This is a genomic window from Cytobacillus sp., assembly GCF_964223445.1.
GTDB lineage: Bacteria > Bacillota > Bacilli > Bacillales > Cytobacillaceae > Cytobacillus.
The window spans coordinates 1-46,356 of record NZ_CAXQGS010000027.1; the positions used below are offsets into that span (position 1 = coordinate 1).

At 41.6% G+C, this 46,356-nt stretch carries 41 protein-coding genes, 1 pseudogene and 1 other annotated feature; of the genes and pseudogenes, 38 read left to right on the forward strand and 4 right to left on the reverse strand.

The features are described from left to right. Nucleotides 1-182 precede the first annotated feature (182 nt). Complete coding sequence (gene pyk, locus ACEQ1T_RS03540) at nucleotides 183-1,943, forward strand: pyruvate kinase (protein WP_206839074.1); 1,761 nt, start codon at nucleotides 183-185, stop codon at nucleotides 1,941-1,943. 124 nt (nucleotides 1,944-2,067) lie between these two features. After that, nucleotides 2,068-2,454: an FxsA family protein gene (locus tag ACEQ1T_RS03545; protein WP_206839073.1), complete on the forward strand. Its 387-nt coding sequence runs from the start codon at nucleotides 2,068-2,070 to the stop codon at nucleotides 2,452-2,454. A 165-nt stretch (nucleotides 2,455-2,619) separates the two neighbouring features. On the opposite strand, the gene ytvI is transcribed toward ACEQ1T_RS03545, so the two are convergent. Next, nucleotides 2,620-3,738: a sporulation integral membrane protein YtvI gene (gene ytvI / locus ACEQ1T_RS03550; RefSeq protein WP_206839072.1), complete on the reverse strand. Its 1,119-nt coding sequence runs from the start codon at nucleotides 3,736-3,738 to the stop codon at nucleotides 2,620-2,622. A gap of 226 nt (nucleotides 3,739-3,964) precedes the next feature. Here ytvI and ACEQ1T_RS03555 point away from each other — a divergent pair, with 226 nt between their 5' ends. The 26 genes and pseudogenes from ACEQ1T_RS03555 (at nucleotide 3,965) to ACEQ1T_RS03680 (ending at nucleotide 31,343) form a co-directional block, all read left to right on the forward strand. Further along, nucleotides 3,965-4,426: a DUF441 domain-containing protein gene (locus tag ACEQ1T_RS03555; RefSeq protein ID WP_370221774.1), complete on the forward strand. Its 462-nt coding sequence runs from the start codon at nucleotides 3,965-3,967 to the stop codon at nucleotides 4,424-4,426. Nucleotides 4,427-5,091: 665 nt separating this feature from the next. Further along, on the forward strand, nucleotides 5,092-6,213 hold the full coding sequence (gene citZ, locus ACEQ1T_RS03560; RefSeq protein ID WP_370221775.1) for a citrate synthase: 1,122 nt from the start codon (nucleotides 5,092-5,094) through the stop codon (nucleotides 6,211-6,213). A gap of 210 nt (nucleotides 6,214-6,423) precedes the next feature. Continuing rightward, a pseudogene (gene icd, locus ACEQ1T_RS03565) lies at nucleotides 6,424-7,692 on the forward strand (NADP-dependent isocitrate dehydrogenase). Nucleotides 7,693-8,067: 375 nt separating this feature from the next. Continuing rightward, nucleotides 8,068-9,009: a malate dehydrogenase gene (mdh, locus tag ACEQ1T_RS03570; RefSeq protein WP_206839066.1), complete on the forward strand. Its 942-nt coding sequence runs from the start codon at nucleotides 8,068-8,070 to the stop codon at nucleotides 9,007-9,009. A 197-nt stretch (nucleotides 9,010-9,206) separates the two neighbouring features. Beyond that, nucleotides 9,207-9,683, forward strand: coding sequence for a MaoC/PaaZ C-terminal domain-containing protein (locus ACEQ1T_RS03575; protein ID WP_206839065.1), 477 nt, complete (start codon nucleotides 9,207-9,209; stop codon nucleotides 9,681-9,683). A gap of 226 nt (nucleotides 9,684-9,909) precedes the next feature. After that, nucleotides 9,910-10,626 (forward strand): response regulator transcription factor, encoded by a 717-nt coding sequence (locus ACEQ1T_RS03580; protein ID WP_370221776.1) that lies wholly within the window; start codon nucleotides 9,910-9,912, stop codon nucleotides 10,624-10,626. Then, nucleotides 10,623-12,398, forward strand: a complete 1,776-nt coding sequence (pnpS, locus tag ACEQ1T_RS03585) for a two-component system histidine kinase PnpS (RefSeq protein WP_370221777.1) — start codon at nucleotides 10,623-10,625, stop codon at nucleotides 12,396-12,398. Before ACEQ1T_RS03580 ends, pnpS begins: the two co-directional genes overlap by 4 nt. Nucleotides 12,399-12,641: 243 nt before the next feature. Next, nucleotides 12,642-13,607 carry an FtsH protease activity modulator HflK gene (gene hflK / locus ACEQ1T_RS03590; protein ID WP_206839062.1) on the forward strand — a complete coding sequence of 322 codons (966 nt, stop codon included), beginning with the start codon at nucleotides 12,642-12,644 and terminating at the stop codon, nucleotides 13,605-13,607. Beyond that, the gene (gene hflC, locus ACEQ1T_RS03595) at nucleotides 13,600-14,532 is read left to right on the forward strand and encodes a protease modulator HflC (protein ID WP_206839061.1); all 933 of its coding nucleotides are present in this window, start codon (nucleotides 13,600-13,602) and stop codon (nucleotides 14,530-14,532) included. The genes hflK and hflC overlap by 8 nt, the downstream gene beginning before the upstream one ends. A gap of 123 nt (nucleotides 14,533-14,655) precedes the next feature. After that, complete coding sequence (gene polA / locus ACEQ1T_RS03600) at nucleotides 14,656-17,289, forward strand: DNA polymerase I (protein WP_370221778.1); 2,634 nt, start codon at nucleotides 14,656-14,658, stop codon at nucleotides 17,287-17,289. A 63-nt stretch (nucleotides 17,290-17,352) separates the two neighbouring features. Beyond that, on the forward strand, nucleotides 17,353-18,180 hold the full coding sequence (mutM, locus tag ACEQ1T_RS03605) for a DNA-formamidopyrimidine glycosylase (RefSeq protein ID WP_206839058.1): 828 nt from the start codon (nucleotides 17,353-17,355) through the stop codon (nucleotides 18,178-18,180). 94 nt (nucleotides 18,181-18,274) lie between these two features. Beyond that, on the forward strand, nucleotides 18,275-18,910 hold the full coding sequence (gene ytaF / locus ACEQ1T_RS03610; RefSeq protein WP_206839057.1) for a sporulation membrane protein YtaF: 636 nt from the start codon (nucleotides 18,275-18,277) through the stop codon (nucleotides 18,908-18,910). A 24-nt stretch (nucleotides 18,911-18,934) separates the two neighbouring features. Beyond that, nucleotides 18,935-19,534, forward strand: coding sequence for a dephospho-CoA kinase (gene coaE, locus ACEQ1T_RS03615; RefSeq protein ID WP_370221779.1), 600 nt, complete (start codon nucleotides 18,935-18,937; stop codon nucleotides 19,532-19,534). A gap of 245 nt (nucleotides 19,535-19,779) precedes the next feature. Then, the gene (locus ACEQ1T_RS03620; protein WP_370221780.1) at nucleotides 19,780-20,811 is read left to right on the forward strand and encodes a glyceraldehyde-3-phosphate dehydrogenase; all 1,032 of its coding nucleotides are present in this window, start codon (nucleotides 19,780-19,782) and stop codon (nucleotides 20,809-20,811) included. Nucleotides 20,812-21,134: 323 nt separating this feature from the next. Next, complete coding sequence (speD, locus tag ACEQ1T_RS03625) at nucleotides 21,135-21,509, forward strand: adenosylmethionine decarboxylase (protein WP_009333223.1); 375 nt, start codon at nucleotides 21,135-21,137, stop codon at nucleotides 21,507-21,509. A gap of 148 nt (nucleotides 21,510-21,657) precedes the next feature. Further along, on the forward strand, nucleotides 21,658-22,062 hold the full coding sequence (locus ACEQ1T_RS03630) for a hypothetical protein (protein WP_206839054.1): 405 nt from the start codon (nucleotides 21,658-21,660) through the stop codon (nucleotides 22,060-22,062). A gap of 316 nt (nucleotides 22,063-22,378) precedes the next feature. Beyond that, entirely contained in the window at nucleotides 22,379-22,840 is a 462-nt protein-coding gene (nrdR, locus tag ACEQ1T_RS03635; RefSeq protein ID WP_206839317.1) for a transcriptional regulator NrdR, read from the forward strand. A 140-nt stretch (nucleotides 22,841-22,980) separates the two neighbouring features. Continuing rightward, nucleotides 22,981-24,417 carry a replication initiation and membrane attachment family protein gene (locus ACEQ1T_RS03640; RefSeq protein WP_370221781.1) on the forward strand — a complete coding sequence of 479 codons (1,437 nt, stop codon included), beginning with the start codon at nucleotides 22,981-22,983 and terminating at the stop codon, nucleotides 24,415-24,417. Beyond that, the gene (gene dnaI / locus ACEQ1T_RS03645) at nucleotides 24,417-25,346 is read left to right on the forward strand and encodes a primosomal protein DnaI (protein WP_206839316.1); all 930 of its coding nucleotides are present in this window, start codon (nucleotides 24,417-24,419) and stop codon (nucleotides 25,344-25,346) included. Before ACEQ1T_RS03640 ends, dnaI begins: the two co-directional genes overlap by 1 nt. Nucleotides 25,347-25,489: 143 nt before the next feature. Next, entirely contained in the window at nucleotides 25,490-26,362 is an 873-nt protein-coding gene (gene ytxC, locus ACEQ1T_RS03650) for a putative sporulation protein YtxC (RefSeq protein ID WP_370221783.1), read from the forward strand. 358 nt (nucleotides 26,363-26,720) lie between these two features. Next, nucleotides 26,721-28,652 carry a threonine--tRNA ligase gene (gene thrS / locus ACEQ1T_RS03655; protein WP_206839048.1) on the forward strand — a complete coding sequence of 644 codons (1,932 nt, stop codon included), beginning with the start codon at nucleotides 26,721-26,723 and terminating at the stop codon, nucleotides 28,650-28,652. A 254-nt stretch (nucleotides 28,653-28,906) separates the two neighbouring features. After that, nucleotides 28,907-29,030: a sequence feature (ribosomal protein L20 leader region), on the forward strand. A gap of 177 nt (nucleotides 29,031-29,207) precedes the next feature. After that, entirely contained in the window at nucleotides 29,208-29,711 is a 504-nt protein-coding gene (gene infC / locus ACEQ1T_RS03660) for a translation initiation factor IF-3 (RefSeq protein WP_206839046.1), read from the forward strand. A gap of 15 nt (nucleotides 29,712-29,726) precedes the next feature. Further along, nucleotides 29,727-29,927, forward strand: coding sequence for a 50S ribosomal protein L35 (gene rpmI, locus ACEQ1T_RS03665; RefSeq protein ID WP_009333215.1), 201 nt, complete (start codon nucleotides 29,727-29,729; stop codon nucleotides 29,925-29,927). Nucleotides 29,928-29,953: 26 nt separating this feature from the next. Further along, nucleotides 29,954-30,313, forward strand: coding sequence for a 50S ribosomal protein L20 (gene rplT / locus ACEQ1T_RS03670; RefSeq protein ID WP_053434161.1), 360 nt, complete (start codon nucleotides 29,954-29,956; stop codon nucleotides 30,311-30,313). Nucleotides 30,314-30,437: 124 nt separating this feature from the next. Beyond that, entirely contained in the window at nucleotides 30,438-30,710 is a 273-nt protein-coding gene (locus tag ACEQ1T_RS03675; protein ID WP_206839045.1) for a DUF1294 domain-containing protein, read from the forward strand. Nucleotides 30,711-30,773: 63 nt separating this feature from the next. Then, a complete protein-coding gene (locus ACEQ1T_RS03680) occupies nucleotides 30,774-31,343 on the forward strand; it encodes a TVP38/TMEM64 family protein (RefSeq protein WP_370221784.1) in 570 nt (189 codons plus the stop codon). Nucleotides 31,344-31,372: 29 nt separating this feature from the next. On the opposite strand, the gene ACEQ1T_RS03685 is transcribed toward ACEQ1T_RS03680, so the two are convergent. Beyond that, a complete protein-coding gene (locus ACEQ1T_RS03685) occupies nucleotides 31,373-31,786 on the reverse strand; it encodes a sigma-w pathway protein ysdB (protein WP_206839041.1) in 414 nt (137 codons plus the stop codon). A 141-nt stretch (nucleotides 31,787-31,927) separates the two neighbouring features. On the opposite strand from ACEQ1T_RS03685, the gene ACEQ1T_RS03690 reads away from it, so the two are divergent. Both ACEQ1T_RS03690 and ACEQ1T_RS03695 read left to right on the forward strand, forming a co-directional pair. Continuing rightward, on the forward strand, nucleotides 31,928-32,419 hold the full coding sequence (locus tag ACEQ1T_RS03690; RefSeq protein ID WP_370221786.1) for a dUTP diphosphatase: 492 nt from the start codon (nucleotides 31,928-31,930) through the stop codon (nucleotides 32,417-32,419). A 108-nt stretch (nucleotides 32,420-32,527) separates the two neighbouring features. Then, nucleotides 32,528-33,613 (forward strand): M42 family metallopeptidase, encoded by a 1,086-nt coding sequence (locus ACEQ1T_RS03695; protein WP_206839314.1) that lies wholly within the window; start codon nucleotides 32,528-32,530, stop codon nucleotides 33,611-33,613. Between the two features lie 39 nt (nucleotides 33,614-33,652). Here ACEQ1T_RS03695 and sspI read toward each other — a convergent pair whose 3' ends face one another. Next, entirely contained in the window at nucleotides 33,653-33,859 is a 207-nt protein-coding gene (gene sspI / locus ACEQ1T_RS03700; RefSeq protein ID WP_206839039.1) for a small acid-soluble spore protein SspI, read from the reverse strand. 141 nt (nucleotides 33,860-34,000) lie between these two features. Between sspI and ACEQ1T_RS03705 the strand changes: the two genes are divergently transcribed. The 3 genes from ACEQ1T_RS03705 (at nucleotide 34,001) to pheT (ending at nucleotide 38,708) form a co-directional block, all read left to right on the forward strand. Further along, nucleotides 34,001-34,750 (forward strand): TrmH family RNA methyltransferase, encoded by a 750-nt coding sequence (locus ACEQ1T_RS03705; protein WP_370221787.1) that lies wholly within the window; start codon nucleotides 34,001-34,003, stop codon nucleotides 34,748-34,750. A gap of 442 nt (nucleotides 34,751-35,192) precedes the next feature. After that, a complete protein-coding gene (gene pheS, locus ACEQ1T_RS03710; RefSeq protein ID WP_206839037.1) occupies nucleotides 35,193-36,230 on the forward strand; it encodes a phenylalanine--tRNA ligase subunit alpha in 1,038 nt (345 codons plus the stop codon). 63 nt (nucleotides 36,231-36,293) lie between these two features. Beyond that, nucleotides 36,294-38,708: a phenylalanine--tRNA ligase subunit beta gene (gene pheT, locus ACEQ1T_RS03715; protein ID WP_370221789.1), complete on the forward strand. Its 2,415-nt coding sequence runs from the start codon at nucleotides 36,294-36,296 to the stop codon at nucleotides 38,706-38,708. A 211-nt stretch (nucleotides 38,709-38,919) separates the two neighbouring features. Here the strand turns inward: pheT and rnhC are convergent, their stop codons facing one another. After that, nucleotides 38,920-39,858, reverse strand: coding sequence for a ribonuclease HIII (gene rnhC / locus ACEQ1T_RS03720; protein ID WP_206839035.1), 939 nt, complete (start codon nucleotides 39,856-39,858; stop codon nucleotides 38,920-38,922). A 261-nt stretch (nucleotides 39,859-40,119) separates the two neighbouring features. On the opposite strand from rnhC, the gene zapA reads away from it, so the two are divergent. The 5 genes from zapA to ACEQ1T_RS03745 all read left to right on the forward strand — a co-directional run bounded on the left by zapA (nucleotide 40,120) and on the right by ACEQ1T_RS03745 (nucleotide 45,909). Continuing rightward, a complete protein-coding gene (gene zapA / locus ACEQ1T_RS03725; protein ID WP_009333202.1) occupies nucleotides 40,120-40,386 on the forward strand; it encodes a cell division protein ZapA in 267 nt (88 codons plus the stop codon). A 1-nt stretch (nucleotide 40,387) separates the two neighbouring features. Then, entirely contained in the window at nucleotides 40,388-40,930 is a 543-nt protein-coding gene (locus ACEQ1T_RS03730) for a CvpA family protein (RefSeq protein ID WP_206839034.1), read from the forward strand. 395 nt (nucleotides 40,931-41,325) lie between these two features. Continuing rightward, nucleotides 41,326-43,044 (forward strand): DNA polymerase/3'-5' exonuclease PolX, encoded by a 1,719-nt coding sequence (gene polX, locus ACEQ1T_RS03735; RefSeq protein WP_206839033.1) that lies wholly within the window; start codon nucleotides 41,326-41,328, stop codon nucleotides 43,042-43,044. 29 nt (nucleotides 43,045-43,073) lie between these two features. Further along, on the forward strand, nucleotides 43,074-45,431 hold the full coding sequence (locus tag ACEQ1T_RS03740) for an endonuclease MutS2 (RefSeq protein WP_206839032.1): 2,358 nt from the start codon (nucleotides 43,074-43,076) through the stop codon (nucleotides 45,429-45,431). Nucleotides 45,432-45,501: 70 nt separating this feature from the next. After that, the gene (locus tag ACEQ1T_RS03745; RefSeq protein WP_206839031.1) at nucleotides 45,502-45,909 is read left to right on the forward strand and encodes a DUF350 domain-containing protein; all 408 of its coding nucleotides are present in this window, start codon (nucleotides 45,502-45,504) and stop codon (nucleotides 45,907-45,909) included. The last annotated feature ends 447 nt before the right edge of the window (nucleotides 45,910-46,356 follow it).

Consider the following 46,356-nt stretch of genomic DNA (forward strand, 5'->3'; position numbering starts at 1 on the left):
CCTTCTTACAGGAACCGTATTATGCCTGTCGTCCCTGGGCAGTCGCCTCCACACTTCGGGCGATCCTCCCAAAAAGGCAAAGAACGCCTTTCCGAGAGGCTCGACTTGTGCTTGTCGGGGGTGGGCAAGGCGCTTAAGTTTTTCTTGTATTCAAGCTGCATCAAATCAGGAGGTAAATTATTATGCGTAAAACGAAAATCGTTTGTACTATTGGACCTGCCAGTGAAAGTGTTGAAAAGTTAACACAGCTTATTGAAGCAGGGATGAATGTTGCCCGTTTAAATTTCTCCCATGGTGATTTTCAGGAGCATGGACAGCGAATTCAGAATATCCGTGTGGCTTCAGAAAAGACCGGCAAAACAGTAGCGATTCTTTTGGATACCAAAGGACCGGAAATCCGCACAAACAATATGCAGGATGGTGCGATTGAACTGAGAGCCGGGGAAAACATTATTATCTCCATGAACGAGGTTGAAGGAACAGCAGATAAGTTTTCCGTTACATATGCAGGGCTTATTGAAGATGTGCACACAGGAAGCAAAATTCTGCTTGACGACGGTTTAATTGGTCTTGAAGTGACAAAAATCGATAAAGCCAACAGTGAAATTCACACAAAAATCTTAAATAGCGGAACACTTAAAAATAAAAAAGGCGTCAACGTTCCGGGGGTATCCGTGAATCTTCCTGGCATAACGGAGAAAGATGCTCAGGACATCATCTTCGGAATCGAACAGGGCGTCGATTTCATCGCTGCTTCTTTTGTCCGCAGAGCGTCTGATGTTTTGGAAATCAGACAGCTGCTTGAAGAGCACAATGCCTCTTATATCAACATCATTCCTAAGATTGAAAATCAGGAAGGTGTGGATAATATTGATGAAATTCTTGAAATTTCCGACGGTCTAATGGTAGCGCGCGGAGACCTTGGTGTTGAAATTCCAGCAGAAGAAGTTCCGCTCGTGCAAAAAAAATTAATTAAAAAGTGCAATGCACAGGGTAAACCTGTTATTACTGCAACACAAATGCTGGATTCTATGCAGCGCAACCCCCGCCCAACACGCGCAGAAGCGAGTGATGTGGCAAATGCCATTTTCGATGGTACTGATGCTATCATGTTATCAGGCGAAACGGCTGCAGGCTCTTATCCTGTCGAGGCTGTGCAGACGATGCACAACATCGCGTCAAGAGCAGAATCTGCATTAGATCATAAAGAAATCCTATCAAACCGAAGCAAAGATAATGAACATAACATTACTGATGCGATTGGACAATCCGTGGCACATACAGCTCTAAACCTTGATGTTAACGCAATTATTACACCAACTGAGAGTGGCCATACAGCAAGAATGATCTCAAAGTACCGTCCAAAAGCTCCTATTGTTGCTGTTACATCAAATGACTATGTTTCACGCCGTTTATCTTTAACATGGGGTGTTTATCCTCAAATTGGCCAAAAAGCGTCTACTACAGACGATATGCTTGATATTGCAGTTGAGGAAAGTGTGAACAGCGGCATTGTTGCATCAGGAGATTTAGTTGTTATTACAGCTGGAGTACCTGTTGGTGAAGCTGGCACCACCAATTTAATGAAAATTCATGTGGTGGGGGATATCCTGGCTAAGGCGCAAGGAATCGGGCGCAAATCAGCCTTTGGAAAAGTCGTTGTGGCTAGAAATGCAGAGGAAGCATTGGCAAAAGTAACAGAAGGGTCTATTCTGGTTACCATCGGTTCTGACCGTGAAATGGTGCCTGCTATTGAAAAATGCAGTGCACTTATTACAGAAGAAGGCGGGCTTACAAGCCATGCGGCTGTTGTAGGCCTTAATATTGGCATACCTGTCATTGTAGGGGTTGAACAAGCAACAACCCTTCTCAAAGATGGACAGGAAGTAACAGTCGATTCGCAGCGCGGCGTCATTTATAACGGCCATGCAAGCGTACTGTAATTAGACTAAAAAAGGAAGGGGTTCTCCTTCCTTTTTTGATTCCTGGGATTAGACAAATTGTTATATTCTCAGTTCCATGTTTGGTATAATAAAAGTAAGTCTTATACAAAATAGAGGTGGCTTGATGCGCTACATTCTCTTGCTGATGATAATCGTCCCTGCTGCTGAAATTGGTGTTTTACTTCTATCAGGGAACACAATTGGGCTATGGCCTACTATTGCGATTATCTTGTTTACAGGCGTTCTCGGTGCTTATCTGGCTAAAAAACAGGGCATTGAAACAATAAGAAAAATACAGGATCAGCTTCGCTGCGGGCAAATGCCTGGGGATGCCATTCTTGATGGGGCCTGCATTCTTATTGGAGGCACCTTGCTTCTTGCACCCGGATTTATTACAGATGCATTAGGCTTTACATTGCTTCTTCCTTCTGCAAGAAAAGTATTTAAAAACATCCTGTATATAGGTCTGAAAAAATGGATGAACAAGGGAACGATCACGATAATCAGGTGAAAACAGCTATATATAAAGCCGCTCCTATAAATGGGAGCGGCTTGTTTATTTTATTATCATCTATATTTTCTGGTATTTTCACGCCTTATGGTTATGTAAAGTGCCAAATAGTTAATCCATTACATAGCCTGATTGAAAGCGATGCCCATATTCAGGTTCTTCAACTTAATCTGCTTCATTGCCTTTTATAAACATCCAGATATCCCTGAATACTCCAGCTTTATGAAGAGTGGTGATGAGTACAAGAGTAACCGGACCGGCGATTAAGCCCAAAAATCCAATCAGTTTAAAACCGACAAATAAAGCAATCAGAGTAGCCAAAGGATCAAGTCCAATGCTTGATGAAAGAATTTTCGGCTCCATTATCTGGCGCTGTGCCAATACGATGATATAAAGAATGCCAAGTCCGATTGCCCTGCTCATTTCTCCGCCGATTGCCTCATAGATGATCCATGGCACAAAAATCAGTCCTGTGCCAAGATAGGGAATGATATCGACAAGGCCAGTCACAAGTGCAATCGTAATTGCATAATCGACACGCAATATCAGCAGTCCGGCAAGTATGATAACAGTCGTAATAGATACTAAGGTTGCCTGTGCCTTGACGAAGCCAAACAAGGCCTTCTGCAGATCGGCAAATACAGTTCTGCCGCTCTTTTTTGCACGGGTGGGCAGTATGCGGCTGAAGAGGCCTGACAGCCTATGCCAATCCTTGCTGATGAAAAAAGTGGCCAGCAGCGAGAAAATCAGGACAGTTGCTGCATTGGGAAACCAGGAAAGGATGTTTGGGATTTTCTCGAAAAATGCCTGGATAAAATCTCCCAGTGTGGAGCCAAATTGCTTCCCGACATTTTCTATGTTCGTCATTATGGTATCCTGCTGGCCGGTGCCAAGATTATTAAATAAACTTGCAAGCTGGTTATAAAGAGGGATGATTTGCCCAGCAAAGAACTGCTCAATAAAGTCAATCAAAGTATCGAGGTGCTGCGGCACTACTTTTGCCAAATAATCCGCACCAGATACGATCTCTGCCACCAGCAAGGTGATTAATCCAGCAAAAATGGCAAAGATAAGAATCAGAGCGATGAGAACTGCAAGAGCCCTGGGTATTTTCCATTTAACTTCCATCATGTTGACAAAGGGATTTATTAGAAAGGCAATTGCCAGTCCAATAATGAAAGGGTAAGTCACTTTGGATAAATATACGAAAGCATAGAGACTTAAGATCACTACTCCAATGACAAAGAAAAATCTTACGGTCCGATAGATATATGCCGGGTTCAAGTAATAGCCTCCTTATTTAATTAAAACAGACTAAGTCATTGCAGCTGCAGCTTTTATGTAATGTTATTAGTCATATCATACATTATTTTTGATGGAGCTAAAAATAATTAGCTATTGTCTAGTAATACTTATTCTATTTATTAAAATCCGGTAAAGAACTCATAAATTATTAAATTGAATTAAATTATGTTACGATAATATAGAAAGCTGGCAGGTGAATTAGCAAATGTTTTCCCAACCGCTCATTTTTTTGTTTCTTTTGCTGGGTATAGGTGTAATAGCAAAAAATCAATCATTGATTATTGCTGTCTTTGTATTGATTGTCCTTAAAGCAGCCGGCCTCGATTCAAAAGCCTTTTCATTCCTGCAGTCTAAAGGGATTAACTGGGGTGTAACCATTATTACAATCGCTGTCCTGGCACCTATAGCAAGCGGTGAAATCGGCTTCCGGGATTTAGGCGGAGCATTCAGGTCCCCTTATGCATGGGTTGCCCTTGTCTCAGGGATTGCAGTTGCGCTGCTGGCTAAAGGCGGCATTGTTCTGCTGGCTGAAGACCCTCATATAACAACTGCTCTTGTTCTTGGGACCATTCTTGCTGTTTCCCTTTTTAAAGGTGTTGCCGTCGGTCCTCTGATAGGGGCAGGAATTGCGTATATGGCAATGAAAATCTTTGAACTCTTTAAATGAATGATTAAAGTGCCCATGATAGATTTTTTGAAAAGAAGAAAGAAAACTTTGAACTTTGATGTCTGTCTAGCGCAAGCAGCCTTTCCCCTCGAGGTGTCGGGGATGGGCAAGGCGCTTCCGCTTTTCTTATTGCCCTTGGGCAATAATGTAAATAAACTTTTTTTGAAAAATAATATTTTTTAACATTTTAAGTGCTTTTCATTCACAAAAGTCAGATAATTGTTTATAATAGGACTTGTAAGCGTAACCTATTTCACGGTACCTATTATATTCAGTTAAGCTCTATTAAAATGTTATTAATATATTTTATTTTTTTCTATTCAGACAAAATGTAAGCATTTTCTTTTTTTTAAAGAGTACCGAGCAACCGCTCGATGGAATGCATGCCAAAAGAAAGTTTATTTCTTCCGTATATCGGGGAGTGCCCTTTCATTAAATGGAAGTTTCACCTTTCATGGTTTTGGTCTGTAGATCGGCTAATACAGCCGGCTTTGCAATGGCTGTCCTGCAGCCCTATAAAGTGTTCATAATAAAGATAAAACAGAATGTGGACATGACAAGGAAGCTTTTCTGAAAAATGAAAAATCAGGTCCGGCTTACTTATGTTTAATGTACAGACAAAAATGGGTATGGGGAAATTTTATTATGTAAAGGAGAGATTCGGTATGACAGTAACCCGCGGTCTTGAAGGGGTAGTAGCTACTACTTCGTCTATCAGCTCCATCATAGACGATACATTAACCTATGCAGGCTACAATATTGATGATTTAGCTGAAAATGCAAGCTTTGAAGAGGTTATTTATCTTTTATGGCACAGAAAGCTTCCTACTCAATCCCAGCTGGATGAGTTAAAGAGTCAGCTTGCAGCAAACTACTCTCTTCCAGAGGAAGTTCTGAACCATTTTAAAACATATCCAATTGACAAAGTGCATCCAATGGCTGCCCTTCGTTCTGCAGTGTCTTTATTAGGTCTTTATGATGAAGAAGCAGACCAGATGGATGAAGAAGCAAATTATAAAAAAGCAATCCGCCTTCAAGCTAAAATGCCCGCTATCGTAACGGCTTTTGCTAGAGTAAGAAAAGGCCTTGAGCCAATTGCTCCTAGAACAGATCTTGGATTTGCAGCCAACTTCCTATACATGCTTACAGGCAAAGAGCCTGAACCAATCGCGATTGAAGCATTTAATAAAGCACTGGTTCTTCATGCTGACCATGAACTAAATGCTTCCACTTTTACTGCACGTGTATGTGTAGCCACATTGTCAGATATTTATTCCGGAGTTACAGCTGCAATTGGCGCTTTAAAAGGGCCGCTGCATGGCGGTGCCAATGAAGCGGTAATGAAAATGCTTACTGAAATCAGCACTCTTGAAAACGTGGAGCCTTATATCCGTGAAAAGCTTGAAAAGAAAGAGAAAATCATGGGCTTTGGGCATCGTGTATACCGTCAGGGCGACCCTCGTGCCAAGCATTTAAGAGAAATGTCCAAAAAGCTTACAGAACTTACCGGGGAACCACACTGGTACGAAATGTCCACGCAAATTGAATCGATTGTTACCGGGGAGAAAAAACTTCCGCCAAATGTCGACTTCTATTCTGCATCTGTATACCACAGCCTGGGAATCGACCACGACCTGTTCACGCCGATTTTCGCTGTAAGCCGCGTATCCGGATGGCTGGCTCATATTCTTGAACAATATGAGAATAATCGTCTGATCCGCCCACGTGCTGACTATACTGGCCCTGGAATGCAAAAATATGTGCCAGTAGAGCAAAGAGGCCTTTAAAAAGCAGAAAAAGCAGATTAATAGAACTAAAATTATTACTCAGCATTTTACTTTTTATCAAAAAATTGCTGTAATAGAGAGAGCAGGGAAAAGGTTAGGGGCAAATGCCTTCTAACCTTTGATTCTGATATACTGATGCAGCATCGTGCCGCAGACTATATAAATAAAAAGGCTGATGCTCGCACACTTTTCAAAATGGAGGGTATAACAATGCAAGGTGAAAAAATCACAGTAACTAATGGTGTATTAAACGTACCAAATAATCCAATCGTCCCTTTTATCGAAGGAGACGGAACAGGCCCTGATATTTGGGCAGCAGCTTCCCGTGTATTGGATGCTTCTGTTGAAAAAGCATATAAAGGTGAGCGCAAGCTTGTCTGGAAAGAAGTATTAGCAGGAGAAAAAGCTTTTAACCAGACTGGTGAGTGGCTTCCTTCTGAAACACTTGATGTGATCAATGAATATCTTATTGCAATCAAAGGACCGTTAACAACACCAATCGGCGGCGGCATCCGCTCCCTGAACGTTGCGCTTCGCCAGGAACTTGACCTATTCGTGTGTCTTCGTCCGGTCCGCTGGTTTGAAGGAGTTCCTTCTCCAGTTAAGCGCCCTCAGGATACTGACATGGTTATTTTCCGTGAAAATACTGAAGATATTTATGCCGGCATTGAGTATGCAAAAGGCTCTGATGAGGTTAAAAAACTAATCTCATTCCTTAAGGATGAAATGGGTGTTAATAAGATCCGCTTCCCGGAAACTTCAGGCATCGGCATTAAGCCTGTATCAGAAGAAGGAACTAGCCGCCTTGTACGCGCTGCCATCGAGTATGCAATCAAAGAAGGCCGTAAATCTCTTACACTTGTACATAAAGGCAATATCATGAAATTTACTGAGGGTGCCTTTAAAAACTGGGGTTATGAGCTTGCTGAAAGAGAGTACGGAGAAAAAGTATTCACTTGGGCTCAATATGACCGCATTAAAGATGAACAGGGTGTTGATGCTGCGAACAAAGCACAGGCAGATGCAGAAGCAGCTGGCAAAATTATCGTTAAAGATGCGATTGCTGATATCTTCCTTCAGCAGATCCTTACACGTCCAAATGAGTTTGATGTTGTTGCGACAATGAACTTGAACGGCGATTATATTTCTGACGCACTTGCTGCACAGGTTGGCGGCATTGGTATTGCTCCATGAGCAAACATTAACTATGAAACTGGACATGCGATCTTTGAAGCAACTCATGGTACAGCTCCAAAGTATGCTGGTCTTGATAAGGTTAACCCTTCTTCTGTTATTCTTTCAGGTGTATTAATGCTTGAACACCTTGGATGGAACGAAGCTGCAAACATGATCGTTAAATCTATGGAAAAATCTATCGCTTCAAAAGTCGTAACATATGATTTTGCCCGTCTAATGGATGGAGCAACTGAAGTGAAATGCTCGGAATTTGCAGACGAATTAATTAAAAATATGGAATAAGAAAAGCGGAAGCGCCTTGATCAGCCCCGACAGGCATAAGACGAATCATGCAGGAAATCCTGATTTCTGGAGTGATTTGGCTTATGACCCGAGGGGCTAGGCGCTGGAGCTAGACAGTTATCGAAGTTCAGATTTTTATACTTTTTTATTTATGAAAAACGAAAGCGCCTTTAATAAAAGGCGCTTTTGCCTAATATACTATTTCTGCAGTGTTATTTAGATTGCTTCTTGGGGAAATTTCTGAAGCTGGACAGCCGGCGATTTATGTAAATGATGAATGTGTAAAGTTAATAGGATGGCTGTTTTATTAAAACAGCCTCTTACATAAGGAATGCAAATTCCTGATACTTTCATTTCCTAAAGGAGGAACTGCTCATGTCATTGAAACGCAAAAAGATTTCTGTAATCGGTGGAGGTTTTACTGGAGCAACAACCGCATTTTTGCTTGCCCAAAAGGAACTTGGAGACGTTGTACTGGTCGATATTCCGCAAATGGAAAATCCGACAAAGGGAAAAGCTCTTGATATGCTTGAAGCAAGTCCAGTTCAAGGTTTCGATGCGAACATCACGGGTACTTCAAGCTATGAAGATACAAAGGACTCTGACATTGTCGTTATTACAGCAGGCATTGCACGGAAGCCGGGAATGAGCCGGGACGACCTTGTACAAACAAACCAGAAGATTATGAAAAGTGTAGCTCAGGAGATTGCAGCACATTCCCCAAATAGCTATATTGTGGTTCTGACTAATCCAGTCGATGCGATGACCTATACAGTTTTCAAAGAATCAGGATTCCCGAAAAACCGTGTAATTGGACAATCGGGCGTTCTTGATACAGCCCGTTTCCGCACATTTGTTGCTCAGGAACTAAATTTGTCTGTTAAAGACATTACAGGATTCGTACTTGGCGGACACGGTGATGACATGGTTCCGATGGTCCGCTATTCATATGCAGGCGGCATTCCTTTGGAAACATTAATTTCAAAAGATCGACTTGATGCCATTGTTGAGCGCACACGTAAAGGCGGCGGAGAAATCGTCAACTTATTAGGCAACGGAAGTGCATACTATGCTCCAGCAGCTTCCCTTGTGGAAATGTGTGAAGCTATCCTTAAAGATCAGCGACGTGTTCTGCCTTCGATTGCTTACCTTGAAGGAGAATATGGCTACGAAGGAATCTATCTGGGTGTGCCTGCAATCCTTGGAGCAAACGGAATTGAAAAAGTAATAGAACTAGAACTGACAAGCGAGGAAAAAGCTGCCCTCGATAAATCGGCAGATTCAGTTCGCAAGGTAATGGAAGTTCTGGCGTACTGAGGCTAAAAAATAATATTTGAGAAAATAGACAGTAAAAAAATTCGGGGACAATCTCCGAATTTTTTTACTGGAAGCCCTTTTGGGAAATAGTATAAAATGATATCATATAAAAAATAGACTGAATAATTTAAAATATTTAACAGTCTATTTTTTACAGCAACTATGTAAACGGTTACAATACTTGGAGGTGCTTAGATATGCTGCTTGGAAAGAAAAGAAAACTGGGAAGAACCATTGATGAAATATCTGTTGGCGAAAAATTGACGCTTACTGAAAAAATAGAAGATAAGGACCTGTTGCTATACCTGGGCTTAACGAACGATGCAAACCCTTTATATATCCAGCATGATTATGCCTCACAAACACCTTATAAAAAACCGATTGTACCAAGTGTTATGCTGAACGGCATCATTAACTCTGCCATATCAAAATATTTGCCGGGGCCAGGAAGCCATGTTTTAAAGCAGGAGATCGAGTATGTGAAGCCTGTCTATCATTATGGCACCGTTCAATTTTTATTCGAGGTAACAGAAGTGAACACCTCAAGTCACACCGTACAAATTAAGGTACAGGGAACAAACGAAGAGGAGCAGACGGTTATTAACGGACAGCTCCTAATATGCCCGCCATACAAGCCTCAGCCAATGGATGGGAATGCTCTGGATAATTTCTGATAGTAAAAAGATGTGCAGAAGACGCACATCTTTTTTTATGAAATCCAGTACCATCCAACAATTGATCCGAAAAAAAATCATGAAATATATTATAATAAAGGTATATGGCAAATAGGGGTTTGATAGGCAGGAGGGATACCTGCTTTTAAAAAGATCGCTGACACTCCAATGGTGCTGTTTCAGCTGAGGTTTTAAACAGGGGTAATTCATTCACTCGGAGGATCGTATGGATAAGAAAATTCTAGTTGTAGATGACGAACAATCTATCGTAACTTTACTTCAGTATAACCTGGAGCAGGCGGGCTATGAAGTGATCACAGCCATGGATGGCCAGGAGGGAAAAGATCTGGCCATTTCTGAAAAGCCGGATCTAATTGTACTTGATCTTATGCTTCCAAAGCTTGATGGAATTGAAGTATGCAAACAGCTTAGACAGCAGAAAGTTGCCACACCTATTTTGATGCTGACTGCCAAGGATGATGAATTCGATAAGGTTCTTGGCCTTGAATTGGGTGCGGATGATTACATGACAAAACCTTTCAGCCCCCGGGAAGTGGTTGCCAGAGTTAAAGCCATCTTAAGGAGGACTCAATTTGTGCCTGAGGCTGCAGAGGAGAAAACAGAAGATGGCGATTCTTTTCGGATTGGCGGGCTGAAGATATTTCCGCAGCATTATGAAGCTTATTTTGAAGATGAACTTCTTGAATTAACTCCGAAGGAATTTGAATTGCTATTATATCTTGCCAAGAATAAGAGCCGTGTTCTTACAAGGGATCAGCTTCTTAGCGCAGTCTGGAATTATGATTTTGCGGGAGACACAAGAATCGTTGATGTACATATTAGTCATTTAAGAGAGAAGATTGAAACAAACACTAAAAAACCTGTATATATAAAAACCATTCGCGGATTGGGCTATAAATTGGAGGAGCCTAAAGGCGAATGAACACGTTTCGCACCCGCCTGTTATTTGCATTGCTCACTTTAATTCTGGTTGTTTTAATTGCGCTAGGCCTTCTTTTAGGACAGCTTTTTAAAAGCTATTATTTAAATACATTTGATGCACGTCTGCAAAAAGAGTCTGAACTGGTATCAAGCTATGTTGAGGGCAACGGAGGCATTGGCTCCCTTAGTATTGATAAAGTCAATGAGTTCGGAGAGATTCTTGATTTGCGTGTAACTGCTACTGATAGCCAGGGCAGAATATTAATGGACAGCAGCGTCAAAAGTGAGACAACAAAAATCAGGCATCAGGAAATTATATTAGAAGTTTTAAAAAAGGATTCTGCAAATGAATCAGGATTGGAAGTGGGCGGAGGGTTTAACCTGCACTATTATTGGCAGCCTGTCATGATAGAAGGCGAGAAGGAAGGTTATATCTTCTTAAGTACAAAGATGGCTGAATTCCAAAAGGCTTATCAGCAGATTTGGTGGATTTTGACTGTAAGCCTGGGACTTTCTTTATTTGTGATTATTCTGCTTGGATCAAGAATTACAGCACGATATACAAAGCCTATCGAGTCAGCCACAAAGGTTGCGATTGAACTTACAAAGGGAAACTACCGGGCAAGAACATATGAAGATCAGGAAGACGAAACTGGTATGCTGAGTAAGTCTATCAATGTATTGGCAAGGAATCTTCAGGAAATGGTGAAGTCCCAGGAAATGCAGCAGGACCGGCTTGGAGCTCTTATTGAAAATATGGGAAGCGGCCTGATTCTTATTGACAGCAGAGGCTATATTAATTTAATGAACCGGCCATATAAAGAGGTTTTTAATGTAAATCCTTCCGAATACCTATACAAGCTCTATTATGAAGTGATTGAACACAAAGGTATTACGGAAATGGTCGAAGAAATTTTCATGACTGAACAGAAAGTAAAAAAGCAGCTTATTATTCCTGTCAATATCGAACGACGTTACTTTGAAGTATATGGAGTCCCGATAATTGGCACAAATGATGAATGGAAAGGGATTTTGCTTGTTTTTCATGATATTACAGAACTGAAGAAGCTGGAGCAGATGAGGAAGGATTTTGTAGCAAACGTTTCCCATGAATTGAAAACACCTATAACTTCTATTAAGGGTTTTTCGGAAACTCTTTTGGATGGTGCGATGGAAAACAAACAGGCTCTGAATGATTTCCTCAGTATCATTTTGAAGGAAAGTGACCGGCTCCAATCTCTTATTCAGGATTTGCTGGATCTATCGAAAATCGAAAAGCAAGGATTCAGTCTTTCCATTCAGCAGCTGGATCTGACTGATGTGCTCGAAGATGTGATGGCCATAATGAAAGGGAAAGCAGCAGAAAAGGAAATTGTATTTGAATATCAGAGAGATGAAAAACCGGTATATATTGAAGGTGATGTTCACCGGCTTAAGCAGGTGTTTATAAATATCATATCAAATGCCATTTCTTATACGCCGAATCAGGTGGTCATCTTTATTTCGGCTGCAAAGACCGGCAGCACAGTATTGACTGAAATAAGGGATACAGGAATTGGGATTGAAGCCAGTGAAATTCCGCGTATTTTTGAACGTTTTTATCGGGTGGATAAAGCCAGAAGCAGAAATTCCGGAGGAACAGGATTGGGCCTTGCCATCGTAAAGCATCTGGTTGAAGCGCATAAAGGATCCATCTCAGTAAAAAGTGAGGTCGGCAAAGGCACCTCCTTTTTAATTGAACTTCCTAAACTGATTAATGAAAAAAATGGTTGAAGTGGCAGGATTAACTTTACATTAATTTTACAGCAGATTTATGTCAACTTTACATTCCGCTGATAAAATCATAATTGTTAAACCCCTTCATCCAAGGAGCCATAGAAAAAGGTGAAAGCTGACCCCGCTTTCGCCTTTTTCATTTTTGATCATCTTTCTTTAACTTTTGTCATATTTATGAAACCTTTACGTAAATAAATCGTATGAAAAGTTATAGAAAGCGCTAGGGAAGGGGAGAGAGAAATGGTCAGCTTAAAGCGAATTTATACAATCGCAGGGCTAATTCTGGCAATTGTTATATTAAGTATAGTTGCCTTTACAACATGGTACACCGTCGATGAATCGGATCAGGCAGTTATTTTAACATTTGGGAAAGTTGAGGAAGGCATTACGGAGCCGGGACTTCATTTCAAATTGCCATGGCCTGTTCAGAGCGTGGAGAAGCTTTCAAAAGAAACTTTTTCTCTGCAGTTTGGATATGAAGAAAAAGATGGAGAAATAAAGGATTTTCCTGATGAGACAAAGATGATAACCGGGGATGAAAATATCGTTTTGGCAGATCTGGTTGTACAGTGGAAAATTACGGATCCTGAAAAATATCTTTATAATGCTGAAGATCCAGAAGAAATTCTATACGATGCTACTTCCTCATCCTTAAGAAGTATTATAGGAGGTTCTAAGATAGATGACGCGCTTACCTCAGGGAAAGCAGAGATCGAAGCGGATGTCAGAGAGCTCCTTACCTCTTTAATTGGCAAGTATGATATTGGCATCTCCGTTCTTGCAGTCAAACTGCAGGATGTGGAATTGCCGAATGACGATGTAAGAAAAGCCTTTACGGATGTAACGGATGCAAGGGAAACAGCCAATACCAAAATAAATGAAGCAGAAAAATATAAGAACCAGAGAATGAATGAAGCAGAAGGTGAGAAGAAGGCTCTTGCCTCTAAAGCGGAAGGTGAAAAGGCAGCACGTCTGGAAAGGGCACGTGGAGATGTGGCAGTATTTAATAAATTGTACGGAGAATACAAGAATAATCCTGATATCACTAGAGAGCGGCTTGTCATTGAAACGCTGGAGCAAGTCCTTCCAGGTGCTGAAATTTACATTATGAATGACGATGGAAATACAATGAAATATTTCCCGATCAGGCCTCTTGAGAAAGAACAGCCCAAACAGAAAGAGGAAGGTGGTGCGGATAATGAGTGATCAAAATGTCGTAAATATCAATGAACGGGGCGGGAATTTCCAGTGGAGAAGTTATACCAAACTTGGAATCATCCTTGTGCTTATCATTGCCGCACTAGTAATTCTATTCAGCAACCTTTTTATTGTAAAGGAAGGGGAGTACAAGGTCATCCGTCAATTTGGGGAGGTGGTCAGGATTGAGAGCAAGCCTGGATTAACATACAAAATACCATTTATCCAAAGTGTTTCCACGCTCCCAAAATACCAAATGACTTATGATGTGTCAGAAGCTGAAATCAATACAAAGGACAAAAAGGTCATGATAATCGATAATTATGCTGTATGGAAAATTGATGACCCGAAAAAAATGATCTCAAACGCCAGAACATTGGAGGGAGCGGAGGCCAGAATGGAAGAGTTCATCTACTCCGTGACCCGCTCCGAATTGGGCCGGCTGAATTATGATGAAATAATTAATGATGAAAAGTCATCAAGGGGATCATTGAATGATCAAATTACTTCTAAAGTGAATGAATTGCTATCAAACGATAACTATGGAATCACAGTAACAGATGTAAGAATTAAACGAACAGATTTACCGGCAGAAAACGAACAGTCCGTATATACCAGGATGATTTCCGAGCGCCAGTCAACAGCCCAGGAATACCTGTCCAAGGGTGATGCCCAAAAGAATATTATCATTGCTGAAACGGACAGAAATGTCAGGGAAATGCTTGCCAAGGCCCAGGCGGATGCTGAAACGATCCGGGCGGAAGGAGAAGCGGGAGCTGCGAAGGTCTACAACGAAGCCTTTTCAAAGGATCCTGAATTTTATTCCTTATACCGCACGCTTGAATCCTATAAAAAGACCATTAATGGCGAGACTGTAATTGTTCTCCCTTCGGACTCACCATATGCCCGGCTGCTGATGGGATATACGGATTAATAATTTATAACCCAAAAGCCGTTATTTTTCTTTCTCTATCTGCTCATGATAGAATAAAGGAAAATATCGGCTTTTTTATTGTGGGCAAGCCACTTGCGCTTTTCTGATAGGAGGAGATATTAGTTGGATAAAAAAAAGCTTGTTCTGATAGATGGCAACAGCATCGCTTATCGGGCATTTTTTGCTCTGCCGCTTTTAAACAACGATAAAGGAATACATACAAATGCTGTCTACGGATTTACCATGATGCTGCAAAGGATACTGGAGGATGAAAAACCAACCCATCTCCTTGTGGCGTTCGATGCCGGAAAAACAACCTTCCGCCATAAAACCTTCAGCGAGTATAAAGGAGGAAGGCAGAAAACACCGCCTGAGCTATCAGAGCAGTTCCCTTATATCAGAGAACTTCTCGATGCTTACGGAATCTCCAGATATGAACTGGAAAACTTTGAAGCGGATGATATTATTGGAACTCTGTCCCTCCATGACGAAAAAGATGGCTATGAAGTTAAAGTTATATCAGGGGATAAGGATTTGACACAGTTAAGTTCCGATTCTGTAACAGTCAGCATTACCCGCAAAGGCATTACTGATATAGAAGAATACACACCAGCACATATAGAAGAAAAATACGGAATCACTGCTGACAGGATTATTGATATGAAAGGCCTAATGGGAGATAGTTCAGATAATATCCCAGGTGTTCCAGGAGTGGGCGAAAAAACAGCTCTTAAATTGCTGAAAGAGTTTGGTACCCTTGAAAAACTCTTGGATTCTGTTGATAAGGTAGGCGGAAAAAAACTGAAAGAAAAGCTGGAAGAATTCAGGGATCAGGCTTTAATGAGCAAGGAACTTGCTACTATCACCAGAGAAGCCCCTGTTGAAATTAAAATTGAAGACATTGAATATGAAGGTTTTGAAAAAGAAAAAGTCATAAGCATCTTTAAAGAATTAGGCTTTAACTCTTTACTGGAAAAACTTGGCGGAGACACAGATGCAATCGAAGAGAATCTGGAAGAAATTGAATTTACCATTGCAGATGAAATTAAGGAAGAAATGTTTACTGATGAAAATGCATTCTATGTTGAGCTTCTGGAAGATAATTATCATTATGCAGACATCATTGGTTTTTCCGTTGCAAATGATAAGGGGAATTTCTTCTTCTCCAAAGATACGGCTTTAGAGTCTGATGTTTTTAAAAGATGGGCTGAAGATGAAACCAAAAAGAAGACAGTCTATGATGCAAAAAGATCGGAAGTCTCACTCCGTCATCATGGTATTCATCTAAAAGGTGCCGATTTTGACCTTTATATTGCTTCTTATCTTATTAACCCGTCTCAGACCATTGAAGATATGGCCTCTATAGCAAAAAATCATGGCTATAATGCGATTCAATCTGATGAAGCTTTTTACGGAAAAGGAGCAAAAAGGCGGATTCCGGAAAATAAGGAGCTTGCCGGGCATTTGGCAAGGAAAGCAGCGGCCTTGATGACACTGAAGGAAAAACTGGATAGTGAATTGAAGGAGAACCAGCAATCCGAGCTGTTTTATGACCTGGAAATGCCGCTGTCACTGATTTTAGCTGATATGGAATCAACCGGTATTAAAGTGGATCTTGAACGCCTGAAAACAATGGGACAAGACCTGCTCTCCAAACTGGATGAAATCGAAAAGCGCATACATGAGCTTGCCGGGGAAGCCTTTAATATTAATTCTCCAAAACAGCTCGGTGTGATCCTTTTTGAAAAATTAGGGCTGCCTGCCATAAAAAAAACCAAAACAGGCTATTCCACTTCTGCTGATGTTCTTGAAAAGCTTGAGAACAGCCATGAAATTATCCGGGACATCCTCCATTACCGACAGCTTGGCAAACTTCAATCCACTTATATTGAAGGCCTGCTTAAGGTGGTTAACTATGAAACCGGCAAAGTCCACACCAGGTTTAATCAGGCTCTTACACAGACAGGTAGATTAAGCTCAACAGACCCGAACCTGCAAAATATTCCGATCCGGCTGGAGGAAGGGCGAAAAATCAGGCAGGCATTTGTCCCGTCAGAACCTGGCTGGGCCATCTTTGCAGCAGACTACTCGCAGATTGAACTGAGAGTGCTGGCTCATATTGCGAATGATGAAAAGCTCATTGAAGCATTTAATGAAGATATGGATATTCACACCAAAACGGCAATGGAAGTATTCCACGTTAATGCTGATGAAGTAACGTCCAATATGCGGCGCCATGCAAAGGCTGTTAACTTCGGAATTGTCTACGGAATCAGTGATTATGGCCTTTCCCAAAGCCTTGGCATCACAAGAAAAGAAGCCGGTAAATTTATTAACCGCTATCTGGAAAGCTATCCTGGCGTTAAGCAGTACATGGACGATATTATCCATGATGCAAAACAAAAAGGATATGTCTCGACCCTTCTTCACAGAAGAAGGTATCTGCCTGAAATCACAAGCCGAAACTTCAACCTGCGAAGCTTTGCAGAAAGAACCGCCATGAACACACCAATCCAGGGAAGCGCAGCAGATATAATTAAAAAAGCCATGATTGATATGGCTGACCGCTTAAGAAAAAAAGAACTCAAAGCACGCCTACTGCTGCAGGTTCACGATGAACTGATCTTTGAAGTACCAGAGGATGAAATAGAGGCGCTCAAAAAAATCGTACCGGACGTTATGGAAAATGCAGTAGAATTGAAAGTTCCGCTTAAAGTGGATTATTCTTTTGGGCCAACGTGGTTTGATGCGAAATAAAAGCAGATTGTATTTTTGAATACAAAAAAAGTTTTCTAAACTGTATTAAAAAGGAGGGGGACCATGCCGGAACTTCCTGAAGTTGAAACGGTCAGAAGAACATTGCAGGAATTGGTGATCGGCAAAACCATTGCACATGTTTCGGTTTTCTGGCCCAAAATGGTTAAGCATCCGGAAGAGCTTGCACAATTCAAGGATGCTTTAGCAGGCCAAATTTTTCAGGACATTGGCAGAAGAGGAAAGTTTCTAATTCTCTATACCAATGATTATGCCCTTGTGTCCCATCTGAGAATGGAAGGCAGGTACGGCCTTTTTTCAAAAGAAGAACCTGTTGAAAAACACACTCATGTGATTTTTCATTTTACAGATGGTACAGAGCTCAGATATAAGGATGTCCGTAAATTTGGAACGATGCACCTATATGCAAAGGGCGAAGAATTTAAGACTCTTCCGCTGGCACACCTTGGACCGGAACCATTTGCAGAAGAGTTTACGGCAGACGACCTTGCTGCGAGACTTTCCCGTACCACCCGTAATATCAAAACTGCACTTCTCGATCAGAAAACGATCGTAGGGCTAGGAAATATTTATGTCGATGAAGCATTATTTCGTTCAGGAATACATCCAGAAAGAGCGGCAAATAGCTTAACAAGAAGCGAATTGGAGACACTTCACAAAGAGATTGCGGATACTCTGAGTGAAGCAGTTGATAAGGGAGGGAGCACCATTCGCTCCTATGTTAATTCCCAGGGGCAAATTGGCATGTTTCAGCTCGAACTTTTTGTTTATGGGCGAAAAGGGGAAGATTGCAAAGTCTGCGGAAGCACGCTTGAGCGGATCGTGACAGGAGGCAGGGGGACAGTTTACTGTCCAGTTTGCCAGAAAAAATAACAATGAAGAATAGAGCTGAAATGCGTTTCGAATAACATTGGATGGGCTTCTTCCATATACTATCGTAGCGATTGTCAGGAAGGAGCTCTATTCTATGGCGCATACATTCTCACTTTTGATACTTGCTTTTGCTGTCAGTCTTGACAGTTTTAGTGTCGGTTTAACCTATGGCTTAAGGAAAATGAGAATACCATTTAAATCGATCAGTATAATCGCTTGCTGTTCAGCTATAACATTAATGGCTGCCATGACAATTGGCCATTTTATAGAAGCCTTTTTATCTCCGGCTTTAGCTGAAAGTTTAGGGGGAGTCATTCTTATTTTTCTTGGTGCCTGGGTTCTTTATCAATTTTTCAGGCCGGAAAAGGTTAAGGATGTCCTGCCGCATGAAAAAACGATTGTAAACCTGGAAATCAAATCTCTTGGGCTTGTCATTAATATCCTGAAAAAGCCGATGTCTGCTGATTTTGATAAATCGGGAACCATCACAGGAATTGAAGCACTTATGCTCGGGCTCGCTTTATCGCTTGATGCTTTCGGAGCTGGAATCGGTGCAGCAATGCTTGGATACTCGCCTTTCTACCTTGCAATGACAGTCGCCGTTATGAGTTCTCTGTTTGTGTTTATGGGAATGCAGGTAGGATCCCTCTTCTCCAAAAGCGGCTGGGTCCATAAGTTCTCATTCATTCCTGGAATTATTCTAATCGTAATCGGGATCTTAAAAATCTAGCATTTTATATGAAAGGAACACACTATGTCACTGACTGTAGGTTTGACAGGCGGGATTGCAAGCGGGAAAAGCACCGTTTCATCTCTCCTCACCGAAAAAGGATACACTGTAATCGACGCGGATATAGAAGCCAGACTAGCTGTTGAAAAAGGAGAAGAAGCTTATCAGGAAATTGTCCGTCATTTTGGGGAAAGGGTTCTCCTCAGTGACGGTTCAATTGATCGTGCAGAACTGGGCTCCATTATTTTTCATGATGAAAAAGAGCGGAAAGCCTTAAATAGCATTGTACATCCTGCCGTCCGCAAAAGAATGACAGCCAAAAAGGAACAAGCTATCAGGAATAATGAACAACTGATTATTCTTGATATACCTCTTTTATTTGAAAGTAAATTACAATACATGTGCGACAAAACATTATTAGTATATGCAGATGAAGATATACAGCTGCAGAGACTGATGCAAAGAAATCAGCTTTCCGAGAATGAAGCAATGGCAAGAATCCATTCCCAAATGCCTTTAAGAGAAAAGAAGGCATTGGCCGATGCTGTAATCGATAATAATGGCAGAATGGAAGAAACAGAGACACAATTGTGGGATATTTTAAGAAAATGGAATGCTATCTAAGGGCCTGTCACAGGCTCTTTTTTGTTGCATTTAATGCCCAATTAGTATGACAAAAATAAACATAATGTTTCGGAATAATAGGCCATTTCCCTATAAAATCTGGTGATAGAAAAGAGTTTATATTTCTGAATTGTTAAACATTAAAAAATCCGCATTTTATTCATCACAAATGAACACCAATATGTTATACTAATAGCAACTTGAAGCAATAAAAAGTATAACACTAATGTGGAAGGGGCCGTAACATGAAGGCGAGAATAGCGATTAATGGTTTTGGAAGAATTGGACGTATGGTTTTTAGAAAAGCCATCCTTGATGAAAATCTTGAAGTGGCTGCCATAAATGCAAGCTATCCTGCTGAAACTTTGGCACACTTAATTAAATATGATACAAATCATGGACCATTCGAAGGAAGTGTTGTTCCAGAAGACAATGCTATTGTTGTAAACGGTAAAAGGGTTCAGCTTGTCAGCAGCCGGAATCCTCAAGAACTTCCCTGGAAAGAAATGAACATCGATATTGTCATTGAAGCTACAGGAAAATTCAATTCCCGTGATAAAGCGGCACTTCACCTTGAAGCTGGAGCAAAAAAGGTAATACTTACTGCTCCTGGAAAAAATGAAGATGTGACTATTGTTATGGGTGTAAATGAAAGCGCATTAAAAATTGAAGAACATGATATTATTTCAAATGCATCATGTACAACAAACTGCCTTGCACCTGTTGCAAAAATCCTTGATGAACAATTTGGAATTGAAAACGGACTTATGACAACAGTTCATGCATATACAAACGACCAAAAGAATATTGATAACCCGCATAAGGATTTACGCCGGGCACGTGCCTGCGGACAGTCCATAATCCCGACTTCCACTGGTGCCGCCAAAGCTTTGTCGCTGGTATTGCCTCACTTAAAGGGCAAATTGCATGGAATGGCACTCCGTGTCCCAACGCCAAACGTTTCTTTAGTTGACCTTGTTGTAGACTTAAAGCAAGACGTCACAATTGAAGAAGTGAATGCGGCTTTTGCAACTGCTTCACAGGGATCGCTGCACGGTATCCTTGATATTACTGACGAACCACTGGTTTCAATTGATTTCAACACAAATGAACATTCTGCCATCATTGATGGATTATCTACTATGGTAATCGGCTCCAGCAAAGTGAAAGTACTTGCCTGGTATGATAATGAGTGGGGCTATTCTTGCCGCGTTGTAGACTTAACAAAATTTGTTGCACAGGAACTTTTTCAGGCATCTGCCGTAAAAATTGGATAATGGCCAGTTTCTCTTAATATAAAACTACCCATACTTTTAAAGCCTGCCATTCCCCGGCAGGCTCCTTTTATTGGACAAAATTATATCCTGAGAAGGAAAAGTCTTCAGAAATTTTGCCAAAAAAAATGTAAAACAATGTGTTGCAAAAAGAAATTAAACAAAGTATACTAATCCTCGTGAACTTCTCCGAGGTTTTGGTATGGTAGCTACTTAAAGGGTTAGGACCTCTCTGGACTAACTTTCCCCCGTGGTAGTTATGGACCAGTTAAAATCTGGAATTTCATTAATTAATAGCTTAAAAGTTTAAAGGGGGAAATTTGAATATGGAAACTATGGGTCGTCACGTTATCTCAGAACTTTGGGGATGCGATTTTGAAAAGTTAAATGATATGGATTTTATTGAGCAGACATTTGTAAATGCTGCATTAAAGTCTGGTGCTGAAATTCGCGAGGTTGCATTTCATAAGTTTGCGCCACAGGGTGTAAGCGGAGTGGTTATCATCTCTGAATCTCATTTAACTATTCACAGCTTCCCGGAGCATGGCTATGCCAGCATTGATGTGTATACGTGTGGAGATCTTGACCCTAACATCGCTGCAGACTTTATTGCAGAATCGTTAGGAGCTCAAACGCGTGAGAATATCGAAATTCCTCGCGGTATGGGTCCAGTTCAAGTTAAACAAGCTCAAGTGCTTTAATAACAGAATGATCTTAAGCAATCCAGAGGTGTATTGAATACACCTCTTTTTATTTTGCTTAAATTTGCTTAAATACATTACCTTTAGTATCTCCCGTAAAAAAAAAATAGTACAATAAGGATACATGAAAAATAACGGAGGAAAGAGGATGTCTATTTTCAGGCAGCTTGCCAGCCGCTATAAAAAGCAGTGTGAAACAAATGAAAACCACTCTGATCCAGAGCTCACTACAAGATATTATAGAACCAATACAGCTCAAATGCTGCAGACGATTGAAGAATTATTCAAAGCAGACCAAAATGTAAACATTCTCAGCATTTCCAAAGAACACGGAGAGATTGCAGCAGAAATTAAGAAAGATAAATCTTGTTTTGCCATTGTCACAGTCGTAACTGTCAGGCCTTTCGAAACGGCTGTAGATATCAATATCTCAACTGAGCAATCCTCTCCGGCAGGTGTACACCCAATACTTAAAAGAGAAGTTCTTTCCATTTATGAAAAGGTGAATAAACGGCATGATTTTCTCGGTTCTGCAAGAAACGCAGATAAATAGTTGTACTTGTACTGACAACTCCTTTTTTATAAGATAAGAGTAACAAATAAAATACGGTAATTGGTCTAAAGCCAGCAAAATTACTTATTTATCGCTGTCTAACGGGCAGTAACCCCCCACTTCAAGCCTCAAGGGAATCGAAGGAGGGTAAGCGGGGGAAAACTGCCCGTAAAGGCCCGATAGAAGAACAAAGCCTAAGAACGCCACGTCCTGTGGCAACGTCTTTGTGAACCACTTCCTGTTGGCCTCAACTAACAATCAGCGGGGGACCCCCTGATTGAAGTTTCACTTTATAAAAGAATTCGGAGCTGATTGTATGAGATGCCCTTCATGCCAAAACAATAATACCCGTGTTCTCGATTCCCGTCCTGTTGATGACAGCAGGTCCATTCGGCGCAGAAGGGAATGCGAGAAATGCGGATACCGGTTTACGACTTTTGAAAAAGTGGAAGAAATTCCTTTAATCGTTGTGAAAAAAGAAGGCACCAGAGAGGAATTCAGCCGGGAAAAAATACTGAGAGGCCTTATTAAAGCATGTGAAAAGAGGCCGGTTGCCCTAAAGGATCTGGAGGAAATTACTTTTGATGTGGAAAAAGAGCTCCGCAGCAACGGTGTCTCCGAAATAAAAAGCGATGAAATTGGCGAAATGGTTATGGACAGGCTCGCAAATGTGGATGATGTGGCATATGTTCGTTTCGCATCTGTATACAGGCAATTTAAAGATATTAATGTTTTTATCGATGAACTCAAAGAATTAATCAAAAAAGAACAATCTTAAATCAGGTCAGTTGCTGCTGTCCCTGATTTCTAATGAAATAGTCTAATGGGCTGAAGGATTTCTTTGGCTCTTTTTTTACGGTATATGCTTTTGATATTAATCAGAGTAATAAATATTCTTAATAGAAAAAGGTGAACACCATGGCCCAGCATTGGCAGGAGATGCTCCCCATTGATCGATATACAGTAGCAGCCAGCGGGCTTTTGCATGATTATGACCGAAAAGTGCTGACTCTGTTATATCAGCCGCTCATTGGCTCTGTGTGCTTCAGTTTATATATGACATTATGGGCGGAACTTGAAGAAAACCGGCTATGGGCATCTTCTAATTCACACCATAGTTTAATGAATTTCATGGGCATGGGGCTTAAGGATATATATGAAGCCCGCCTCAAGCTAGAAGGGATAGGACTTTTAAAGGTATACGTAAATAAAGATGAAGAGACAAGGTCATTTATTTATGAACTTCTCCCCCCGCTGACACCTGAACAATTTTTCCTTGATGGCATGCTCAATATTTATCTTTATAAGAAATTGGGCAGAAACCAATTTATGAGGCTGAAACGCTTCTTCTCAGACCAGAAGGTAAAGACAGCCACAGGATATGAGGAAGTTACAAAGGCTTTTCAGGATGTATTTAAATCAGGACACCCTGGTTCTTTTGAGGTTGACGATGAAGTGGTGCAGCTGATGAATGAATCAGAGACAGAAGGGTATATTGGAAGGCAGGAACAGGAAGGCATTCAAATCGGGAATGAAGATTTTAATTTTGAACTGCTTCAGGCAGGGCTGAATGAATCACTAGTACCGAAAAAGGCCATCACAGTTAAAGTAAAGGAATCCATCAGCAATCTTGCCTTTTTGTACGGAATTGACCCTATTCAAATGAAAAATATCGTCATCAGCGCTGTAAATGAAGATGATGAGATAAACATTGATGAGTTGAGAAAATCTGCACGGGACTGGTATCAATTCCAGAACCAGGACCAGCTGCCATCCCTGATTGACAGGGTTCAGCCTGCCATCCATCAGTCTCATAAAAAACAGCCTGAAACACAGGAAGAAGAGTTGATCCGTTATTTGGAAATCACCTCACCAAGGCAGCTGTTAAAAGATATATCAGGAGGGGCAGATCCATCAAAAGGCGACCTGCAGATCATTGAAGATGTCATGTTTCAGCAAAAGCTTTTGCCAGGGGTAATTAATGTGCTGATTCAATATGTTATGCTCAAAACAGATATGAAATTGACCAAAGGCTACGTAGAAAAAATAGCTGGTCACTGGGCTAGAAAGAAAATTAAAACACCCAAGGCAGCTATTGATTTAGCTAAGAAAGAACACCGGCAATACCTGGATTGGGCGGAAGGAAAGAAAACAGCCAGCACAACTGGAAACAAAAAGAAGCCGATCAGGACAGAAATGCTTCCGGACTGGTTTGATGAAAAAAGCAGTGCATCCGCCAAAAAGACAGAGCCTCAGCAGCAAGTAAGCGAAAAGGATCAGTATGAGCTGGAAATGAAAAAAAAGGAGCTTCATGAAAAATTAAAAAAACTGCGTTCACAGGAGGTGACTGATTGATGGAGAAAATTAATGAAACATTAAGGCGCCTTGCGGGCAATGAAGGTTTTCAAAAAAGGTATGAAATGATGAGGAATCAAACGCTTAATCACCCTGAAGTGAAGGCTTTTATCCAAACTCATCGGGATGAATTGACATCTGAGATGGTTGAAAAGAGCCTTAGCAAACTCTTTGAGTATACACAGCAGAGCAAGGAATGCAATAAATGTCCGAGCTTGGAGGGCTGTGTGAATTTTATGCAGGGCTATCATCCGGAACTTGTAATTCAAAGAGGATCGGTCGATTTGAAATATGATAAGTGCCCTCGAAAGGTCATGCACGATGAGAAGCGGAGAAATGAAAAATTAATTCAGAGCTTATATGTACCATCGGATATCCTTCATGCCACTTTTGATTCCATATATGATGATGACGATCGCATTGAGGCTGTTGATAAGGCGGCATCTTTTGTCATGGACTACCAGCCGGGATCCAAGGGAAAGGGAATTTATTTTTATGGGAAATTCGGTGTAGGCAAATCTTATTTGCTTGGTGCTATTGCCAATAAGCTTGCAAGCCAGAAAGTATCCTCCATGATTGTCTACGTTCCCGAACTATTCAGGGAATTGAAGAATTCAATTGGAGATCAAACTTTGAACAGCAAGATTGAAACCATTAAAAAAGCACCTGTTTTAATGTTCGATGACATTGGTGCCGAAACCATGTCCAGCTGGACAAGGGATGAGATATTAGGGCCAATTCTGCAGTTCCGCATGCAGGAAAGCCTGCCAACCTTCTTTACTTCCAATTTCGATCTGCAGGGTCTCGAACATCATCTCTCCTACAGCCAGCGCGGCGAGGAAGAGAAAATGAAGGCAAGGAGAATCATGGAGCGCATTAAATACCTTGCTGAACCAGTGCTTGTAGAAGGACCGAACAGAAGAGTATAACCTGAAAGCTGCCGATAAAGTGTCCGGCAGCTTTTATTATTCAATTTACAATAGTTTAATGCACTAAAAGGCTAATCACGCTTCTAACTTGGCCAAGTCCGCCATATACATAGAACAGAGATTTGTATAAAGGGGGGATTTGGTTGATCGAAATCATTTTCCAAAGCAGCACGGATGCGAGGAATTTTTATGAGCATCTTTATGAACAGCTGCAGTCTTTTTGTCAATGTGATAATAATATTCTTCATTTTGAAGATCAACATATAGTCAGAGTTTCTGCTGATAATAGCAGCGATGTCCTAAATACTGTTAAGGAAGTGTTTTTCCAATTTATAGTGAGCCAGAAGCAGGATGATTGGTTTAAACGGATACTGATGGAGCATTATTATTATGAGGACGAAGGCGAGCAGCAGCAGATTCTTGAAATCATTCACTCTATTTTGGAAGGAAGCCGGGAGGATCTTGCTGCGTTTGTCAGTGGCCTGGATGTAAAAGAAAGCTTGAAAAGTGCTATTGACCAGCTGTTCCAGAATAACATTTCCTTTTCTTTTGATTCTTTCGTAAAATTCCGGATGCGGCCGCTTATGAATGAAATGACCAAATACGTTGAAGTTTCCATCGATGAATATAAAATGGAGCAGGAATACCAGATGTTTATTCATACATTGAGAGATTTCCTGGGAGGAAAGGAGCCAAAGATTAATACGATCCATGTCCTGATGGGAGAAAGCGTTTATTTTTATGATGGGCAATTGTGCGAAATTAAACGTGGAGAGCTATTAAGAATGATTGACCGCAAGCTATTATCCAATCATCCTGTATACGTGGATTCCGTTACGATTGCTCCGCTGCTCTCGATCGCACCCTCAGCTATTTATCTGTACTCGGATGATTTCGACCAGCCGCTGGTCAGAACAATCCGCAATATTTTTGAAGAAAGACTTGAATTAAGATCTATTGAAGACTTTTATAAATATCAAAATGCCGATGATGAAAAATGTAAAAGATACCCTTGATTTTCCTGAAATAACAAACTATAATAACGTACATATTATAAAAATCGAGCAAAAGTTGCGATGAGGATATGGGTATTCTAATACGGTTTAAAGAGAGGGAAGGCAAGGCTGAAACCTTCCTAACACGATTCGAATGCTTACCGCCTCTGAACTCCAGCCAGGAAATGGGCTGGCGGGAAAAGACCGTTATCTTACTACAGAGTCGTTTTTCTTCTAAGAGAACGAGAAGTAGGGTGGAACCGCGTGTTAAATACAACTCGTCCCTTTTTTAGGGACGGGTTTTTTTATTTTTTTAGTGTAAAACGCTATAGCATCTGATCCAGGTGTCTTGTGCTAACATAAAAAGGGAGGAAATATCATGTCAGAAGTTGTTAAAGTTTCGTTTCCGGATGGAGCAGTAAAGGAGTTTCCAAAGGGAACGACAACAGAAGATATTGCAGCTTCGATCAGCCCGGGCCTGAAGAAAAAGGCAATTGCCGGCAAGCTGGATGGAGAAATGTATGATCTTCGCCGTCCAATCGAAAAGGATGGAGCTGTTGAAATTGTAACACCGGACTCAAAAGATGCGCTGGAGGTTCTTCGCCACAGTACTGCCCATCTAATGGCGCAGGCAATCAAGCGTTTATATAAAAATGTAAAGCTTGGGGTAGGTCCTGTCATTGAAGGCGGATTTTATTATGACATCGATCTGGAAGAGTCACTTTCACCAGAGGACCTTCCTGTGATTGAAAAAGAAATGAAGAAAATTATTAATGAAAACCTTGACGTTGTCCGCAAGGAAGTCAGCCGTAATGAGGCGGTTCAGATGTACAAGGAAATTGGTGATGAATACAAGCTTGAACTGATTGAAGCCATTCCTGAAGATGAAACAGTGACAATCTATGAGCAGGGTGAGTTCTTCGATCTCTGCCGCGGAGTCCACGTTCCATCAACTGGAAAACTTAAAGAGTTCAAACTTTTAAGCATTGCTGGCGCCTACTGGAGAGGCGACAGTGATAATAAGATGCTTCAGCGCATTTATGGAACAGCTTTCTTCAAGAAAGAAGACCTGGCTGAGCATTTGCGTCTCCTTGAGGAAGCGAAAGAGCGTGACCACCGTAAAATCGGCAAAGAGCTTAACTTGTTCATGAATTCGCAAAAAGTCGGACAGGGCTTGCCGATGTGGCTTCCGAAAGGGGCAACAATCCGCCGCAATATTGAGCGCTATATCGTTGATAAAGAAGAAAGACTGGGCTATGACCATGTATATACTCCGATCATGGGGAGTGTAGATCTTTATAAAACATCCGGTCACTGGGATCATTATCAGGAAGACATGTTCCCTGTAATGGAAATGGATAACGAACAGCTTGTTCTTCGTCCAATGAATTGCCCGCATCATATGATGATCTATAAGAACGGCATCCACAGCTATCGTGAACTGCCAATCCGTATTGCTGAGCTTGGAACTATGCACCGCTATGAAATGTCAGGAGCATTATCCGGCCTTCAGCGTGTACGCGGCATGACGCTGAACGATGCTCATATTTTTGTTCGCCCTGACCAGATTAAGGAAGAGTTTAAGCGTGTAGTACATCTGGTGCTTGAAGTGTATAAAGACTTCGATATCAATGACTACTCATTCCGTCTTTCCTACAGAGATCCACAGGATACTGAGAAGTACTTTGATGATGATGAAATGTGGGAAAAAGCACAGGCCATGCTTAAAGAAGCCATGGATGAAATCGGTCTTGATTATTTTGAGGCAGAAGGCGAAGCAGCCTTCTACGGTCCGAAATTGGATGTTCAAGTTAAAACTGCCCTTGGCAAGGATGAGACATTATCTACTGTCCAGCTGGACTTCTTGCTTCCTGAACGTTTTGACCTGACTTATGTAGGTGAAGATGGAAAGCCTCATCGTCCGGTCGTTATCCACCGCGGTGTCGTTTCCACTATGGAACGTTTTGTGGCATTCCTGATTGAAGAGTATAAGGGAGCGTTTCCAACTTGGCTTGCCCCCGTTCAAGTTCAGGTCATTCCGGTTTCTCCTGATATTCACTTTGATTATGCCAAGCAGGTCCAGGAGCAGCTTCAGGCAGAGGGCTTCCGTGTAGAGCTGGATGACCGCAATGAAAAAATCGGATATAAAATCCGTGAAGCGCAAATGCAAAAAACTCCATACATGCTTGTTGTTGGAGACAATGAAGTAGCTGAAAAAGCTGTCAATGTCCGCAAATATGGAGAGCAAAAATCAGAAACGGTTTCATTTGAAAACTTCATCTCAGCACTAAAAGCTGAAGTTAAACGATAATCATTAAAAAAGGGCTGCATGAGCTGCAGCTCTTTTTTTGTGAAGTCTTCGTGACAACCCGCAGAATTTGAAATACCCAAATCAGCTGCTGCAAACCAGAAAGTTGGCATTAAATTCATTTTGAAAAAATGTTAAAATCATATTGCCAAAAGCGAATAATTTTGTTATGCTTTTCTTCGTTGTGATAAAAGTTATTCGTTTGACACGAAATCATACTTTGTGATATAGTAGCTAAGGTAAATTGAATACAGTTTGAGGAAAAGAAGAAGCACCCGCTTCTCACCTGATTGACGCAAAGTGCAGTTGGCAGGTTTTACGTGAACATTTTGTGTTTATATACGTAAGTGTGGGTGTTTTCATCCGCACTTTTTTATTTGGTTAAAAACAGCTCAGCTTCCTCTCCGGAAGAGAAATGTTGCATAACTTGCGATTCAGCTTTGGTCCGGTGCAGCTGGCAGCTGTAAAGCTGTCTGCTTCAGCAGGCGCTTGCGCTTTTCTTGACCCAAACGTTGTGTTCGCATTAAACCTTGGAGGTGTCTAGCTATTAGCAAAGATATGTTGTTAAACGAGGGCATTCGCGCCCGCGAAGTCCGTCTTATTGACCAAAACGGCGAGCAGTTAGGTATTAAATCAAAATTCGACGCACTTGAAATTGCTTCTCGTGCCAATCTTGATCTTGTTCTGGTTGCACCGAATGCGAAACCTCCGGTAGCCCGTATCATGGACTACGGAAAGTTCAAATTCGAGCAGCAGAAGAAAGACAAGGAAGCTCGCAAAAACCAGAAGATTATTAGTATTAAAGAAGTTCGTCTTAGCCCGACTATTGAAGAGCATGACTTTAATACAAAGCTTCGCAATGCTATTAAATTCCTTGAAAAAGGCGATAAAGTAAAAGCATCGATCCGATTTAAAGGTCGTGCCATTACGCATAAGGAAATTGGCCAGCGTGTTTTAATCCGATTTGCACAGGCATGCAATGAAGTTGCAGCAGTGGAATCTCATCCAAAAATGGATGGCCGAAGCATGTTTATGGTCTTAGCACCGAAAAACGACAAGTAAGAGGAGGAATTCCCAATGCCAAAAATGAAAACTCACCGCGGCGCTGCTAAGCGTTTCAAAAGAACAGGTTCTGGTAAACTGAAGCGTTCTCATGCTTACAGAAGCCATATGTTCGCTAACAAATCTCAAAAGCAAAAGCGTAAGCTTCGCAAAGGAACTCTTGTTTCTTCAGGCGATTACAAGCGCATCCGTAACTTACTAGTAAATCTTAAGTAATATCTCGAAATTAGGAGGGAAATAATATGCCACGTGTAAAAGGCGGTACTGTTACTCGCAAACGTCGTAAAAAAGTTCTTAAATTAGCTAAAGGTTATTTCGGTTCAAAACATACATTATATAAAGTTGCTAACCAGCAGGTTATGAAATCCCTAATGTATGCATACCGCGACCGTCGCCAGAAAAAGCGCGACTTCCGCAAACTTTGGGTTACTCGCATCAATGCAGCAGCTCGCATGAACGGTCTTTCTTACAGCCGTTTAATGCATGGTTTAAAGCTTGCTGGCATCGAAGTTAACCGCAAAATGCTTGCTGAATTAGCAATCGCTGACGAAAAAGCATTTGCTGAATTAGCATCAGTTGCAAAGCAGCAGCTTAGCAAGTAATAATTATTCATAAAATAGCCATTCCCTTAAATGTGGGAATGGCTTTTATTTTGCTTTAAATGGACAGAAGCTTTCGTTTCATTTAAGCTCAATACAGACTTAATACATTTAAAGGAGAAAGCTCATGGTCAATACAATTGCTCTTATCTATCTGGTTATGAATGTGGCTGGTTTTTACCTGATGAAGCTTGATAAGGAGAAGGCGAAAAGGAATCAGTATCGAATCAGCGAAAAAAACCTCTGGATCACAGCCTTTTTGAGCGGGGCTGCCGGAATGACTCTTGGAATGAAGACCTTCAGGCATAAAACGAAGCATGTGCAGTTTAAATGGGGACTGCCTATTCTGGCGATGCTTGAAGCAGGCTTGCTTGTGTACCTGGTTATTCTCTTGTCATAAACAGTCAGGGCTATCCATAAGCTTTAGTGAACAGCAGGAAAGACATCGGGGAGAGGTGAAGGCATGAATGATCAATTGACTCTATTGTTTGCCATGGCAGAGACTGCTGGAATTCTTGCTCCCATTGCTTTTATCTTTTTTCATTTCATCAGGCAGTTTCTATTCATTCCGGTACCGCTTGTCTGCATAACTGGCGGAGTTCTATTTGGAAGTTTTTTTGGTTCTGTTTTCTCCATTGCAGGACTGATGATCAGCAGTGTTCTTTTCTATTTCTTGATTACAAAAATGCCGAGGACACATCAAAAGCTTTCATTACTAAAAAAGCGGTGGTTCGGGGAATATCGGAATCTAACTGTCGGCCAGGTTGCGGTTTTAAGGCTCATCCCTTTTATTCATTACCATTTATTGAATTTTTGTCTTATGGAGAGACATAAGGGTTTTGACCAATATTTGAAAAATTCATGGACCACCAATTTGCCGTTGGCTGTTTTTTATACGGTTTTTGGTGAATTCATCAGCCGATTCACTCCTTCAATGATTATCCTGATTTTGCTTTCACTTTCTGTCTTAGTATTTGTGCTGAGGGAAAAGGTGACTGTTATCAAATGGAAGGAATTCTTTAAAGCAGCATAAAAAAACGTTCGGGGCTGCCGAACGTTTTTTTATAAATGGTCTTTAATTTCATCTTGTGGTGAAGCTGTTTTATGCATAAATTCCTTCACAGGGCTTTTCCAGTCAATTTTTGCAGTGGGGTATGCCTCGGTTATCTTTCTTTCTATAAATAGAAAGTCCTCCCTTACCATCCCTTTAAGGGCCGATGTATTATGCGGCCAGATGAAAATGGAGACCACATCAAAAGCATTGTCCGTGGTTCCCAGATATTTTTCGCCTTCAAATAAAACCCCTTTATACGTAATCAGGAAGTTCTTCCTGACATTTTCCTGGTCATCCCAAAAATAATATCGTTTCTGTTCGTGTGCAAGCTCGAGCTTTCTCTTAGAATTCAGCAGATATTTTACCGCGGTGTATATAAGAAAAAGAATCAGAGCAAACAATAGCATACGCAGGAGCCACATATTAACCAGCCCTCCATTATTATTTTCCTTACTTTACGGATAAGATTAAAAAAAGTTTCAACTTTTTTGCGATTTGTTATAATTTTTTTGATGGGCAAGGATATGAATATTAATCATTTATTTCTTATAGGATGGTGGAAAATGAATTATCAGCTATTATTTCAAATGCAAAAAGGGCTGGACAGCCATATAGAATCGAACCATGGTTTAGAGGAAGAAGATTTATTTGAACGTAAAGTGCTTGCGCTGCTGGTTGAATTGGGAGAGCTTGCAAATGAGACAAGATGCTTCAAGTTTTGGAGCCTTAAGCCATCCTCTCCTCAGGAAACAGTATTGGAAGAGTTTGTAGACGGTATACATTTCATTTTATCACTTGGAATTGAATCCGGATTTGACACTGAAATGGAATATGCTGTTCCTTTGGAAAAGGCAGAGTCAGTTAATGGCCAGTTTTTGTCTGTCTATGATGGAATCGGACAGTTTCGGACAAGCCGTTCCCTAGCAGATTATAAAAGGCTTATTGCTGCCTATTTACATCTAGGGAAAATGCTTGGTTTTAACTCTTCACATATAGAAAAAGCATATATAGATAAAAATGAAGTAAATTATAAAAGGCAGGATGAAGGATACTAATCCTGAAGGTCCGCCTGCAGCCTGAGTAAATATCCGTCTGATAATTCTTTATATTAAATCGCATGTTCTGTATAATAGGGTTGAATAAATATTAAGGGAGTCGAAATGATGGCTAAATTAGATGAAACGCTAACCATGCTTAAAGACTTAACGGATGCGAAAGGAATTCCGGGAAATGAGCGCGAACCGCGCGAGGTTATGAAAAAATACATAACAGCATATGCTGATGAAGTCACTACAGATGGATTGGGAAGCCTGATTGCTAAAAAAACCGGCAAAGAAGGCGGTCCTAAGATCATGGTAGCTGGCCACTTGGATGAAGTTGGATTTATGGTAACAAACATTGACGATAAAGGTTTCATCCGCTTCCAGACAGTTGGGGGCTGGTGGTCACAGGTTATGCTTGCACAGCGGGTGACGATTGTAACGTCCAAGGGAGATGTCACTGGGGTAATTGGTTCAAAGCCGCCGCATATCTTGTCCCCGGAAGCGCGCAAAAAGCCTGTTGAAATTAAAGATATGTTCATTGATATTGGTGCTTCAAGCCGTGAAGAAGTGAAAGAGTGGGGAGTAAAACCTGGTGACATGGTGGTTCCTTATTTTGAGTTTACGGTTATGAAAAATGAAAAGATGCTTTTGGCAAAGGCTTGGGATAACCGCATTGGCTGCGCTATTGCCATTGATGTGCTTAAGCAATTGAAAGATGCTGATCATCCAAATGAAGTATATGGTGTAGGAACGGTACAAGAAGAGGTTGGACTTCGCGGAGCCCGCACTTCTGCGCAAAAAATCGAGCCGGATATCGCATTTGGTGTAGATGTGGGAATCGCAGGGGACACACCAGGGATTTCTGAAAAAGAAGCCATGAGCAAAATGGGCAAAGGTCCGCAAATCATCCTTTATGATGCATCAATGGTCTCGCACAAAGGCCTTCGTGATCTAGTAACAGACACTGCGGATGAACTGAATATCCCTTATCAGTTTGATGCCATCGCTGGCGGCGGAACAGATTCAGGAGCCATTCATGTTACTCATAATGGAGTTCCATCACTTTCCATCACCATTGCAACTCGCTATATCCATTCCCATGCAGCAATGCTTCACCGCGATGACTATGAAAATGCCGTTAAGCTTATTGCTGAAGTGATTAAGAAGCTTGACCGGGAAACAGTTGATCAAATTACTTTTGAATAATAGAAAAAACTCCGGGGCTAATACCGGAGTTTTTCTACTTTATTTTAGGCCGCTCTCCAATGTGTGTAGCATTTCCTGTTTATCTTCCTCTGAAGAGTTTTTCCAGATTACTTCAAACAATACACCTAATCCAGGCAGCATTTTTTCTTCCCCATTTTGAATGGCATCTACGATCGTATCTTTAAGTTCGTCTTGAGAGTTTCCTGAAACATTGTGTAAAATGGCATTGCGCAGGTTTAAATTCACCTTGATGCACTCCTTCCAGATTTAATTCGTTATTATCTTCTCTAATTTCGCTTTTATTATGTATTTCAAATAGGCTATAATGAAAAAACTGTATAAAGAAATTCCGGTTGTGCGGGATTTTCTATAAAAGGAGAGACCGTGTTGAAGCATATACAATCTGCAAAAAATCCAAAAATTAAAGGATGGAAGAAACTTTTGACTAAAAAAGAGCGGGACAAAACAGAAACCTTTTTGGTTGAAGGCTTTCATTTAGTGGAAGAAGCACTCAAAGCCAATCAAATAGCTGAAATAATCATTAGTGAAAATAAAGACATGCCTCCCGGATGGGATTATGGGGACATCCCTGTAACAATGGTTACAGATGAAATCATCGGGCAGCTGGCGGATACGGAAACGCCGCAGGGAATCTTTGCTGTCTGCAGTCAGGAACCCTCCACTGAGGAAGTAAAAGGAAAACGGTTTTTATTAATAGATGCCGTCCAGGATCCCGGAAATCTGGGTACGATGATAAGGACGGCTGATGCTGCTGGTATCGATGCCATTATTGTGGGTGAAGGCAGCGTTGACGCATATAACCCAAAGGTGCTTCGCTCTGCACAGGGCAGTCACTTCCATTTGCCGGTGTTAAGAGGGAATTTGTCTGACTGGATCGGGAGACTGACAGAAAGGAAAGTCCCTGTCTATGGAACCGCTCTGGAAAATGCCCAGGAATACACGAAGTATGAGTCCTCTGATTCCTTTGCACTGCTTGTTGGAAATGAAGGAAATGGTGTTAATAAAGAGCTGCTGGCTAATACAGCAGCAAACCTTTATATACCGATATTCGGGAAAAGCGAATCACTTAATGTGGCGGTGGCTGCCGGAATTCTTCTTTATCATTTAAGAAAATAGAAAAAGGGCGGCAATTTTTTGAAAACCGTTTGAAACAGCCTCAAGAATGTAATATAATTAACAGCAAAATTATAATAACAAAACGATGACGGAGACCAGTACCTTGCAGTCAGCCTTTTCAGGGAGAAAATGCCTAAGACTGAAAGCATTTTTACAGGAAATGCAAGGGAACATTCACCTCCTGAGTTGGCATCGGGACCATTGAAAAGTATTGTTGGCGCTCTGCTGAGTTGTCCAGCTGAAGCGGCTGAACGAGCCTCTTCCGCTTTTCCGTGTAAAGATGTACCGGCATAAGCCGTTATCCCAATGAAGTGAACACGTGCATGAAGTACATATATGTGTTAAAAAGGGTGGTACCGCGAAACCTCGTCCCTTTATGGGGATAGAGGTTTTTTATTTTGGCCAAAAAAGTAAAAGAATTAATTTCAAGGAGGATTTTTAGATGCAAGAGCGTTTAAAGGAACTGCAAACTGAAGCGTTGGAAAAAATCAGCACTGCTGCTGATTTAAAAGAATTAAATGACATCCGTGTATCTTACCTGGGCAAAAAGGGCCCAATAACAGAAGTTCTTAAAGGAATGGGGAAACTGTCTGCGGAAGAGCGCCCTAAAATGGGAGCACTGGCAAATGAAGTGAGAGACAGCATTTCTGCGGGAATTGAAGAAAAGCAGAAGCATCTTGAGGAAGCGGCAGTACTGGAAAAGCTGTCTGCTGAAAAGATAGATGTTACTCTTCCTGGACGTCCTGTCAAATCAGGGAACCATCATCCGCTGACACGCATTATCGAAGAAATTGAAGATTTGTTCATTGGAATGGGCTATACAGTGGCTGAGGGTCCTGAAGTTGAAAAGGACTACTATAATTTTGAAGCCTTGAATCTTCCTAAAGGCCACCCTGCCCGCGATATGCAGGATTCCTTCTATATTACAGAAGAGATTCTTCTGCGCACCCATACTTCACCGGTACAGGCTAGAACAATGGAGAAGCATGAAGGCAAAGGGCCGGTTAAAATCATCTGCCCGGGTAAAGTGTATCGCCGTGATAATGATGACGCAACACACTCTCACCAGTTCATGCAAATTGAAGGACTTGTTGTGGATGAAAACATCCGAATGACCGATTTGAAAGGAACACTGGAAGTGTTTGCGAAGAAAATGTTCGGAGATGACAGGGAAATCCGTCTTCGCCCAAGTTTCTTCCCATTTACAGAGCCATCTGTGGAAATGGATATTTCCTGTAAAATCTGCGGCGGAAAAGGATGCAGCGTATGTAAAGGCACTGGCTGGATTGAAATTCTTGGCGCAGGAATGGTTCATCCCAATGTTCTTGAGATGGCAGGCTTCGATTCTAAGAAATACACAGGCTTTGCATTCGGAATGGGTCCTGAGCGAATCGCCATGCTGAAGTATGGTGTGGATGATATTCGCCACTTCTATACAAATGATGTTCGTTTCTTAAAGCAATTTTCAATTCATGAGTAATTAGAAAAGCGGAGGCGGCTGTACCAGGAGCCGGAGCTGGACAATAAAAGAGGAGGATCATAAATGTTCGTTTCATATAAATGGCTGCAGGAATATGTTGATTTATCAGGCGTTACACCTGCAGAGCTTGCAGAAAAGATTACAAAAAGCGGGATTGAAGTTGAAGGCATAGAGGTTTTGAATGAAGGCATCAAAGGTGTTGTTGTAGGGCATGTCCTTGAAAGAGAACAGCACCCAAATGCTGATAAACTGAATAAATGCTTAGTTGATACAGGAGCTGGTGAGCCTGTACAAATCATATGCGGTGCCCCAAATGTGGATAAGGGACAGAAAGTGGCCGTGGCTACAGTAGGAGCTGTTCTTCCAGGCAATTTTAAAATTAAGCGCGCTAAGCTCCGCGGCGAAGAATCAAATGGAATGATCTGTTCGCTTCAAGAACTGGGCATTGAGAGTAAGCTGATTGCAAAGGAATATTCTGAAGGCATTTATGTTTTCCCTAATGATACAGAAGTTGGCCAGGATGCTCTTGAGCAGCTAAATCGTGACGACCAGATTCTTGAGCTTGGATTGACTCCGAACCGATCTGACTGCTTAAGCATGCTGGGTGTTGCCTATGAAGTAGCAGCTATTTTAGGAAGAGATGTAAAGCTTCCTGAGCCGCATGCTGAGACTTCTTCTGAAAAGGCGTCTGATTACATTGAAATTCAGGTGGAAGCAAAAGAAGATAATCCTCTTTATGTGGCGAAAGTGGTGAAAAATGTAAAAATCGGTCCATCTCCTGTATGGATGCAGGCTCGTTTAATGGGGGCGGGCATTCGCCCTCACAATAACGTGGTGGACATCACAAACTACATTCTGCTTGAATACGGCCAGCCGCTCCATGCTTTTGATTATGACCGGCTGGGATCAAAGCAAATCCTTGTCCGCAAAGCAAGCGATGGCGAAGTAATTGTTACGCTTGATGATGCGAAGCGTGAGTTAACCTCAGACCATCTTTTAATAACAAACGGGACAGAACCAATTGCACTTGCCGGCGTCATGGGAGGGGCAAATTCTGAAGTACAGACTGACACTAAAAATGTACTTATTGAATCAGCTTATTTTAAAGGGGCAACGGTTAGAAAAGCTTCAAAAGACCATGGCTTAAGAAGCGAAGCAAGTGCCCGCTTTGAAAAAGGTGTGGATCCAAACAGAGTTAGAGCTGCTGCAGATAGAGCTGTTCAATTGCTTGCACAATATGCGGGCGGGGAAGTGCTTGAGGGTTCTGCAGAAGCAGATGCACTCCAAGTGGAACCTGCTGTGGTGTCTGTAACGCTTGAAAAAATCAATCGTGTCCTTGGCACGAAGTTATCCATGAAAGAAGTAGAGGATATATTTGCCCGTCTTCAATTTGAAACAAATACTGATAATGATACGATTACTGTTACAGTTCCAACACGCAGAGGCGACATTACGATTGAAGAAGACCTTATTGAAGAAGTTGGCCGTTTATTTGGCTACGATAATCTGGCTTCGACTTTACCGGTTGGATCGTCTACCCCAGGGCATCTTACTGAATACCAGAATAAACGCAGATTGGTCCGCCGTTACCTTGAAGGTGCTGGACTTTACCAGGCAGTGACTTATTCATTAACAAATGAAGCAAAAGCGGCTCAATATGCACTGGAAGCGCGCAAGCCTGTGCAGCTGGCAATGCCTATGAGTGAAGATCGCAGCCTGCTTCGATTAAGTATTGTTCCGCAGCTTCTGGAAGTATTAAAATATAACTCTGCACGCCAGAACGACAGCCTGGCTGTTTATGAAACAGGAGCGGTGTTCCTCTCCAATGGAGAAGAGGATCTGCCTGAAGAGCGTGAGCACCTTGCTGGAGCGGTTACTGGCTTATGGCACAGCCACCCATGGCAGGGAGAAAAGAAGCCTGTGGATTTTTACGCTGTAAAAGGAATTCTTGAGGGCTTATTTGATAAGCTGGGACTATCCGATAATGCTGAATTCCGTCAGGCACAAAAGGAAGGGATGCACCCTGGAAGAACAGCAGAAGTATTGCTTTCCGGTAAATCAGTGGGATTTGTCGGCCAAATACATCCAACTGTGGAAAAAGAGCTTGATTTGAAAGAAACATATGCGTTTGAGCTTTCCTTAAAGGCGATCCTGGAAGAGGAAGTTTCACCTTTGCAGTATGAAGCTATCCCGCGTTTCCCTTCCATCACAAGGGATATTGCCCTTGTAGCAGATAAGGGAACAGCAGCTGGCGAGCTTGAAGGAATCATTAAAGAAGCTGGCGGCAAGTTATTAAAAGACGTCCATGTTTTTGACCTGTACGAAGGCGAACGGATGGAGGCGGGCAAAAAATCAATTGCCTTCTCCCTCAAATACTTCGACCCTGAACGTACACTAACCGATGAAGATGTTACAAAAGCGCATGATAAAGTGCTGGATGCTGTGAAGGAAAAAGCCGGAGCAGTATTGAGAGGATAAAATAATGAGGAAGGCAGCCCGAGGGCTGCCTTTTCTTTATTTGGCCGTTAAAACAGCTCATTTGGCCGATAAACCTCTCATTTTTGCCGATAAATACTCAAAACTGGCCGATAAACCTCTGCTTTTGGTCGATAAATATATATTCCAAAGAGTTATGGTCCTCTTAAACAGGAAAAAAGCAGCCAATCTCCTTAAATTGGCTGCTTCATTATCAATTATACTTCCTGCTGTAAAGCTTCATCGCCTTTTCAGTATTCGCAAAGTGCAGTTTTACAAAGGAAGGCAATGCCTCTCGCCCTTTTTCTCTGATCAGCCGGGCTGCTGCTTCATCAACCTTCGGACCGGCGCCTTTAGTGAGCCGGAAACCGGCCTTTGTGCTAAGGTTTTCAAAGTGGCGCACAAACGCATAGCGTGCCAGGATCGAGGCTGCTGCAACTGCGAGGTGGATACCTTCCGCTTTTGTGCTGAAAAGGACCCGTTCCCTCTGAATGGTCTGCTGGTTTTTCAAATAGTTGAAGTAAACCTCTTTCTTTGCAAACTGGTCAATCAAAATGGCCTCAGGCTTTTCAGGAGCAATTTTCCCTAAAACATGCCCGATTGCCTGATTATGCAGTAATGCTTTGATTTTCCCCTGGGACATCCCTGATTGCTGAAGCTTATTGTATTTTTCATTATGGAGGGTTAACAGGCTGTGAGGAACGATATCTTTAATCTGTTTTGCAATTTCAAAGATTTTTTCATCTCCCAGATTTTTGGAGTCCTTAACTCCAAGCTCCTTCAGTAAAGGGATTTGCTCTTTTTTTACGTAAGCTGCAACAACCGTGATGGGACCAAAATAATCACCGGTACCCACTTCGTCTGATCCTATGACAGAAAGGGAACTGATATTTTCCGGCAAGCTGGAAGCGGCCGGGCTGGTTTTTTTGTTTGGCTGTGCACTGCGTGCGGTATCTCCCCATTTTTTTGCCTCTGTTTCACTCCCGCTGCCCTGAAAGAGGACTTTCCCTGATTTATAGGCAGTGATCGAACATCCTGGCACCTTTGCAGCAAATACGCTTCCAGGAGGCTGCTTTTCATTTAGGCTGCCTGAATAATAGGCTTTCATTTCTGAGATTTCATTTGCTTTTTTTAAAAGTACTACTTGGCTCATATTAATTCTCCTCATCTTTGTTAACTGATTGAATCTGCTGCTTTTTGTTGGTAAAAGCACAAAGATTCCGCTTAATTTTGAACTTGGATAATTGTCTAGCGAAAGCAGCCTACCCCCTCGAGGTCACAACTTGTCAGGGGTGGGCAAGGCGCTTCCGCTTTTCGTAAGAACTGAGCTCTTTTGACATGCTTTGACTTCCCACCAATATACGTTCATGTTATGATATTGATTAGGATTCTTTAAAGAAGGAGGGCATGGACGTTGTCAGAGATACAAAGAAATCGCACAAGTGTAGATATTTATGGACAGCAATATGTAATAGTAGGCTCCGAGAGCTCCAGCCATGTTCGCCTTGTCGCTTCGCTGGTTGACGATAAAATGCGTGAGATCAGTTCGAAGAATCCTTCACTCGACATTAGTAAGTTAGCCGTGCTGACTGCAGTCAATGCTGTTAATGATTATATAAAGCTAACAGACCGTCTGGAACGGCTGGAAAACGAATTAAATAGAGTAAAGGACGGAAAGTAGTATGCTGGATCTTGCAATTATCATTATTTTGGTTTTTGGCTTTTTTATAGGCTTGAAAAGAGGATTTATCCTCCAATTAATTCATTTGACTGGATTTATTATTGCTTTCATTGTAGCCCGTATGTATTACGGCGAGCTAGCACCTAAGCTGACCTTATGGGTGCCATATCCCAGTTTTAGCAGTGACTCGGCGATTCAGATGTTATTTGAGAATGCAGATCTTGAAGATGCTTACTATCGCGCCATCGCATTTGTCGTGATTTTTTTTGCGGTAAGAATATTACTGCAGATTATCGGAAGCATGCTTGATTTTGTTGCCCATCTTCCTGTTTTAAAACAGCTGAATGTTTGGGCTGGCGGCATTCTCGGATTTATCGAAGTCTATCTTATCATGTTTATTCTATTATACATAGCCGCACTGGTTCCAATAGAAGTGCTGCAGGGGCCGATCAATAATTCCTTTATGGCAGAATTAATGGTTAAGAATACGCCTGTTCTCTCTAACCAGCTCAAAGAAATGTGGGTTGAATATATGGCTGCGTAACTTCTCTATTTCTAGAGGAGTTTTCTTTTTGAAAGGCTGTTAATATAAGTTTTGTGGATTTAAATCTACAATCTAGCTAAATCCGCTATAGCTGGTTGGAGCGGAGGACGCTTGATCCTCGAAAATGCGTTCGCATTTTCTTCGTGCGGTGTTGCTCAGGGAGGTTATTCAATGTCCTGCGGGAGGAGAGGGAGCGGAAGACCCCACAGGCGAAGCCGAGGAGCTCTGTGCCTCCCCGCGGAAAGCAAGTGTCCGCAGTGGAAACCAACGGGCAATATTAAAAGGTAAAACCTCACTTATTAAGTAAGAGGCTTTAGAGATAGCCAAGATTTGAAGTTCCAACGCAAAATAAGAGATAATACGGATACGAATACAGTTACGGGCAGGTGGTTTCCATGAGTATAAATAAAAAAGATGTTGTCAGGCTTTTAGAAACAATCGCTGTTTATATGGAGTTAAAAGGAGAAAACCCTTTCAAAACAGCTGCCTTCCGAAAAGCGGCACTGGCACTTGAATCCAATGATGAAAGCTTGACAGAAATAAAAGACTTTACAAAGTTATCCGGCATCGGGAAAGGAACCGCTGCTGTTATTGAGGAGTACATAAAAGAAGGAAAGTCTTCTGTTCTGAATGAACTAAAAGAAGAAGTGCCTTCCGGATTAATTCCTCTGCTTCAGCTTCCAGGACTGGGCGGCAAGAAAATTGCCAAGCTATATAAAGAACTTGGCGTCGAAAATGCCGGAGACCTTGAGGATGCGTGCCGTAATAAGAAGGTCCGCGGCCTTGCAGGATTTGGGGAAAAATCGGAAGAAAAGATACTCGCTGCCCTTGAAAATGCAGGAACCAGACCGGAACGGCTGCCGCTTGCATTTATGCTGCCTATAGCAGAAGGCATAGAAGCCGCTCTGGGGGAAATGAAGGATATAGAAAAATACTCAAGGGCAGGAAGCTTAAGGAGAATGAGGGAAACAATCAAAGACCTAGACTTTATTATAGCTACAGACAAACCTGCTTCTGTCAAAGAGCAGTTATTAAGTTTATCCGGGATCAAAGAAGTGATAGCCGCAGGAAATACAAAGGTTTCCGTTGTTTTTGAACATTCCTATGATATATCGGCTGATTTCCGTTTAGTTGAGCCGCATGAATTTGCCACAACACTCCATCATTTTACTGGATCGAAGGACCATAATGTCAGAATGAGGCAGCTTGCAAAAGAGCGCGGGGAAAAAATCAGTGAATACGGAGTTGAAAACACAGAAACAGGTGAAATCCTTACATTTAAAGATGAAGAGGAATTTTACGCCCATTTCGGACTTCCAATCTTCCCGCCTGAAATTAGAGAAGATGGGAAAGAAGTGGATGAATATACGCAAGACATGGAATTAATATCTCTTGAAGATATTAAGGGTGACCTTCATATGCACTCAACCTGGAGTGATGGCGCCTATTCCATTGAGGAAATGATTGAAGCTTGCAGGGCCCGCGGCTATAAATATATGGCTATAACAGACCATTCTCAGTACTTGAAGGTGGCGAACGGTTTGACTGCTGAAAGACTTCGCAGTCAAAAAGAAGAAATAAAGCGGCTTAATGAGCAATTCGATGATTTCACGATACTATCAGGGGTGGAAATGGATATTCTGCCCGACGGATCGCTTGATTATGATGATGAACTTCTCGAAGAAATGGACATTGTCATTGCTTCCATTCATTCTTCTTTTTCACAGCCGAAGGAAAAAATCATGGCTCGCTTGAAATCGGCGCTGCATAATGCCCATGTCGACATTATTGCCCACCCTACGGGAAGATTGATCGGCCGCAGGGAAGGCTATGAAGTAGACATGGAAATGCTCATCGAGCTTGCAAAGGAAACAAATACAGCCCTTGAGCTGAATGCAAATCCGAACCGGCTGGACCTTGCTTCTGAGCATATCAGACAAGCTCAGGAATCCGGTGTGAAAATAGTGATTAATACTGATGCACATAAAATAGACACTCTAAATCACATGGAAATCGGCGTTTCCGCGGCAAAGAAGGGATGGATCAAGAAGGATTCCGTTCTAAATGCCATGGAAACAGAAGATTTGCTCAAATTTCTAAAAGAACGGCAGTAGGAAATTGGGCATGAAAGGGGAAAATCCTCATGCAAGAAAGAGTATTGAAGATACTTGAGTTCACTAAAGTGAAGGAACAGCTGCTAGAACATGTTTCTTCATCCTTGGGAAGAAAAAAGGCCTTAAATATTCTTCCTTCAACTGACTATGAAGAAGTAATCCGCAGGCAGGAAGAAACAGATGAAGCCGTAACAGTGCTTAGAATTAAAGGGAATGTACCGCTTGGCGGCATTTTTGATATACGTCCTCATGTGAAGCGGGCGGTTATTGGCGGAATGCTTAGTCCCCAGGAACTTAACCAGATATCCAGCACGATTCATGCAAGCAGGCAGATGAAAAGATTTATCGAGGAATTTGCCGACGAAGAAAGCAGCCTGCCGATCCTATTGGGATATACAGATAAAATTATCGTCCTGGCCGATTTGGAAACAGCTATCCGCAATGCGGTCGATGATAATGGGGAAGTTCTTGACAGTGCAAGCGAGACTCTCCGTTCCCTTCGAAATCAGCTCCGCACAAAAGAATCGCGCGTAAGGGAGCGGCTGGAGAGCATGATTCGGTCTTCCAGCGCACAAAAAATGCTTTCCGATGCGATTATTACAATCCGCAATGACAGATTTGTCATACCTGTAAAGCAGGAATACCGGGGGCATTATGGAGGCATTATCCATGACCAAAGTTCATCCGGCCAGACATTATTCATTGAGCCCGCGTCCATTGTCCAGCTGAACAATGAATTACAGGGCATCAGGGTAAAAGAACAGCAGGAGATCGAACGGATTCTAATAGTGCTCTCAGGACAGACCGCTGATAATAGCAGTGAACTGGAAACCATTGTAGATGTGCTCGGAGAAGTCGATTTTACGTTTGCAAAAGCCAGGTACAGTAAACGCATAAAAGCCTCCAAGCCAAAAATCAATAATGAAGGGAAAATTTCCTTATTTAAAGCCCGGCATCCGCTTATTCCTATGGATGAAGTAGTGGCAAATGATATTAAGCTCGGATCTGAATATTCTACCATTGTCATTACAGGACCAAATACCGGCGGTAAAACAGTTACATTAAAAACAGTAGGGCTTTGCACATTAATGGCTCAGGCCGGTCTGCAGATCCCTGCGCTTGATGGTTCTGAAACGGCTGTTTTCGGAAATGTTTATGCTGATATCGGAGATGAACAGTCAATTGAACAAAGTTTGAGCACCTTCTCTTCGCATATGGTTAATATTGTGGGAATTCTTGACCAGGTTGACTTCAATAGTCTGGTATTATTCGATGAACTTGGTGCAGGTACCGATCCACAGGAAGGTGCTGCCCTGGCGATTTCTATTCTTGACGAAGTATACAAGCGGGGGGCAAGAGTTATCGCCACAACTCATTATCCTGAACTGAAGGCCTATGGCTATAACAGAGAAGGAGTTATCAACGCCAGTGTAGAATTTGATATTGAAACGCTAAGTCCAACCTATAAGCTGCTGATTGGGGTTCCGGGCCGAAGCAATGCCTTTGAAATATCAAAACGGCTTGGGCTTAATGATCAAGTGATTGATACCGCAAGATCCTATATCGGAGCAGATACAAATCAGGTTGAAAATATGATTGCATCACTAGAAGAAAGCCGCAGACAAGCAGAGGCTGACATGGAAGAAGCCAATGACTTTTTGAAAAGTGCAGAAAAACTTCATAAAGATCTGCAAAAGCAAATGGCTGAATTTTATGAGCAAAAAGATGCAATGCATGAGAAGGCAGCAGAGAAAGCCGGGAATATCGTTGAGAAAGCCAAGGCAGAAGCAGAAGAAATTATCCGTGACTTAAGAAAAATGCGCATGGAGAAACATGCTGAAGTAAAGGAACATGAGCTGATAGAAGCAAAGAAACGCCTGTCCGATGCTGCACCGCAGATGAGCTCGGTAAAGAATAAATTAAAGCCAATCAATAATAAACATGTTTTTGAAGCAGGTGATGAGGTAAAAGTTCTGAGTTTCGGGCAAAAAGGGCATTTGCTTGAAAAGGTGTCTGACAATGAATGGCAGGTTCAAATCGGCATCTTGAAAATGAAAGTTGCCGAGAAGGATTTAGAATATATCAAGAGTCCAAAACCTGTTGAAACAAAACCAGTTGCAACCGTAAAAGGCAAAGATTTTCATGTGAGCCTTGAACTTGATTTACGGGGCGAACGATATGAAAACGCACTATTAAGAGTGGAGAAATATATAGATGATGCCCTTTTGGCTGGATATCCACGTGTCTCCATCATTCATGGTAAAGGAACTGGGGCTTTGAGGCAGGGTGTTCAGGAGTATCTAAAAAATCACAGGTCAGTTAAAAAAATTCGATTTGGTGAAGCAGGAGAAGGCGGCACAGGGGTTACAGTCGTTGAATTTAAATAGCTTTGCCAGCCCCTCCCCTTTTGTTTTTGATTAGGGGAGAGGGTACTTAATTCCAGCGGGGAGAATGGAAATGAAAGAATTTTGGGAAAATGAATTTATTCAGACAGCTGCTTATTACAGTGTTGTCATTTTATGTATGATTGTTTTTTTAGCTATTTTTGAATTAGTTACCAAGTATCGCAATTGGGAAGAAATCAAAAATGGAAATATCGCTGTAGCAATGGCGACCGGCGGGAAAATATTTGGAATTGCAAATATCTTCAGGCATTCCATCATGCATAATGATACCTTGCTGACAATGATTACCTGGGGAATTTTTGGATTTTTTCTTTTATTGATCGGCTATTTCATATTTGAATTTTTAACACCTAAGTTTAGAATTGACGAAGAAATTGAAAATAATAACAAAGCAGTCGGTTTTATTTCCATGGTGCTGTCAATCGGATTGTCATATGTCATCGGTGCAGGTTTATCATAAGGAGAGAATTAACATTGGAAAAGTTAGCGAAGGTTCTGCTGGTTCTTAGCGGAGTGTTTATTCTTATAGGGGCCATTTATATATTTTTCCTAACATAATATTTTTGTGAAATAGGGATATGGGAAAATCGCCAGTATATAGGGCGATTTTTTTTTTGTGCCAATTAAAAAGAATATCCCCGATTAGCTGGACAGCCCTCTGAAAAAAATATCTTCCTGAGTGTAAGGTCTTATTCTAATTGTCATAGAACCAGCATTATATTATAATAAGGTCGAACAGTTAGAATGTTCTAAAAGTTCAGAAGGTGTCCATCGTTTTTCTAAAAGTTTAGCAAGTGAAACTTTGAACTTCGATAACTGTCTAGCGCAAGCAGCCTACCCCCTCGAGGTCACAAGCTTGTCTAGTTGCGGCTCATAGGGACTCGGGATCATAAGCAGTTTCCTTTCA

Bases quoted from the DNA above. Each gene is read 5' to 3' on its own strand.
- ACEQ1T_RS03575 (WP_206839065.1), top strand. From the start codon at position 9,207: ATGCTGCTTGGAAAGAAAAGAAAACTGGGAAGAACCATTGATGAAATA.
- dnaI (WP_206839316.1), top strand. From the start codon at position 24,417: ATGGAGAAAATTAATGAAACATTAAGGCGCCTTGCGGGCAATGAAGGT.
- citZ (WP_370221775.1), top strand. From the start codon at position 5,092: ATGACAGTAACCCGCGGTCTTGAAGGGGTAGTAGCTACTACTTCGTCT.
- mdh (WP_206839066.1), top strand. From the start codon at position 8,068: ATGTCATTGAAACGCAAAAAGATTTCTGTAATCGGTGGAGGTTTTACT.
- ACEQ1T_RS03685 (WP_206839041.1), bottom strand. From the start codon at position 31,786: ATGTGGCTCCTGCGTATGCTATTGTTTGCTCTGATTCTTTTTCTTATA.
- hflK (WP_206839062.1), top strand. From the start codon at position 12,642: ATGGTCAGCTTAAAGCGAATTTATACAATCGCAGGGCTAATTCTGGCA.
- rpmI (WP_009333215.1), top strand. From the start codon at position 29,727: ATGCCAAAAATGAAAACTCACCGCGGCGCTGCTAAGCGTTTCAAAAGA.
- ytaF (WP_206839057.1), top strand. From the start codon at position 18,275: ATGGCGCATACATTCTCACTTTTGATACTTGCTTTTGCTGTCAGTCTT.
- hflC (WP_206839061.1), top strand. From the start codon at position 13,600: ATGAGTGATCAAAATGTCGTAAATATCAATGAACGGGGCGGGAATTTC.
- nrdR (WP_206839317.1), top strand. From the start codon at position 22,379: ATGAGATGCCCTTCATGCCAAAACAATAATACCCGTGTTCTCGATTCC.
- rnhC (WP_206839035.1), bottom strand. From the start codon at position 39,858: ATGAGCCAAGTAGTACTTTTAAAAAAAGCAAATGAAATCTCAGAAATG.
- ACEQ1T_RS03545 (WP_206839073.1), top strand. From the start codon at position 2,068: ATGCGCTACATTCTCTTGCTGATGATAATCGTCCCTGCTGCTGAAATT.
- pyk (WP_206839074.1), top strand. From the start codon at position 183: ATGCGTAAAACGAAAATCGTTTGTACTATTGGACCTGCCAGTGAAAGT.
- ACEQ1T_RS03680 (WP_370221784.1), top strand. From the start codon at position 30,774: ATGAATGATCAATTGACTCTATTGTTTGCCATGGCAGAGACTGCTGGA.
- pheS (WP_206839037.1), top strand. From the start codon at position 35,193: ATGCAAGAGCGTTTAAAGGAACTGCAAACTGAAGCGTTGGAAAAAATC.
- polX (WP_206839033.1), top strand. From the start codon at position 41,326: ATGAGTATAAATAAAAAAGATGTTGTCAGGCTTTTAGAAACAATCGCT.
- rplT (WP_053434161.1), top strand. From the start codon at position 29,954: ATGCCACGTGTAAAAGGCGGTACTGTTACTCGCAAACGTCGTAAAAAA.
- coaE (WP_370221779.1), top strand. From the start codon at position 18,935: ATGTCACTGACTGTAGGTTTGACAGGCGGGATTGCAAGCGGGAAAAGC.
- ACEQ1T_RS03745 (WP_206839031.1), top strand. From the start codon at position 45,502: ATGAAAGAATTTTGGGAAAATGAATTTATTCAGACAGCTGCTTATTAC.
- ACEQ1T_RS03695 (WP_206839314.1), top strand. From the start codon at position 32,528: ATGGCTAAATTAGATGAAACGCTAACCATGCTTAAAGACTTAACGGAT.
- ACEQ1T_RS03640 (WP_370221781.1), top strand. From the start codon at position 22,981: ATGGCCCAGCATTGGCAGGAGATGCTCCCCATTGATCGATATACAGTA.
- ACEQ1T_RS03580 (WP_370221776.1), top strand. From the start codon at position 9,910: ATGGATAAGAAAATTCTAGTTGTAGATGACGAACAATCTATCGTAACT.
- ACEQ1T_RS03555 (WP_370221774.1), top strand. From the start codon at position 3,965: ATGTTTTCCCAACCGCTCATTTTTTTGTTTCTTTTGCTGGGTATAGGT.
- ACEQ1T_RS03730 (WP_206839034.1), top strand. From the start codon at position 40,388: ATGCTGGATCTTGCAATTATCATTATTTTGGTTTTTGGCTTTTTTATA.
- ACEQ1T_RS03675 (WP_206839045.1), top strand. From the start codon at position 30,438: ATGGTCAATACAATTGCTCTTATCTATCTGGTTATGAATGTGGCTGGT.
- ACEQ1T_RS03690 (WP_370221786.1), top strand. From the start codon at position 31,928: ATGAATTATCAGCTATTATTTCAAATGCAAAAAGGGCTGGACAGCCAT.
- ACEQ1T_RS03740 (WP_206839032.1), top strand. From the start codon at position 43,074: ATGCAAGAAAGAGTATTGAAGATACTTGAGTTCACTAAAGTGAAGGAA.
- ACEQ1T_RS03620 (WP_370221780.1), top strand. From the start codon at position 19,780: ATGAAGGCGAGAATAGCGATTAATGGTTTTGGAAGAATTGGACGTATG.
- pheT (WP_370221789.1), top strand. From the start codon at position 36,294: ATGTTCGTTTCATATAAATGGCTGCAGGAATATGTTGATTTATCAGGC.
- thrS (WP_206839048.1), top strand. From the start codon at position 26,721: ATGTCAGAAGTTGTTAAAGTTTCGTTTCCGGATGGAGCAGTAAAGGAG.
- mutM (WP_206839058.1), top strand. From the start codon at position 17,353: ATGCCGGAACTTCCTGAAGTTGAAACGGTCAGAAGAACATTGCAGGAA.
- speD (WP_009333223.1), top strand. From the start codon at position 21,135: ATGGAAACTATGGGTCGTCACGTTATCTCAGAACTTTGGGGATGCGAT.
- pnpS (WP_370221777.1), top strand. From the start codon at position 10,623: ATGAACACGTTTCGCACCCGCCTGTTATTTGCATTGCTCACTTTAATT.
- ACEQ1T_RS03630 (WP_206839054.1), top strand. From the start codon at position 21,658: ATGTCTATTTTCAGGCAGCTTGCCAGCCGCTATAAAAAGCAGTGTGAA.
- infC (WP_206839046.1), top strand. From the start codon at position 29,208: ATGTTGTTAAACGAGGGCATTCGCGCCCGCGAAGTCCGTCTTATTGAC.